The sequence below is a fragment of the Pseudomonas sp. FP215 genome, assembly GCF_030687795.1.
Lineage (GTDB): Bacteria > Pseudomonadota > Gammaproteobacteria > Pseudomonadales > Pseudomonadaceae > Aquipseudomonas > Aquipseudomonas salmasensis.
In genome coordinates this window covers 1730147-1786087 of the sequence record NZ_CP117447.1, presented here as the reverse complement: position 1 = coordinate 1786087, position 55941 = coordinate 1730147, and the positions used below count along the sequence as shown (strand labels likewise).

Annotated in this window: 54 protein-coding genes and 7 pseudogenes (2 of these 61 only partly in view); 25 read left to right on the top strand and 36 right to left on the bottom strand. The window is 58.1% G+C overall.

What is annotated here, in order from left to right; genetic code table 11:
- Positions 1 to 10, bottom strand: the 5' end (the start) of a protein-coding gene (locus tag PSH76_RS08020; RefSeq protein ID WP_305493865.1) for a GNAT family N-acetyltransferase. 506 nt of this gene lie to the left of the window's left edge; only the first 10 of its 516 coding nucleotides appear in the window; its start codon is at positions 8 to 10; its stop codon lies beyond the left edge, outside the window.
- 118 nt (positions 11 to 128) lie between these two features.
- On the opposite strand from PSH76_RS08020, the gene PSH76_RS08015 reads away from it, so the two are divergent.
- Positions 129 to 623, top strand: a complete 495-nt coding sequence (locus PSH76_RS08015; protein ID WP_305493864.1) for a GNAT family N-acetyltransferase — start codon at positions 129 to 131, stop codon at positions 621 to 623.
- Between the two features lie 6 nt (positions 624 to 629).
- Here the strand turns inward: PSH76_RS08015 and PSH76_RS08010 are convergent, their stop codons facing one another.
- Positions 630 to 863, bottom strand: coding sequence for a hypothetical protein (locus PSH76_RS08010; RefSeq protein ID WP_020302473.1), 234 nt, complete (start codon positions 861 to 863; stop codon positions 630 to 632).
- A gap of 160 nt (positions 864 to 1023) precedes the next feature.
- Here PSH76_RS08010 and PSH76_RS08005 point away from each other — a divergent pair, with 160 nt between their 5' ends.
- The 3 genes from PSH76_RS08005 to PSH76_RS07995 all read left to right on the top strand — a co-directional run bounded on the left by PSH76_RS08005 (position 1024) and on the right by PSH76_RS07995 (position 2921).
- Positions 1024 to 1566, top strand: a complete 543-nt coding sequence (locus tag PSH76_RS08005) for a GNAT family N-acetyltransferase (RefSeq protein WP_305493863.1) — start codon at positions 1024 to 1026, stop codon at positions 1564 to 1566.
- Between the two features lie 32 nt (positions 1567 to 1598).
- Positions 1599 to 1841, top strand: coding sequence for a hypothetical protein (locus PSH76_RS08000; protein WP_305493862.1), 243 nt, complete (start codon positions 1599 to 1601; stop codon positions 1839 to 1841).
- A 714-nt stretch (positions 1842 to 2555) separates the two neighbouring features.
- Complete coding sequence (locus tag PSH76_RS07995; protein WP_305493861.1) at positions 2556 to 2921, top strand: hypothetical protein; 366 nt, start codon at positions 2556 to 2558, stop codon at positions 2919 to 2921.
- 16 nt (positions 2922 to 2937) lie between these two features.
- On the opposite strand, the gene PSH76_RS07990 is transcribed toward PSH76_RS07995, so the two are convergent.
- Positions 2938 to 3654 (bottom strand): class I SAM-dependent methyltransferase, encoded by a 717-nt coding sequence (locus PSH76_RS07990; protein WP_305493860.1) that lies wholly within the window; start codon positions 3652 to 3654, stop codon positions 2938 to 2940.
- 185 nt (positions 3655 to 3839) lie between these two features.
- Between PSH76_RS07990 and PSH76_RS07985 the strand changes: the two genes are divergently transcribed.
- A complete protein-coding gene (locus PSH76_RS07985; RefSeq protein ID WP_305493859.1) occupies positions 3840 to 4208 on the top strand; it encodes a cupin domain-containing protein in 369 nt (122 codons plus the stop codon).
- A 135-nt stretch (positions 4209 to 4343) separates the two neighbouring features.
- Here PSH76_RS07985 and PSH76_RS07980 read toward each other — a convergent pair whose 3' ends face one another.
- From PSH76_RS07980 to PSH76_RS07950, 7 genes are all read right to left on the bottom strand, one after another.
- Positions 4344 to 5429, bottom strand: coding sequence for a GlxA family transcriptional regulator (locus tag PSH76_RS07980; RefSeq protein WP_138762951.1), 1086 nt, complete (start codon positions 5427 to 5429; stop codon positions 4344 to 4346).
- Positions 5430 to 5451: 22 nt separating this feature from the next.
- Positions 5452 to 6858, bottom strand: a complete 1407-nt coding sequence (locus tag PSH76_RS07975; protein WP_305493858.1) for an amino acid permease — start codon at positions 6856 to 6858, stop codon at positions 5452 to 5454.
- Between the two features lie 138 nt (positions 6859 to 6996).
- Entirely contained in the window at positions 6997 to 7737 is a 741-nt protein-coding gene (locus PSH76_RS07970; protein ID WP_305493857.1) for a BPL-N domain-containing protein, read from the bottom strand.
- A gap of 111 nt (positions 7738 to 7848) precedes the next feature.
- Complete coding sequence (locus PSH76_RS07965) at positions 7849 to 9579, bottom strand: OPT family oligopeptide transporter (RefSeq protein ID WP_305493856.1); 1731 nt, start codon at positions 9577 to 9579, stop codon at positions 7849 to 7851.
- 240 nt (positions 9580 to 9819) lie between these two features.
- The gene (locus PSH76_RS07960) at positions 9820 to 10446 is read right to left on the bottom strand and encodes a glutathione S-transferase family protein (RefSeq protein ID WP_305493855.1); all 627 of its coding nucleotides are present in this window, start codon (positions 10444 to 10446) and stop codon (positions 9820 to 9822) included.
- A 66-nt stretch (positions 10447 to 10512) separates the two neighbouring features.
- Entirely contained in the window at positions 10513 to 11208 is a 696-nt protein-coding gene (locus PSH76_RS07955) for a tRNA (adenine(22)-N(1))-methyltransferase TrmK (RefSeq protein ID WP_305493854.1), read from the bottom strand.
- 10 nt (positions 11209 to 11218) lie between these two features.
- A complete protein-coding gene (locus PSH76_RS07950) occupies positions 11219 to 11932 on the bottom strand; it encodes a FadR/GntR family transcriptional regulator (RefSeq protein ID WP_305493853.1) in 714 nt (237 codons plus the stop codon).
- 336 nt (positions 11933 to 12268) lie between these two features.
- On the opposite strand from PSH76_RS07950, the gene PSH76_RS07945 reads away from it, so the two are divergent.
- Entirely contained in the window at positions 12269 to 13618 is a 1350-nt protein-coding gene (locus tag PSH76_RS07945; protein WP_305493852.1) for an MFS transporter, read from the top strand.
- A 19-nt stretch (positions 13619 to 13637) separates the two neighbouring features.
- Entirely contained in the window at positions 13638 to 14963 is a 1326-nt protein-coding gene (gene gudD, locus PSH76_RS07940) for a glucarate dehydratase (protein ID WP_278916118.1), read from the top strand.
- 196 nt (positions 14964 to 15159) lie between these two features.
- Here gudD and PSH76_RS07935 read toward each other — a convergent pair.
- From PSH76_RS07935 to PSH76_RS07920, 4 genes and pseudogenes are all read right to left on the bottom strand, one after another.
- A pseudogene (locus PSH76_RS07935) lies at positions 15160 to 16161 on the bottom strand (chitinase); the annotation flags it as partial.
- A gap of 40 nt (positions 16162 to 16201) precedes the next feature.
- The gene (locus tag PSH76_RS07930) at positions 16202 to 16837 is read right to left on the bottom strand and encodes a lytic polysaccharide monooxygenase auxiliary activity family 9 protein (protein WP_056785932.1); all 636 of its coding nucleotides are present in this window, start codon (positions 16835 to 16837) and stop codon (positions 16202 to 16204) included.
- Between the two features lie 209 nt (positions 16838 to 17046).
- Positions 17047 to 17430, bottom strand: a complete 384-nt coding sequence (locus PSH76_RS07925; RefSeq protein ID WP_305493851.1) for an addiction module antidote protein — start codon at positions 17428 to 17430, stop codon at positions 17047 to 17049.
- Position 17431: 1 nt separating this feature from the next.
- Entirely contained in the window at positions 17432 to 17734 is a 303-nt protein-coding gene (locus PSH76_RS07920) for a type II toxin-antitoxin system RelE/ParE family toxin (RefSeq protein ID WP_032896084.1), read from the bottom strand.
- 623 nt (positions 17735 to 18357) lie between these two features.
- Between PSH76_RS07920 and PSH76_RS07915 the strand changes: the two genes are divergently transcribed.
- The 3 genes from PSH76_RS07915 (at position 18358) to PSH76_RS07905 (ending at position 20654) form a co-directional block, all read left to right on the top strand.
- Positions 18358 to 18693: a DUF6124 family protein gene (locus PSH76_RS07915; RefSeq protein WP_305493850.1), complete on the top strand. Its 336-nt coding sequence runs from the start codon at positions 18358 to 18360 to the stop codon at positions 18691 to 18693.
- Positions 18694 to 18880: 187 nt separating this feature from the next.
- Complete coding sequence (locus tag PSH76_RS07910; protein WP_305493849.1) at positions 18881 to 19621, top strand: type 1 glutamine amidotransferase domain-containing protein; 741 nt, start codon at positions 18881 to 18883, stop codon at positions 19619 to 19621.
- 106 nt (positions 19622 to 19727) lie between these two features.
- Positions 19728 to 20654, top strand: a complete 927-nt coding sequence (locus tag PSH76_RS07905) for an acetoacetate decarboxylase (ADC) (protein ID WP_305494443.1) — start codon at positions 19728 to 19730, stop codon at positions 20652 to 20654.
- A gap of 14 nt (positions 20655 to 20668) precedes the next feature.
- On the opposite strand, the gene PSH76_RS07900 is transcribed toward PSH76_RS07905, so the two are convergent.
- Positions 20669 to 21127 carry a MerR family transcriptional regulator gene (locus tag PSH76_RS07900; protein ID WP_034126375.1) on the bottom strand — a complete coding sequence of 153 codons (459 nt, stop codon included), beginning with the start codon at positions 21125 to 21127 and terminating at the stop codon, positions 20669 to 20671.
- Positions 21128 to 21304: 177 nt separating this feature from the next.
- Here PSH76_RS07900 and PSH76_RS07895 point away from each other — a divergent pair, with 177 nt between their 5' ends.
- Positions 21305 to 22135 carry an alpha/beta fold hydrolase gene (locus PSH76_RS07895; RefSeq protein WP_305493848.1) on the top strand — a complete coding sequence of 277 codons (831 nt, stop codon included), beginning with the start codon at positions 21305 to 21307 and terminating at the stop codon, positions 22133 to 22135.
- A 29-nt stretch (positions 22136 to 22164) separates the two neighbouring features.
- Here the strand turns inward: PSH76_RS07895 and PSH76_RS07890 are convergent, their stop codons facing one another.
- On the bottom strand, positions 22165 to 23523 hold the full coding sequence (locus tag PSH76_RS07890; protein WP_305493847.1) for a hypothetical protein: 1359 nt from the start codon (positions 23521 to 23523) through the stop codon (positions 22165 to 22167).
- 318 nt (positions 23524 to 23841) lie between these two features.
- On the opposite strand from PSH76_RS07890, the gene PSH76_RS07885 reads away from it, so the two are divergent.
- Both PSH76_RS07885 and PSH76_RS07880 read left to right on the top strand, forming a co-directional pair.
- Positions 23842 to 24870, top strand: a complete 1029-nt coding sequence (locus PSH76_RS07885; RefSeq protein WP_305493846.1) for an alpha/beta fold hydrolase — start codon at positions 23842 to 23844, stop codon at positions 24868 to 24870.
- Positions 24871 to 24913: 43 nt separating this feature from the next.
- Positions 24914 to 25084, top strand: a complete 171-nt coding sequence (locus PSH76_RS07880; RefSeq protein ID WP_084571028.1) for a DUF2986 domain-containing protein — start codon at positions 24914 to 24916, stop codon at positions 25082 to 25084.
- On the opposite strand, the gene PSH76_RS07875 is transcribed toward PSH76_RS07880, so the two are convergent.
- From PSH76_RS07875 to PSH76_RS07855, 5 genes are all read right to left on the bottom strand, one after another.
- Positions 25056 to 26051 carry a GlxA family transcriptional regulator gene (locus tag PSH76_RS07875; protein WP_032896074.1) on the bottom strand — a complete coding sequence of 332 codons (996 nt, stop codon included), beginning with the start codon at positions 26049 to 26051 and terminating at the stop codon, positions 25056 to 25058. The two genes, PSH76_RS07880 and PSH76_RS07875, sit on opposite strands and share 29 nt — an antisense overlap.
- A gap of 4 nt (positions 26052 to 26055) precedes the next feature.
- The gene (locus tag PSH76_RS07870; RefSeq protein ID WP_032896073.1) at positions 26056 to 26598 is read right to left on the bottom strand and encodes a cysteine hydrolase family protein; all 543 of its coding nucleotides are present in this window, start codon (positions 26596 to 26598) and stop codon (positions 26056 to 26058) included.
- A gap of 90 nt (positions 26599 to 26688) precedes the next feature.
- Positions 26689 to 27222 carry a GNAT family N-acetyltransferase gene (locus tag PSH76_RS07865; protein ID WP_305493845.1) on the bottom strand — a complete coding sequence of 178 codons (534 nt, stop codon included), beginning with the start codon at positions 27220 to 27222 and terminating at the stop codon, positions 26689 to 26691.
- The gene (locus tag PSH76_RS07860) at positions 27212 to 28423 is read right to left on the bottom strand and encodes a YeeE/YedE family protein (protein ID WP_305493844.1); all 1212 of its coding nucleotides are present in this window, start codon (positions 28421 to 28423) and stop codon (positions 27212 to 27214) included. The genes PSH76_RS07865 and PSH76_RS07860 overlap by 11 nt, the downstream gene beginning before the upstream one ends.
- Before the next feature lie 340 nt (positions 28424 to 28763).
- Positions 28764 to 29381, bottom strand: coding sequence for a TetR/AcrR family transcriptional regulator (locus PSH76_RS07855; RefSeq protein ID WP_305493843.1), 618 nt, complete (start codon positions 29379 to 29381; stop codon positions 28764 to 28766).
- A 134-nt stretch (positions 29382 to 29515) separates the two neighbouring features.
- Between PSH76_RS07855 and PSH76_RS07850 the strand changes: the two genes are divergently transcribed.
- The gene (locus PSH76_RS07850) at positions 29516 to 29956 is read left to right on the top strand and encodes a hotdog fold domain-containing protein (RefSeq protein WP_305493842.1); all 441 of its coding nucleotides are present in this window, start codon (positions 29516 to 29518) and stop codon (positions 29954 to 29956) included.
- A gap of 75 nt (positions 29957 to 30031) precedes the next feature.
- Here the strand turns inward: PSH76_RS07850 and PSH76_RS07845 are convergent, their stop codons facing one another.
- Positions 30032 to 31342 carry a HAMP domain-containing sensor histidine kinase gene (locus PSH76_RS07845; RefSeq protein ID WP_032896068.1) on the bottom strand — a complete coding sequence of 437 codons (1311 nt, stop codon included), beginning with the start codon at positions 31340 to 31342 and terminating at the stop codon, positions 30032 to 30034.
- Complete coding sequence (locus tag PSH76_RS07840; RefSeq protein WP_032896067.1) at positions 31335 to 32009, bottom strand: response regulator transcription factor; 675 nt, start codon at positions 32007 to 32009, stop codon at positions 31335 to 31337. Before PSH76_RS07840 ends, PSH76_RS07845 begins: the two co-directional genes overlap by 8 nt.
- Positions 32010 to 32146: 137 nt before the next feature.
- Here PSH76_RS07840 and PSH76_RS07835 point away from each other — a divergent pair, with 137 nt between their 5' ends.
- Together PSH76_RS07835 and PSH76_RS07830 are read left to right on the top strand one after the other, a co-directional pair.
- Positions 32147 to 32320: a hypothetical protein gene (locus PSH76_RS07835; protein ID WP_164692209.1), complete on the top strand. Its 174-nt coding sequence runs from the start codon at positions 32147 to 32149 to the stop codon at positions 32318 to 32320.
- Complete coding sequence (locus PSH76_RS07830; protein WP_305493841.1) at positions 32301 to 32648, top strand: hypothetical protein; 348 nt, start codon at positions 32301 to 32303, stop codon at positions 32646 to 32648. Before PSH76_RS07835 ends, PSH76_RS07830 begins: the two co-directional genes overlap by 20 nt.
- 102 nt (positions 32649 to 32750) lie before the next feature.
- Here the strand turns inward: PSH76_RS07830 and PSH76_RS07825 are convergent, their stop codons facing one another.
- Positions 32751 to 34247 (bottom strand): PLP-dependent aminotransferase family protein, encoded by a 1497-nt coding sequence (locus PSH76_RS07825; protein ID WP_305493840.1) that lies wholly within the window; start codon positions 34245 to 34247, stop codon positions 32751 to 32753.
- Positions 34248 to 34342: 95 nt separating this feature from the next.
- Here PSH76_RS07825 and PSH76_RS07820 point away from each other — a divergent pair, with 95 nt between their 5' ends.
- A complete protein-coding gene (locus PSH76_RS07820) occupies positions 34343 to 35566 on the top strand; it encodes a benzoate/H(+) symporter BenE family transporter (protein WP_305493839.1) in 1224 nt (407 codons plus the stop codon).
- A gap of 354 nt (positions 35567 to 35920) precedes the next feature.
- On the opposite strand, the gene PSH76_RS07815 is transcribed toward PSH76_RS07820, so the two are convergent.
- Entirely contained in the window at positions 35921 to 38257 is a 2337-nt protein-coding gene (locus PSH76_RS07815; protein ID WP_305493838.1) for a membrane-bound PQQ-dependent dehydrogenase, glucose/quinate/shikimate family, read from the bottom strand.
- A 92-nt stretch (positions 38258 to 38349) separates the two neighbouring features.
- On the opposite strand from PSH76_RS07815, the gene PSH76_RS07810 reads away from it, so the two are divergent.
- Both PSH76_RS07810 and PSH76_RS07805 read left to right on the top strand, forming a co-directional pair.
- The gene (locus PSH76_RS07810) at positions 38350 to 39258 is read left to right on the top strand and encodes a LysR family transcriptional regulator (RefSeq protein WP_305493837.1); all 909 of its coding nucleotides are present in this window, start codon (positions 38350 to 38352) and stop codon (positions 39256 to 39258) included.
- Between the two features lie 93 nt (positions 39259 to 39351).
- Positions 39352 to 40026: a MarC family NAAT transporter gene (locus PSH76_RS07805; RefSeq protein ID WP_014719246.1), complete on the top strand. Its 675-nt coding sequence runs from the start codon at positions 39352 to 39354 to the stop codon at positions 40024 to 40026.
- A gap of 191 nt (positions 40027 to 40217) precedes the next feature.
- Here the strand turns inward: PSH76_RS07805 and PSH76_RS07800 are convergent, their stop codons facing one another.
- The gene (locus tag PSH76_RS07800; RefSeq protein ID WP_032897838.1) at positions 40218 to 41117 is read right to left on the bottom strand and encodes a LysR family transcriptional regulator; all 900 of its coding nucleotides are present in this window, start codon (positions 41115 to 41117) and stop codon (positions 40218 to 40220) included.
- A 183-nt stretch (positions 41118 to 41300) separates the two neighbouring features.
- On the opposite strand from PSH76_RS07800, the pseudogene PSH76_RS07795 reads away from it, so the two are divergent.
- Positions 41301 to 42310, top strand: a pseudogene (locus tag PSH76_RS07795) (NAD(P)-dependent alcohol dehydrogenase).
- Here PSH76_RS07795 and PSH76_RS30715 read toward each other — a convergent pair.
- Positions 42241 to 42393, bottom strand: a pseudogene (locus tag PSH76_RS30715) (transposase domain-containing protein); the annotation flags it as partial. The pseudogenes PSH76_RS07795 and PSH76_RS30715 overlap by 70 nt on opposite strands.
- A gap of 299 nt (positions 42394 to 42692) precedes the next feature.
- On the opposite strand from PSH76_RS30715, the gene PSH76_RS07790 reads away from it, so the two are divergent.
- Positions 42693 to 43616 carry an Abi family protein gene (locus PSH76_RS07790; protein WP_235369442.1) on the top strand — a complete coding sequence of 308 codons (924 nt, stop codon included), beginning with the start codon at positions 42693 to 42695 and terminating at the stop codon, positions 43614 to 43616.
- Positions 43617 to 43973: 357 nt separating this feature from the next.
- On the opposite strand, the gene PSH76_RS07785 is transcribed toward PSH76_RS07790, so the two are convergent.
- The 4 genes from PSH76_RS07785 to PSH76_RS07770 all read right to left on the bottom strand — a co-directional run bounded on the left by PSH76_RS07785 (position 43974) and on the right by PSH76_RS07770 (position 48349).
- On the bottom strand, positions 43974 to 44879 hold the full coding sequence (locus PSH76_RS07785) for a DMT family transporter (RefSeq protein WP_305493836.1): 906 nt from the start codon (positions 44877 to 44879) through the stop codon (positions 43974 to 43976).
- A complete protein-coding gene (ectB, locus tag PSH76_RS07780) occupies positions 44869 to 46206 on the bottom strand; it encodes a diaminobutyrate--2-oxoglutarate transaminase (RefSeq protein WP_236710114.1) in 1338 nt (445 codons plus the stop codon). Before ectB ends, PSH76_RS07785 begins: the two co-directional genes overlap by 11 nt.
- A 49-nt stretch (positions 46207 to 46255) precedes the next feature.
- Complete coding sequence (locus PSH76_RS07775; RefSeq protein ID WP_034136062.1) at positions 46256 to 47599, bottom strand: SidA/IucD/PvdA family monooxygenase; 1344 nt, start codon at positions 47597 to 47599, stop codon at positions 46256 to 46258.
- Positions 47600 to 47725: 126 nt separating this feature from the next.
- Positions 47726 to 48349, bottom strand: a complete 624-nt coding sequence (locus tag PSH76_RS07770; protein ID WP_138762972.1) for a glutathione S-transferase family protein — start codon at positions 48347 to 48349, stop codon at positions 47726 to 47728.
- A gap of 83 nt (positions 48350 to 48432) precedes the next feature.
- Here PSH76_RS07770 and PSH76_RS07765 point away from each other — a divergent pair.
- Positions 48433 to 48618: pseudogene (locus PSH76_RS07765) on the top strand (AraC family ligand binding domain-containing protein); the annotation flags it as partial.
- 22 nt (positions 48619 to 48640) lie between these two features.
- Here PSH76_RS07765 and PSH76_RS07760 read toward each other — a convergent pair.
- The 3 genes and pseudogenes from PSH76_RS07760 to PSH76_RS07750 form a co-directional block, all read right to left on the bottom strand.
- Positions 48641 to 50209, bottom strand: a complete 1569-nt coding sequence (locus tag PSH76_RS07760) for an IS66 family transposase (protein ID WP_038441719.1) — start codon at positions 50207 to 50209, stop codon at positions 48641 to 48643.
- Positions 50210 to 50290: 81 nt separating this feature from the next.
- Positions 50291 to 50555 (bottom strand): annotated as a pseudogene (tnpB, locus tag PSH76_RS07755) (IS66 family insertion sequence element accessory protein TnpB).
- Positions 50556 to 50620: 65 nt separating this feature from the next.
- On the bottom strand, positions 50621 to 50953 hold the full coding sequence (locus PSH76_RS07750; RefSeq protein WP_038441717.1) for a transposase: 333 nt from the start codon (positions 50951 to 50953) through the stop codon (positions 50621 to 50623).
- A 104-nt stretch (positions 50954 to 51057) separates the two neighbouring features.
- Between PSH76_RS07750 and PSH76_RS07745 the strand changes: the two are divergent.
- Positions 51058 to 51732, top strand: a pseudogene (locus PSH76_RS07745) (helix-turn-helix domain-containing protein); the annotation flags it as partial.
- Between the two features lie 7 nt (positions 51733 to 51739).
- Here PSH76_RS07745 and PSH76_RS07740 read toward each other — a convergent pair.
- Together PSH76_RS07740 and PSH76_RS07735 are read right to left on the bottom strand one after the other, a co-directional pair.
- Positions 51740 to 51840 (bottom strand): annotated as a pseudogene (locus PSH76_RS07740) (integrase); the annotation flags it as partial.
- 326 nt (positions 51841 to 52166) lie between these two features.
- A complete protein-coding gene (locus tag PSH76_RS07735; protein ID WP_305493834.1) occupies positions 52167 to 53528 on the bottom strand; it encodes an alpha/beta hydrolase in 1362 nt (453 codons plus the stop codon).
- A 371-nt stretch (positions 53529 to 53899) separates the two neighbouring features.
- Between PSH76_RS07735 and PSH76_RS07730 the strand changes: the two genes are divergently transcribed.
- Together PSH76_RS07730 and dapF are read left to right on the top strand one after the other, a co-directional pair.
- Complete coding sequence (locus tag PSH76_RS07730; protein WP_010466230.1) at positions 53900 to 54880, top strand: IS5-like element IS1384 family transposase; 981 nt, start codon at positions 53900 to 53902, stop codon at positions 54878 to 54880.
- A 473-nt stretch (positions 54881 to 55353) separates the two neighbouring features.
- Positions 55354 to 55941, top strand: the 5' portion of a protein-coding gene (dapF, locus tag PSH76_RS07725; RefSeq protein WP_305493833.1) for a diaminopimelate epimerase. 222 nt of this gene lie beyond the right edge of the window; 588 of the gene's 810 nt are visible here — the first part of the coding sequence; it begins with the start codon at positions 55354 to 55356; the stop codon falls past the right edge of the window.

The following is a 55941-nucleotide window of genomic DNA, read 5'->3' as shown; positions in this document are numbered from 1 at the left end:
CCACTGGCATGGCCATTTCCTTCCTGGGTCCGTTACTCCATGTATGCCGTGAACATATCATGCGGGTCGCTTCATCAGTATCAGGCTCTCTATACTGAGCCCCAAAGATGGTAGTTGGAGCACCCAATATGCCCGTCGCACCCAATCAAAATTCCCCGATCATTTTGGTCCCGGTTCAACAAAGCGACTTGGATAATCTGGTAGCCATTCGAATCGAGGCCATGCGCGAAAGCCTGGAGCGTGTTGGGCGATTTGATCCAGCCCGGGCGCGGGAGCGGTTTGTTGGCGGCTTTGAAGCTCGCGACACACGCTATATCGAGGCATCTGGAGAGCGGGTGGGTTTCGTAGTGGTCAAACATCACCCCAATGAACTCTTGCTCGACCATTTGTATGTAAGGCCGAGCGCACAAGGGTCAGGGGTGGGGTCTGCTGTTCTTACGCAGATTTTCAAAGAGGCGGATGCGGCTGCGCTGCCTATTAAAGTGGGGGCTCTCAAAGAAAGCGCTTCGAATCGCTTTTATACCCGCCATGGCTTTCAGTTCATCGAAAGCAGTGAATTCGACAATTATTATGTTCGTCAGCCTGTTCCGGCGATTAGCGCTCATTCCGGAACCATGGGCTGACGTGCACTAGCCCTTCAGTTCACTAGCCCGATTGCTCGCCGCGTCGTCATACGCCACATACAACGACTCTGCAATTTGGCTTTTGATCGCCTTGGTGGCCTCCAACCCCAGCACAAAACCCTCGGCTTTACCGCCGGCTCGGTTGAGTTCTTCATGGGTGGAGGCGCCAGTAATAGCGTCAAGCAGCTTGGCGGCGTGGGGGCCGACGCCTTTGGGGAGGGAGATCTGGTCGATGGACATTATCGCTACCTTGAAAAATGGAGTTCGGGAGCGAGTGAAACCACTGCCGGGGCTGGCATGGTAGACCTGTTTGCCTTGAAAGGGGTCGCTTTACGCATAGCGGCGCTATTCTTTGCGGCTACGCAGTCATATGGGGCCATTGGTAAATCTGGAGGGGTTAATGGAGTATTGCGTTGAGGGCTACTGCCTTCGGCTATTGTCCTGCGACGATTTCGAGAGAGTCAGCCGTTACGAACGGGTCAACCGCAGGCATCTGCAACCTTGGGAGCCGCTCAGGGATGAGGAATATTTCACCATTGGCAACGCCAAGGCCAGGGTGGAGCAGCAGGTCAACAATATGCAAGCTGGCAACGCGCTATGTTTCCTCTTGCTTGAATCCGAAAGCGGAGAAGTTCTAGCGCGGTGTAACTACACGAACATTGTGAGGGGCGTTTTTCAGGCCTGTCATCTTGGCTTCTCGCTGGCGGAATCTGCCCAGGGTCGCGGCCTGATGAAAAGAACGCTTCAGGTCACTAATCAACACTGCTTTGAGCAGTTGGGTCTTCATCGGATCATGGCCAATCATTTGCCTCGCAATGTGCGAAGTGAACGCCTTCTGGAGTCGCTGGGGTTTGAGAAGGAAGGACATGCGCGAGCCTATCTGAAAATTGCTGGCGTTTGGGAGGACCATACGTTGAGGTCGTTGATTAACCCTGAACAATAAGCGCACCACCCACTCCACTCAGGAATAAGCTGATGTCTACCGAGCCCCTCTGCCTGGTTTTCGTACCCTCCCTGGCAGCCTTGCTGACAGCCGCCGAATCGAAAAAAGGCGCCCCTCTCAGCGAAGTCGAAGTGTGCGATATCCGCGACCAAGCTACTTGCATTGCGGTAACCTTCTCAACTGCGCTGGCGATGGAACAAGAGCGGGGTTACCCGGATATCGTTGCCGAGGATTGCTGGAATGAGTGGCAACGGTTGCGTCCGTCGCTTCAATAGCGCCCGCTCTGATCAGCATAGGTATCTACTCGACTCTGTAGCGTTCAACGGTCACCACGATGCGAAGCGAGCCGCTCTTGATCTTGCTCTTGATCTGCTTTTGATCTCAGGCGCCCCGTTAAACCACGCTGGCCGAACGCAGGCTTGAATTCGTGGGTAACCCGGCAGGACGCCGGGTTAGCCGCCCCGCGCCATGGATGGCGCGTGGCGGCGGCCCACGGATTCAAGACTGTGTTCGGGCACACCGAGCCTAGGCGAGGTGCCGAGTGGTGGGGCAAGAGCGTTTTGCTTACTTTTGCGCTTTTCAAAAGTGAGCCGCCGTCAGGGCGGAACCCTAGGTGGCCGTTACCGCTGAAATGGATATGTACTAGGTCCAACTGTGTTTACTGCAAGGTCGCCTTCGCGAGCAAGCCCGCTCCCACAGTTGGATTGTGGGGTGTCAGGTAGAAAAGTGGCGGCTGGCAGGCCGCCATCGCAGGCAAGCCAGCTCCCACAGTTGGATTGTGAGGTGTCAGGTAGATTGGCGTCGGCTGGTAGGCCGTCATCGCAGGCAAGCCAGCTCCCACAGTTGGATTTCGGAGCGTCAGATGGATATGCGCCGACTGTCAGGCCGTCACGGGAGCAAGCTCCCTCGCCACAGATTTAGCGTCGTGCCGAAGTTGTGTAGATAGCTATGCTCTGATCAGCGCCCCAACCCACTCCCAGGACTCCTTTATGCCGCCTGCCTCACGCGACCACGCCCGTATCGAACGCCATCTCATCGCAGCCCTGACCGACGCCTGCGAGATCGCAAAAGCTGAAATCCCGGGCTTCGAATGGCTGACGCACACCGTCGACTACCGCGCCTTCCCCCAAAGCCTGCGGGTGATCTGGGTGTTCGACAGTGTCGCGAGCAAGGCTCACGCCCTCGCGACCGGCGCGGACGCCCGTATGCGCGAGCTGACTACCGCCGCGCTGGATGACGCTGACGTGCACGTCCCGAACATCGCCCGCTGCGTCAGTTTCGACTCTGAAGAGGAATGCCACCTTCGGCATGGCGGCGATTGGCGTCGGCGGCTGGCTACTCTCTCGGCTCACTGAGCAAGGCGAGACCTTGCTACCCCACCTTGCACGTCAACCAAGCCCCCCAGAAAAGGCTGCTGAAGAAACGGGTCGCGTCGCCAAAGCCAGCGTCGTGCAACAGCTTCTGAACCGCAGCCTCGGAATGTGGAGGGTCGGCGCCTTGAAGAATTTTGCCGAGCTTGGCCTTCACTTCGTCCGAGCTCGCGCCATGCTGACGCCAGCGTTGGCCCCATGCCGCCAGCAGCAACGGCTGGCTGGCATACGCATAGTGATTGCCCGCGACAATCAGCGGTGCCCCCGGTTTCAAGTGCGCCCGAATCGATCTCAGCATCCGATCCTTGGCGTCATCCCCCTCCAGATGGTGGAGCACACCGATCAAGGTGGCGGCGTCGTATGATGCGTCTGCTGCCAGGTCTTCAAGCGTCCCGAGATGCAGGGTGGTTCTATCAAGCAAGTGGTTGGCTTCCAACTGCTGCCTTGCCGCGTCGAGCATCGGCTGGGAGGGATCAACCGCCATGAAGCGCCATTCCGGTTCAAGGCTGGCCATGGCGATGATCTCCTGCGCCGTACCGCCGGCGCCGACCACAAGTACCTTGGCCGAAGGGGCATCACCAAGGCTTGCCGCGAGCATGCAGGCTGCCAGGTCCTGGCACGCGTCATAGCCCGCCAACGCGATACGGCTTTGTCGTGCGTACTCGTTGGCTCTTGAGGTATCGAATTTGTCAGCAGGATTGGATGAGGATGAGTTCAAGGCGGTTCTCCGTGGCCTTGACGCAAATTACGTTAACCGTGGCAGTAAGAAAAATGCATTAATTTTATGTGCTGCATTCCCGTGGGGAATGCGGGAGCGTACGAGTGGAGAGGTTGCAGGATCGTACAAGCCTGCTGACCGCTTGCTTGGATAGTCTGGCCTTCTCATCGACAGGAAGATCCCGCATGACTCAAGCACAGCCTGTAAACCTTGCTCAAAAAGCCTCGCTCATCGACCAGCAATGGAGCCCAAGAGTGGTCGCCGAAATGAACGACTACCAGTTCAAGGTCGTGCGTATCGAGGGTGAATTCATTTGGCATTCGCACCCCGAAACCGATGAAGCGTTCCTGGTGCTTGAAGGCACGTTGCGTATCGACCTGCCGGATGGCCCGGTGTATGTGAAGCCGGGTGAGTTGTATGTGGTGCCGCGTGGCATTGAGCACAGGACGGCGGCCGAGGGCGAAGCCAAGCTGATGATGATCGAGCCAAGGGACATTCTGAATACCGGGCATGAAGGCGGTGAGCGTACCGCGTTGAATGACCAGTGGATTTGAGTAGGCCGCTGGCCCCTGTAGGAGCGAGCTTGCTCGCGAAAAACGTCAACGATAACGCGTGCTGCCTGAATGAACGCGGCGCCTGTGAATTTTTCGCGAGCAAGCTCGCTCCTACAGGGGGCAAGAGGGCAAGCCCTATCGCCTCTGAATCTGCACCGTGGCAAACGTCGGCTCATCACGCGCCTGCTCCAGTGCATTCCTGGGCTGTTGCGGGGCCCGGGATTGCCCCTCTGGCCGTAACGCAGGCGGCGGATGCAGGCGCATGTCCGAGCGCTCATCGCTGGGCGCGACGCCGAAGAAATCCCGATAGCACTTGGAAAAATGCGGCGTGGACACAAAGCCGCAAATCACCGCCAATTCGACAATAGAAATGGGCGTCTGCATCAGCAACTGGCGGGCACGGGTCAGGCGCAGTTTGAGGTAATAGCGCGATGGCGTGCAGTACAGGTGCTTCTGGAACATGCGCTCCAACTGGCGTCGGGACACGTGCACGTAGGCGGCCAGTTCGTCGAGGTCGATGGGTTCTTCCAGGTTGGCTTCCATCAGGGCCACCACTTCTTGCAGCTTGGGCTGTTGCGTGCCGAGCAGGTGTTTGAGCGGCACGCGTTGGTGGTCGCGCTCGTTGCGAATGCGCTCGTACACGAACATCTGGGAAATCGCCGCCGACAGCGTGTGCCCGTGATCGCGGCCGATCAGGTGCAGCATCATGTCCAGCGGCGCAGTGCCGCCAGAGCTGGTAAAGCGGTTGCCATCGAGCGTGAATACGCTGGAGCTGACTTTGACGCGGGTAAACGCCTCCTGCATCGACGCCATCAGCTCCCAATGCACGCTGCACTGGAAGCCATCGAGCAACCCCGCCTGGGCCAGTGCCCAACTGCCGGTGCACACCGCGCCGAGACGTTTACAGTACAGGCGCGCCTGGCTGCGCAACCAGGCGATGAGCGCAGGGCTGATAGCCTGTTGAATGCCCACGCCGCCGCACACGATCACCGCATCGAAGCCGCGCTGGTCCTGCGCGCACGCGTCCGGGGTCACCGACACGCCATCGCTGGCCCACACCGGCTGGCCGTCCAGGCTGAGTGTTTGCCAACGGTAGAGTTCTTCGCCCGCCAATTGATTGGCCATGCGCAGCGGCTCGACCGCACACGACAGCGATATCAGGGTGAACTGGTCCAACAGCAAAAAGCCGATGGTCTGGCAAACAGGTGCCTCGGTTTCCATCACCGCTACCCCACAGGCGTGATCAGGAATGTTCCAGCGCCACCGGCTTGGGTGCCCGGTTGTGCTGACGCGCCGTGACCAGGCCGATAAAGGAAATCACCAACGCTAGGCCAATGGTCGAGGACACTTCGGTGCGGTGCTCGGGCGTCACCATCATCACCCCCAGGGCCAGGCAGATGAACACGATCACCAGGTAAGTCAGCCAGGGAAACAGCCACATGCGAAAGGTCAGCTCAACCTTTTGCCGCACCAGCAACCGACGCATGCGCAGTTGCGAGATAGCGATCACCAGGTACACCAACAACGCAATCGCCCCGGAGCTGGCGAGCAGGAACTGGAACAACCCGGCAGGCATGAAATAGCTCAACAACGTAACGCCCGCGCCGATGATGGTGCTGGCGATCACCGCCGCCCGGGGCACGCCCGCCTTCGAGGTGATTTTAAGCGCCGCTGGCGCATCGCCGCGCTTGCCGAGGGAGAACAACATGCGCGAGGAAATGTAGATTGAAGAGTTCATGCAACTGGCCACCGCAATCAACACCACCACATCGACCATGAACTTGGCGTTGGGGATGTTCATAATTTCCAGTGCGCGCTGATAGGAACCCACAGAGGCCAACAGTGGGTCGTTCCAGGGCACCACGGAAATCACGACGGAGATCGACAGCAGGTAGAACACGCCAATGCGCCAGATCACCGAGCGGGTGGCCTTGGCGATGTTCTGCGCGGGGTTGCTTGATTCCGCTGCGGCGATGGTCACCGCCTCAGTGCCGATGAAGCTGAACATGATGGTGATAAACGCGCCCACCACCGCCGACAGGCCGTTGGGGGCAAAGCCGCCGTGTTCCTCCATCAAGCGGCTCAAGCCGCTGGCTTCACGATCCGGGATCCAGCCCATGAGTACGCTGAAGCCCAGGCCGATAAAACCGACGATGGCAATCACCTTGGCCATGGCGAACCAGAATTCGAATTCGCCGTACTTGGCCACGCTGAACAGATTGGTGATCACCAGCAAAACGATTGAGATCAACGCAAACAGCCACGCATCCACCTGAGGAAACCACTGGTTGAGCACATGCCCGGCAGCCAATGCCTCGATGGGAATGACCAGCACCCAGAACCACCAATACAACCAGCCAATGGTGAACCCCGCCCAAGGGCCGATGGCCTGGTCGGCGTAGGTGGAAAACGACCCAGTGTCCGGGCGCGCCACCGCCATTTCCCCCAGCATGCGCATGACCAGTACCACCAGCAGGCCGGAGAACAGATAGGCCAACAACACTGCAGGCCCGGCGGCGGCAATCGCATGACCGGAGCCGACAAACAACCCCGCGCCGATAATGCCAGCGATGGACAACATGGTCACATGGCGCGGCTTGAAGCCCTGCGCCAGCTGACCGTTGGAATTGTTGCAGTTGAGGCTAGTCATTGTTTTTGTTGTTCTCGGGCGGCCAATGACCTTCACCTTAAGTGCCCGAGGCCAGGCACAAGTAGCCTGGTTACGCCACCATCGTGTCTGATATCGACATGGGGAATGGTGGCACTCTGAGGTAACGCGCGGCGCGCCCTACTCTTGCGCGCTGCGTATCAACGACCCGAACAGCTCGCCACGCGGCATCTTGCTCAGCTCGATATCGGCATTTTCAAACCACTCCCGCCCGGCTTCCGGGTGCGGCCCGCTCAGCACCACCACGCCACGTTCGTAGGTGTATCGCGCCGCCGCCACGTCGCCATTGTGGTAGGTGGCGATGATCTTGTAGGGCGCCGCGGCGTTGGCTTTGGGAAAGTACGGGCCGTCCTGATAGAACACAGAGTCAGGCTGCCCGTCCCACGTCACCTGCACGGCGGCGTCGTCAATGCCGGCCACTTCAAAACCGGGGCGGCCGGCTTCGGTGTCCAGCGCCTGGGGGATCAGGCCGAGGTTGTTGTCGTCGGCCAGGTAGGCGCCCATGCACAGGCCCAGGTAGCGGCCGCCCTTGGCGACGTAGCCGCGGATGGCCTCGGCACGCGCCTCGCCCAGGCTGTCGAGCGCGGCCGGGATGTCCTGGCCGCCACCGGGCTGCACGTAGAGGTCATAGCGCGCCAGGTTTTGTGGAGTGATGTCGATGGGTTCGTCGGCGCCGACGAAGTCGATCTGGTAGTTGGGGTTGAGACGCTGCAGGGCGGTTTTCACGTTTTCCGAGCAATCCCGGCAACCTGCCGGGCCTCGGTAGATGGCGACATGGGTGATGGGGCCTGCGCCGTGTACGGGTAAAGGGTGCAGCGTCGCAACGGCGAGAAACGTGGCAGCGAGGGCGGGCAGTTTCATGGGGGCAGGCTCAACGGTCAGTTGAATGGGTTTGATCCAGTGGTCGCAGCGCCAAGCCTATAACGATGAGCCTTTTGAATTCGTGAAGAGTTGTAAATCCACGTGGGCCATTCATCCACTTCCCAGCATCTGCCATAACGACGCGCCTACTCCGGTAATGCTCTCACCGGCGATCAGCCCCGCCGCTGCCGTGATCGCAAAGCGCTGCGTCACGCTCGGCCAGCGACAGCTCACCGCCCAGGTCATGATCGCGCCAAGGGCCATCATCAGCGACACCGACGCTGGCAAAACAAACGCCAGTCCCAAGGCTGCCGCACTCGGCAGGTAGCGGGCGCGATGGGTGGGTAATGTGCTGTCGAGTATGCCCAGCAGCACGCCGAACAAGCTTGCAATGCCGATGGCCCAGCGGATGCTTGGGGACAGTGAATCCAAACCGTGGGTCAGGGTTTGGGCCACGGCTTTCCAGGTGGCGACGGCCGGGGCTGGCCATTGTTCGGTGAGCAGCATGGTTTGAGGGTCGGGAATCAACGCCAGGTAGGCGAATACACCGACAATACTGCCGACGAAAATCCCCAGGATTTGCGCGATGACCTGCTTATGAGGCGTGGCGCCAATCGCCTTGCCCACCTTGAAGTCGTTCATCAAATCCGTGCATTGCCCCGCCGAACCGCCGGCCGTGTTGGCGCTCATCAGGTTGATCGGCACCTGGCCCGGCGCAACGATGCCGAAACTCAGTTGGGACAGTTGCCCGATGGCGCCAATCGGTGGAATACCGGTGGCGCCCACCACCCGCGCCGCCACGGCGGCCAGGCAGATCGCCAGGGGAATGGTCAGCAGCGCCATCCCGAGGTTGATACCGAACAACAGCGCTTGCAGGCTCACCACCAACGCAATCGCCAGGGCGAACCCCACGGCAGGCCCGGGCTTGGGAACCGTCCAAGGCGTGCCGCCAGCCGCTCGGGTTGAGCGATGCAAAGCCCACAAACGAATTGCCAGGGACGCCAGGGTGGAACACACCATCAGGCTCACCCCCGGCCACAGCAGCCATTCCACCAGCGCGGCAAATTGCGGGCCGCTGCTGCCGGCGGGCAGGCTCACCAGGCCGCTGGTCAACAGCCACGGCCCCAGGCCGCCCCAGGCCAGCAAGGCGCCGAGTAACAGGGTCAGGCCTACGCGAATGCCGATGATGCCGCCGAACCCCAGCAACAGCAGCGAAGGGTCTGCGGTGAAGGTCAGGCGCTCCAATTGGGCGTTCGGCGACCAGCGCGGGAAGGCCCACATGAAGGTATCCACCCACTTGACCAAGCCGGACAACAGCGCCGCGCCGAGCAGCACTTTCAAGCGCGTCGCCGCTTCACGGCCATGGTTGTAGATGTGCAGCAGGGTTTCCAGGGTGGCCATGCCTTCGGGAAACTTCAGCGCCTTGTCATTGAGCAATGAAGGCCGCAGGTACCAGGCGATCCAGATCCCCAGAAAACTCACCGAAAACACCCAGGCGATCATTGGCAGCGCCGCCAGCTGGTTGCCCGTGAGCAAGGTATAGGCCGGGATGGGCGCGACCAGCCCGCCGGAAATGATCGACGCCGCGGCCGAGGCCACGGTCTGGTTGATATTGCTTTCGTGGAGGGTCCACGGCAGGTGTTCAGCGGAGCGCCGGGCCAGGCCTTGCCAGATGCCATAGCCGATCAGCAAGGCGATGATCGACATATTGAACGACCAGCCGATCTTCAAGCCCGCGTACACGTTGGAAGGGGTGAGCAGGATACCCAGCACGATCCCGGTGATGACCGCCCGCAGGCTTAGTTCGCGCTCTACGGGGACGCTTGAGGAGGTGGAGTGCATGCAGATTCCTTTCGGGAAAAGCCAGTGCCACCTTTTAAGTGAGCACCGGGAGACTCGAAGGTTCACCTGGCGAAGCGGGTTGTAAAACCGGGAAAGAGGGAACCCTGCTAGCCTTCTGTAGGAGCGAGCTTGCTCGCGAAAAACGTCAACGATAACGCGTGCTTCCTGGATGAACGCGGCGCCTTTGGGTTTTTCGCGAGCAAGCTCGCTCCTACAGGAGGTGGTGTGTCGGTGGGCCCGCTATTTGGCGAACGCGTATTCCCCGCCCCGCTCCACCGCCTTGCGATAAGCCGGGCGTGCCTGGAGTTTTTGTACCCAGGCCGCCAGGTTTGGATAGGCCTGTAATTTGCCCTGGGCCTGGGCGATTTCACCAATAAAGCTCATCTGGATATCCGCCCCGCTGAGTGCGTCCCCCACCAGATAAGGCGTGTGCCCCAGCACGTCATTCAGGTAGCCGAGGTAGTTGGCCAGCTCCGATTCAATCCGCGGATGCAGCGGTGCGCCCGCTTCACCCAGGCGCCCCACGTAGAGGTTGAGCATCAATGGCAGCATGGCCGAGCCTTCAGCAAAATGCAGCCATTGCACATAGCTGTCGTAGGCGTCGGTGGCCGGGTCGGGTTGCAGTTGGCCGTTGCCGTGGCGACGGATGAGGTAGTCGATGATTGCAGCAGATTCGATCAGCACGCGGGAACCGTCTTCGATCACCGGGGACTTACCCAGCGGGTGGATGGCCTTGAGTTCAGGCGGCGCCAGGTTGGTCTTGGCGTCGCGCTGGTAGCGCTTGATGTCGTAGGGCAGGCCCAGTTCTTCAAGCGCCCATAGGATACGTTGCGAGCGGGAATTGTTGAGGTGGTGAACAGTGATCATCGAGGCAACACCTTGGGGGATTTAAGAGAAGACTACAGCGTAGCGGTGAAGTGCCGCGAATGTCGCTCAGGCGAGCAACTGATCGATCCACTTCACCTGTTGCGCGATCTCCTGCACTTTCTGCTCGGGCACCACCTGCCGCGCTTGTTCGAGGCTGGCCAATGTCTTGCGTTTCTCGCGCACTATACGTTGCCACTTCGCAAGGAATTCCGGGCTACGCGTCTGCATTTGCAACGGACCGAAGTACAGCTGCTCAGCGGTATAGGTCATCGCCTCGTTGCGTTCGGCGACGATGATTTCGTAGTAGAAGCGGTTTTCCCGCAGCAACTCTTCATGGAGGATCTGGTAGCCGTTCTCCATCAACCATCGTCGCAGCGGCTGCTCACCGCCGTTGGGTTGCAGGATCAAGCGTTCCCGCCCGTTCAACCGCACCTTGCCGCTGTCGAGAATGTCGCGGATGGTCTCGCCACCCATGCCGCACAGGCTGATGGCGGTGATGTCGTCGGCCGACTCGATGGCTGCCAAACCATCGGCCAGGCGCACCGTGATGTGCTGCGCCAAGCCGTTGTCGGCCACGGTACGGTTGGCCGCCTGAAACGGTGTAGCGGCCACTTCCCCCGCCACGGCTGCCGCAATAGCGCCACGGCGCATCAACGCCACAGGCAAGTAGGCGTGGTCCGAGCCGATATCGGCCAGGCGGGCACCGGCCGGCACATGTGCGGCCACGCGCTCCAGGCGCTGGGACAAGGTGTGTTCGTTCAACGGTGGTTCCTTAGGATTGCCCGGAAAATCGATCCCGGCTGTTGGTCAAGTGCAGCACCATGGCCGCCCGTGCGGCGTCCGGGTCCTGGCGCTTGATAGCGTTGTAGATGGCCTCGTGTTCCAGGTTCGCCAACTGCCCCAGTTGAGCAAAGTCCGCGCCGCCGCGCTCGACGGCATTCACCTGGGTACGCGGAATCATCGCCGTGCCCAGGTGCTGCATGATGTCGGTGAAAAACGTATTGCCGGTGGCCTCGGCGATCAGTTGGTGAAAGCGCTTGTCCTCCTCCACGCAGCTGTCGTTGTTGGCCAGGGAGGCTTGGTAGTCGTCCAGCGCCTGGCGCATGTGGGCCAGTTGCACTTCGCTCCTGCGCAGCGCGGCCAAGGCCACCGCTTGCACTTCCAGGCCCAGGCGCAGTTCGAGCATGTTGCGCACGCTGGCGACTGTGTCCACGTGCAAGCGCAAGCCTGGCTGGGTGTGCTGCGCCAGCACAAAGGTGCCGATGCCGTGACGCGTCTCCACCAGCCCCGACGCCTGCAGCTTGGACAAGGCTTCACGCACCACGGTACGGCTCACCCCATGCTCAAGCACGATGGTGGATTCGGACGGCAGTTTTTCACCCGGCTTGAGTTGCCCCAGCTGGATGCGCTGGGTCAGCGCCTCGACCACACGCTGGGCCAGGTTGGCGGAACGTTTACGCACAGGCGGTGTGCTTTTAATCGGCATCGAGACGGGTCCACGGGGTTGGGCTGGGGGGAGCTTATCACCCTGAGCGCACGGGGCGACGGGTGGCGGCGAAAAACACCTAACTTGTATGACAACATACTCATCCCACCTCACCCTACCATGTCTTCGCTTTGAGAGAAGCGCATACGCCTAGCCGTCAACAACGGGGGTAAACCCAATGAAATCTGGCAAATAACCAAAATAGCCAACCTCAGCACCGGCTTATAAGAACAAAATCACCCCTCACAGGATTGCGGCTTTCAAAAAACAACTTGTATGATGTCTGGCAACAAAACACCAAACCCGCATAAAAATAATCAGGGGGAGTTTTCATTCGTGAAGCATTCAAGCCCAGCGTCAGCCGCACCCGAAAATGATTCAGCGCTCACCCGCGCCGTGAGCAAAGTGAAGGGCCATGTGCTCCCACTGTTCGTGGTCATGTTCATCCTCAACTACATCGACCGGGTCAATATCGGCTTCGTGCGCACGCACATGGAGCATGACCTGGGCATCGGCGCAGCCGCCTACGGCTTCGGCGCCGGGCTGTTCTTCATTGGCTATGCGCTGTTCGAAGTGCCGTCCAACATGCTGCTGCAAAAAGTCGGCGCGCGTATCTGGCTGACCCGCATCATGTTCACCTGGGGCATCGTTGCCACGCTGATGGCGTTTATCCAGAACGAAACCCACTTCTACATCCTGCGTTTCCTGCTGGGCGTGGCAGAGGCAGGGTTCTTCCCCGGCGTGATCTATTACTTCACCCGCTGGTTGCCCGGCGTGGAGCGTGGCAAGGCCATCGCGATCTTCCTCAGTGGCTCGGCGGTGGCGTCATTGATCTCCGGGCCGTTGTCGGGCGCGTTGTTGCAGATCGAAGGCTTTGGTTTACATGGCTGGCAATGGATGTTCGGCATTGAGGGCCTGGCTTCCGTGGCTCTGGGTTTCTTCGTATGGTTCTGGCTCGATTCCAAGCCCCACGACGCCAAATGGTTGAGCCGCGAAGAACAGGATGCGCTGGTGGGCGCCATCGATCAGGAACAACGTGATCGCGAAGCCCTGACTACGGTAAAACCCACTATCGGCAAGCTGCTCAAGGATCGCCAGATCCTGCTGTTCTGCGCTCTGTACTTCTGCATCCAATTGACGATCTACGCCGCCACTTTCTGGCTGCCCAGCATCATCAAAAAGATGGGCGACCTGAGTGATGTACAGGTGGGGTTCTTCAACTCGATCCCGTGGCTGATCTCGATCATTGCCATGTACGCCTTCGCCTCGTTGTCGGGCAAGTTCAAGTTCCAGCAGGCCTGGGTCGCGGCGGCGCTGTTGATCGCCGCGGTGGGGATGTTCATGTCCACCACGGGCGGGCCGATCTTCGCCTTCGTTGCGATTTGCTTTGCGGCCATCGGTTTCAAATCCGCGTCTTCGCTGTTCTGGCCGATCCCCCAGGGCTACCTGGATGTACGCATCGCCGCCGCCGTGATCGCGCTGATCAACTCCATCGGCAACCTGGGCGGCTTTGTCGCGCCGACCACCTTTGGCTTTCTGGAACAAACCACCGGGTCAATCCAGGGCGGGCTGTATGGCCTGGCCGGCACCTCGGTGCTCGCGGCCATCCTGGTGTTCTTTGCCAAGACCTCACCCTCTGCCGTAACGGCCGTGGCCAGCAGCGCCGCCATCAGCAAACCTCTTTGAACTCAGCCAGGAACGCGCCATGAATACCCCTGTAGTCACCCACTTCCAAGTCATTCCCGTCGCCGGCCACGACAGCATGCTGCTCAACCTCAGCGGCGCCCATGGCCCTTTCTTCACGCGCAATATCGTCATCCTCAAGGACAGCAGCGGCAACACCGGCGTGGGCGAAGTGCCCGGCGGCGAGCGCATTCGCCAAACCCTGGAAGATGCTCGCAGCCTGGTGATCGGTCAGCCGATTGGCCAATACCAGCGCGTGCTCAACCAGATGCGCAGCACCTTTGCCTCGCGGGACGCTGGCGGTCGCGGCCTGCAAACCTTCGACCTGCGCATCACCATCCACGCCGTCACCGCCATGGAGGCCGCCCTGCTCGACTTGCTGGGCCAATTTCTTGAGGTGCCGGTGGCGGCCCTGCTCGGTGAAGGACAACAGCGCGATGCGGTAAAAATGCTCGGCTACCTCTTCTATGTGGGAGATCGTAACGCCACCGACCTGGCCTACCGCAACGAGGCCGACGCCGATGACGACTGGTTCCGCCTGCGCCATGAAACAGCCCTGAGCGCCGACGCGGTGGTGCGCCTGGCCGAAGCGGCCAAGGCCAAATACGGTTTCAACGACTTTAAGCTCAAGGGCGGCGTATTGAGTGGCGACGCAGAAATCGAAGCCGTCACCGCGCTGGCCGAGCGCTTTCCTGATGCGCGCATCACCCTTGACCCCAACGGCGCATGGTCGCTGAAGGAAGCCATCCGCCTGTGCCGCGACCAGCATCATGTGCTGGCCTACGCCGAAGACCCCTGCGGCGCAGAAAACGGCTACTCGGGCCGCGAAGTCATGGCCGAATTCCGCCGCGCCACGGGCCTTAAAACCGCCACCAATATGATCGCCACCGACTGGCGCGAAATGGGCCACGCCATCCAGTTGCAATCGGTGGACATTCCCCTCGCCGACCCGCACTTCTGGACGATGCAAGGCTCGGTGCGCGTCGCGCAAATGTGCAACGACTGGGGCCTGACCTGGGGCTCGCATTCCAACAACCACTTCGATATCTCCCTGGCGATGTTTACCCAGGTGGCGGCGGCCGCGCCCGGCGAGATCACCGCCATCGACACCCACTGGATCTGGCAGGACGGCCAGCGCCTGACCCGGGAGCCGTTGAAGATCGAAGGGGGCTACGTAAAGGTGCCGGCCAAGCCGGGCCTAGGTGTGGACATCGATATGGACGCGGTGGCCAAGGCTCATGAACTGTACAAAGGCATGGGCCTTGGAGCGCGGGATGACAGTGTGGCGATGCAATTCTTGATTCCGGGTTGGGGCTTTGATAACAAGCGGCCTTGTTTGGTGCGGTAAATCGGCTTTAGGAATGCTCAGCGCCATTTGAGCGTGACGCAAAAAATCCGATGCCCAAACAGGCATCGGATTTTAGTCAGATCAGAAGCTTAGCGGTTTGACCTCTGGCACGTCTGCCAGAGGTCTCTTTGCGCTACTGCCGATTGGCGACCGCCAGATCCGCCGCATCCTCTTCCAGGCCAGAGAGAGCAGTGCCATTGATCAGCGGCCCATAACGGCGGCTGAATTCCCAGTTGTAGGGCACGTGGTCTTTGTTGATGCCGTTGTCCCAATTCACCGACCAGGTCATCAGGCCCTTGATCGACAATCTTTTGTCGTGCAAACGCTTGAAGGTATTGGTCACGGCTGTTGGGTTGATCACATAACCGGTGGCAGCCGCGTCGACGTTCGCCGGCAGGCCAATGACGAACTTGTCTGCCGGGATTTTGGTAAACCCGCGCGTTCCGCTCACCAGGCTTTCGGTCAGGTAAAACAGGAAGTCCTCTTTCATCGCGTCGTTGTTCTGGGCAATCCAGGCGCCGTTGCCCTTGTTGACCTCCTGCACCCAGATGCCGTCGCCACCCTGGTTGTAATACTGCGGGGCAATGAAGTCGTAATAGCCTTCCAGCGCCTGGATGTAACCGACGTATTTGCCGGCAGTGGTGAGGTACGGAAACTCCGGCGCCATGCTGATGATGAAGTGTTTGCCTTGACCTGCGTAGTGGTCCTTGACCAGTTTCAAGGCGGCGTGCAGGACAGTCTTGTTGTCGGCGAAATCAATCGCGCTCTGTTCAAGATCGATATCCAGGCCATCAAAGCCATAGGTTTCCACCAGGCGGATAATCTCGTTGGCCAGTGGCTGTTCGTTGCCTTTATGCAGTTCGATGTGTGCATCGGCGCCGCCAAGGGAAATCAGTACCGCCCTGCCCTGGCTGTTCAGCACGCCTACCTGGCGACGAAACTCGGCGTCGGACAGGTTGTACGGCTTGAAGGTTGGGATACCGTTGCCCTTCATGAAGGCCACGGCCACCACGTTGTAATCCTTGGGTACATCCGCCAGGCTGATATTGGCGAATTGGCCACGCTGGTAGCCATCGCTCGGGCCGGCAGGCCAGTTGTGCCAGAAGCCCATGCGGATCTTTTTGCCGGCAATGCTCGGCATCAGCGAAGCGGCATCGTTGAGCGGCGATTGCAGTGAGGTAAAGTCAATCTTTGACATGTTCTAATCCTTCAGAACGCGTGGGTTTAACGGTGCGGGCTTATTTGAAGTCCACATCGAAGGCTTGATAGAAGGCGTTGCCGGTGTTGGCGACGATCCACATCAACACAATCACATGCTGGCCCTTTTTGTTGGCCGGCAGTTTCACTTCATGATTGACCTTGGCCTTCAGCTCGCCTGCATGGCTGTAGTAAGGCACCTGGGCATAGAAGTCTTCAGCGAACGGCTGGGTTTCCAGTTGTGCGCGGGTGATGCGCTGTTTCGGGTCCCAACCATCCTTGGTGATCAGCCAGCGATAGCCACGGGTGGTATGCGGCGCGGTGTATGCCCAGGTGACCTTGAAGGTCTGGCCCGGCTCGACATTGAGCAACGGCCAGGTGAAGGCGCGGCCGAGTTTCTTGGCCATTTCCTCGTGGGTGAAGTTGACGCAGTCACGGGCATCGGTCTTGCCACCGCTGAGGATAAAGCCGTCGGCGGGAGGGGTGACGCTGTCACTGTCGGTTTGATAAGGCGCCGGGAACGGACCGGCCGTCAGTGCCGGGAAGTTCTTGCCGCCTTCCATTTCATTGACCTGCCAGGTCTCCAGCAGGCCGAGATCCACGGCGACTGCGCCACGGCTGGAAGGGGATGTGACACGACCATGGCGAAGAGGTGTCTGGGTTTGTGGTTTGTTCATTTTGTAACTCCATTGGTTTGATTAAGAACTCTCCTTTCTTGAAGGAGAGGACCTCAACCTAACGGAGTGGCTTTTTTTTGCCACAGGCCCATTTTTCACTCATTTTCGGTTCATGAGCGCGCAGACCTGCAAATACTGGATATATAAACAGTATTATAGGGAAACCCTTACGCTTCCAGAGGTCGATTTCCTACAAGACCATGCGCATTTCAATACAGCTTCTCTGTACCGATGGCAGCCGTTTTTTTAGGGGGGGTCGCAGTAATCGGTCGCACCGTCAGTTCCACCCCCAATGCCAGCATCAGCTTCTGGACCGTCTCATAACGCGTCTTTGAGCCGCCTTTCAGGGTTTTATACAGGCTCTCCCGATTCACCCCCGCCGCTTCGGCAACCTTGTTCACACCCTGGGCCTTGGCAACCTCGGCCAGCGCCTTCATAAGGACTTGCGGGTCATGGCACGCCATGCTTTGCGCAAGATAGGCACTGATGGTTTGCGGGCTATCAAGGAAGCGTGAAGCCTCATAGGCACTGGTGCCGGATGTATCCAGCTCGAGGATCGGCATGTCCTCGGGTTTGAATATCGACTTACTCATGTCATTGACCTCTCAAGGCATCGAGAATCTCTTTTGCCCGCTTGATTCCTCGTTTCTGGTCGGTTTTATCGCTTCCCCACAGCATCAGGTAAGCGGTGATGCCCGTGCGCACAAAGTAAATCCTGTAGCCGGGCCCGACAAACACACGCATTTCACTCATGCCATCGCCTACAGGCTGGCAATCGCCAAAATTGTTTTCTTCGGCTCGATCCAGGCGGATCAGCACAGCCGTTTTTCCCCACACATCCCTCATACCGTCGAGCCATGTATCGAACTCGGGCGTCCTGCCAATCGTATTGATCACAGAGTCACATGTAGCCTACTGGCTACTCCTTGTAGATGCCAGTGAATTTTTAATGTTGGTGTGCACCGCAAGAAAAAATCCTAGTCCAGCCGCCGCGCAGGCAGCCGAGCAATACTATTAGCGCTTGTGTCCTCAAGACCGAAACGTTGCGTCGCGACTGAGGCATCCTCTCTGTAGGAGCGAGCTTGCTCGCGAAGAACGTAAAGATAATGTGTTCATCCAGAATGAACGCGGCGCCTATGGTTTTTCGCGAGCAAGCTCGCTCCTACAGGGAGGGAGTGGGCCGGCGTTGATGTAGACCCGTCCTACAGCAAGCTGCACCACCTTGCTCCATTGCCTACAGTTGCGTCAGAATCTGCCGGCTTGTGCGCTTGGATGGGCGTCTCTAAGGTGGCTCGGTCGCTGACAACTCAGTGATCGGGTTTAGTAGCCCGAGGGTCAATTACACTTAGTGCATGAGCTTCATCTATCAGACGTTCCTGTCTGTGCCTGATGGTGGCTGTGCGTAGGGCGCCTTCGGGCGCGCCGGCTTTGTGTAATTCCCCGGTCTACTAACCTGCGTACAGCTGCCACCCTTTCGTTTAGTAGCGAAACGGTGTCGGCCCCATTCAGGAATTACGCATATGTACAAAGTCACGCCCAACCCTCCAAACGATCCAAACCTGAAGCTTGATCAGGCAGCCCGTCGTGCGATCGATCACGCCCTCACCCCCAACGCCGAGCCCCCTCCTCCATCCTCGACACCGCTGTTCAGTGTTGCCGACGACGCCAGCAATGAAATGCTCATCGCCAACAGCTATGAAACCTTTTCCTCAGTAACCGCCCTGCTGCTTGACCTGTCGGATGAACTGACGGGCAAACAGCGCGACGTCGCGTTGGCAATTCATCAGCTAAGTGAATTGGGAATGCTGTTGGTCGATAAGTTGATGGAACGCGAGGCTGCTGTAGCGGCTGGCTAAACGTTCAACACGCCCAAAAAAAGCCGAGCCGTCGCGCCCCAAGACGACTCGGTTTTTTTGCCAAAGCAGGGGTTGACCTTAAAGCGAGGTTTAAGGTGAGCATGCACGAACCGGCAGGATTACTGGACTCTGGATCATGCTCAAAACCCTTATTTCTTTTGCGTTGGTCGTGATAGGTGGCGCGCTTATGACATTTGCACAGGCTGAACCCGGCCCTTCCACGGCCGCTGCGAACAATCGCCAGATCCTGGTGATCATGACCAACCACGCCAGCTACCCCTCAAGGACCGATACCACGGGCCTGTGGCTGACCGAGCTGACGCATTTCACCGAGGTCGTGGAAGCGGCTGGCTACACGACGGTGTTTGCCAGCCCCAAAGGGGGTGCTGTGCCTCTGGATGAGCGCAGCCTCGGCTGGCTGTACATGGACAAGGCGGCGCGTGAACAGCTGCAGTCCCCAGCCTTTCGCGCCCGGCTGCAACACACGCTGCCCATTGCCGATGTCGATCCGGCGCAATTTCGCGCGATCTACTTCACCGGCGGCCACGGTGTCATGTGGGACTTCCCAGGCAACCTCGACCTGCAACGTGTCGCCCAAACCATTTACAACCAGGGCGGCATCGTCTCGGCTGTGTGCCACGGTGTGGCGGGCCTGCTGGATCTGAAGGATGAACAGGGCAACGCGATCATCAAGGGCAAAAACATCACCGGCTTCTCCAATCGCGAAGAGCTGCTGTCGGGCATGAAGCGTGAGGTGCCGTTCTTGCTTGAAGACCGGCTGCTGAGCCAAGGGGCGCGTTACCGCAAGGGCTGGGTGCCGTTCACCTCATTTGTCATCACCGATGGCCGCCTGATCACGGGCCAGAACCCGCAATCGCCCAAGGCCGTCGCACTCGCCGTGATAACCGAGCTGTCCCACGAACGATAGCGCCTAGCCCCTCCCTGGAGAAAACCGATTGAACATCCCAAGCGCCGTTTTAACCGCATTGCTGCTCACCCCTTTTGCCAACCTTGCGTTGGCGGGAACACCCGAGATGCCCAGCCCGAACGACACAACCCACATCGATATCGCCGGCCAACAGGTGCCCGTCGTCAAAGGCGGCTTGTACGACCGCTTTCGCTCCAACCCGCCGTTGTCGGTGATTGCGACCGAAGTGCCTGGGATTGATTTAAGCTGGTTCAAAGGGTTGCAAAAGCACAAGGTCGACATCGGTTTTGAATCCTACTCACCCAATTTTTACTACCAGAACAGTCGGGTAACAGCGGTCTATACGGCTGACATCGATAAGCTTCGGGCGTTGATGCCACCGCAGGTACTGGCCGCCGTGCAGCCCTTGCAAGTCTGGCCGGGTCGCGGACTGATCGCGTTTACTGCGTATACCTATGAGCATTGCGATAACGACGCCTATAACGAAGTCGCCGTGTCGATCATCACTAACAAACCTGGCAAAGCCAACCTGGGCCCCTTTACGCTGGTGGGCCAGTCGATGTCGCAGGACTTTTGGGGCTATGTGCTCAAGCTGCCGGTGAATACCGAGCTGGCGCGGGTGCGCGGGGTGGTCGGTTACAACCTGCCGAAATGGCTCACCGGCATCGATCGCAAAGAGGATGGGTACTCAGTGGTGTATGACATTACCGATAGCAAGACCGGCAAACTGGACGTGTCGTTCAAGGCTAAAAAGCTTGAGAAGCTGTCCCGTGATGTGGACCTGGTCACCAGCAGTTTCACCAACCTCGATCACCACGGCCAACTGGCCTACGGCTATGCGGTTTCCCGCCAGCTCAGCCATGGCTCCAGCCGTGACGCAGACTCAGCCACCCTCACGCTGGGCGATGGCAGCCTGTCCGATTACCTGCGCGCCCTCAAGCTGGGGAAAATGCTGAAGTACGAATACGTACCCGAGTTCCAGAGTGCACTCTATGCGCCAGAGCCGCTCGTCAACCTGATTGGTGAACGCTGAACCTCGTGCGCCGGTCAGGCCCTCGGGGCCCGGCGGGCGCTTTTTTTTGTGGATGAGGCTGGAGCGCCCCCTTCCTCGCGCAGACGGTTAATCAACATCTGCGCATTCTCGGCACAGGCCATGCCCTCGGGCTTGCCTTCGATGCCCTTGATGACGTTCAGCAACTGCGCCTTGTTCTGGGCCAGCCGTTGTTGCAGAACCTCGATTTCCTCGACCTTGTGCTTGAGCCCGCTGAGCAGCTCGTCATGCTGCCAACCACCGGCACTGCGGGGCATTAACTGCCGGATTTCTTCCAGAGAGAAACCGGCTGCCTGGGCACCCTTGATGATCTCCAACACCGCCTCGGTGCCGGGCGTATAGTCCCGATAGCCGTTGGATTTACGCTCAACCGATTGGATCAGACCGCTCGCCTCGTAGAAGCGGATGCGTGAGGCCGCCAACCCGCTGATTTTTGCCAACTCGCCTATTCTCATGTACCACCCACAAAAAACCATTGACCTTAAAGTTGACTTTAAACCTAAAGTCATTGGGCGGCCAAGGCGGCAATTGGTAGGCGGCGCGCTTGCCAGACACGCATGGGCCGCAGTGGGTCAATCCAGCGCCATGATCGCGATTCGATCAGGCCATCATTTCATTTGGGAGAGGCGAACATGGGCTACGTCACCACGCGAGACGGTGTTGAAATTTTCTACAAGGACTGGGGCCCACGCGATGCCCAGGTCATTTTCCTCCATCATGGCTGGCCACTGAGCGCAGATGATTGGGACGCGCAAATGCTGTTTTTCCTGGGCGAAGGTTACCGGGTCGTTGCCCACGACCGGCGTGGCCACGGGCGTTCCAGCCAGGTCTGGGACGGGCACGATATGGACCACTATGCCGACGACGTTGCGGCGGTGGTCGAGCACCTGGGTATACAAACTGCGGTGCATGTCGGTCACTCCACCGGCGGCGGTGAAGTGGTTCATTACATCGCCCGCCACGGCGAAGACCGCGTCTCGAAGGCCGCCATCATCAGCGCCGTTCCCCCTTTGATGGTCCAGACCCCGAACAACCCCGGCGGCCTGCCCAAGTCAGTGTTCGACGACTTGCAGGCGCAACTGAAAGCCAACCGGGCACAGTTCTACCAAGACATTCCCGCTGGACCTTTCTACGGCTATAACCGCCCAGGCGCCAAGCCGTGCGAGGGCATCATCCTGAACTGGTGGCGCCAAGGCATGATGGGCTGTGCCAAGGCGCACTATGACGGGATCGTGGCGTTTTCCCAGACCGATTTCACCGAAGACTTGAAACGCATCCAGATCCCCGTTCTGGTCATGCACGGCGACGATGATCAGATCGTCCCTCATGAGAATGCCGGGGTGCTATCCGCCAAACTGCTGAAAAACAGCACGCTGAAAATCTACCCAGGCTTCCCGCACGGCATGCCTACCACCCACGCCGATACGATTAATGCGGATTTGCTGGCGTTTATAAGGAGCTGATTGATTGGGGGCGGGTAACCGCCCCTTCTTCAGGGTTTTAGATTCTTCATCCATTTGAGTAAATGCCCAGGCCAGAGCCATTGCGCACTGGACTGGTCTTGGTTGACTGCAAGGGTGTCTACAAGAGAGCGCGTCGTCAGGGCGTCTGCTACAGCACCCGCAACGCCACTGTGCGCCTGTCGTTCGTCGACCGTCGGCGCAACCGCCCGACGCGGCTTGCCGGTCGCCGGGTCCATCGTGTAGCCAGCAGCCTTGCCTTTTTCGGTAATCGTCCATAGGCCATCCGTGTTGATAAGCACGGGGTCATCGAATATAAGCGTCACCTCTTCGGCCACTGTGACTACCATGTTGTCCTTGATACTTGTCGGCACGTAAGTGGTGAACTCGCGGCCCAACGAAGCTTGCGCGGCGCCCTCGCTGGAAAATCTCAGCACCATCTGTTCAAGGAAGGCAATGCTCCCCATGTTGCTCAATGCGCCGAAGTCCGGGTTCAGGACATGCCGCAAAAAACCCTGATCGAGCCGGGTTGAGCTAATCGCCGAACCGCTCAGAATGCGTGAGGCTGTCGCTACATCGTGCGCCTTGAAATTGAATGTCACCCGGCGCCCCTCTTGGTCGTAGCCTTCATTGCCACTCAACAGTTGGCGACCGTTATCATGATTACGATAGTTGCCGAGGTCGTAAGCCAACATATCGACATACGCCAAGTCGGCACCGTGTTCCTGCGCATAAGCGTACATATCAGACAGCAGAGTGCGATCCTCGCGAGTGAGAAAGTCGTAATTGCTTTGGGCCATGTTGCTGCGGTTCAGGGTGCCTTCGGCCACCGCAGGCTCATGTCCCAGAAAGAGGCGAGAAATCATCAGTTCACGACCAATGACAGAACCTGAAAAAGCGCTGGCCCTCTGCTCATTCAAGCGAGCCTCTTGCCAGGCAGCCCGCCGTTCGTTGACGGTGAACGCACCGCTGTCGTCGCGGGCAATCAGAGTCAATTGATCGACCGTAAGGCCTGTGAATGGGTTACTGACAGAACCGTTGGCGAAGGCGGTGGCTTGCTTGGCGCGCTCATGCAATTCCAAGAACGGTGTATCGGGGACCTCAGCATCATGCTGAGCCTTGTTGGCGAAATATTGTTCGTCACTTATCCCATCGAGCGGACTGAGGGCGTTATGCCTTGGGTCCAGCTGGCGAAGGCGGACTTCACGGCTAGCAGCATCACTTAATTGCCCCGCCAGGATCGAAACGGTACTGAAGGTACTGGCTTGAACGTTATCGCTGGAGGAGCCGGTATTGTCTTGAATAGACGACACAGCAACCGGGCTAGGGCGGGTGGGAACAGCACTGCCCAAGTGGTTATTAGTTAACGATGTATAAACACTGACGTTCATTATGATTACACCCGCCATCGACTAAGAATGTTTCCTGATCGGCAAGTAAGCCCTGCATACGGACCTCACGCGAGGCTCGCAACTTAAGTTAAAAAGCACACAACTCAGATCATCATCGATACGGCAGTAGGACTCACGCTCCGACAGTGCACGATTCATAGCGCCAAGTAAGCCGGCCACTTCCTAAAAACATGAAGTCCCCATCTGTAATACCCGAAAGTAGGAATTCGTAGGCCACCTCCTAGTCCCGCCTGCCCCCTACCTAAACCGCCTATTTCAGTTCATGCTGCGCACCTCATTTCAAGGACGATAAAAACAGTGAAAGCCATCCTCGCCGCCCTCTTCCTGATAAGCCTCACCGCGCCTGCAGTCGCCAACGACAACTCCATCGGTTTCCAAACCACCACCCTCCCCGACACTCACAACATTCGCCCATTGGAGATGGCCGTGTGGTACCCCGCCGCCACCACCGCCCAACCCAAGCTGATCGCTGACAACCTGGTGTTCATCGGTGTGCTTGCGGTACCTGATGCCGCACCGACGCCCGGCAAACATCCGGTGGTGGTGCTCTCCCACGGCTACGGTGGCAATTGGGGTAAACAGGCGTGGCTGGCCAGTGCGCTGGCCCGGCGGGGTTATATCGTGGCGGCGGTCAACCACCCTGGCACCACCAGCCAGGATCGCAGCGCGCAAGCCGCCGCGCAGTTGTGGCAACGGCCCAGGGATTTGAGCCGGGCCATTGATGCGCTGCTGGCGCAGCCCACGCCATTTGGCGCGGTGGATAGTGGCCGGATCGCGGTGATAGGCCATTCCCTGGGGGGCTGGACGGTCATGGAGAGCGCGGGGGCGCGTTTCGACCCGGCGTTGTTTGCCCGGGATTGCGAGGCTCATCCGACGTTGGTGGCGTGCACGGCTTACCGTGAGATGAACCCTGAAGGTACGCCGAGCGGGAAGGCTCAAGTGGCCGCGGACTTGAGCGACAAACGCGTGAGCGCTGTGGTGTCCCTGGACCTGGGCCTGTCGCGCGGTTTTACCGATGCGAGCCTGGCGGCGTTGCCAGTGCCGGCCCTGGTGATCGCCGCCGGTGTGCCGTCAGCGGATTTGCCGGCGCAGATGGAATCGGCCGACATGGCCAAGCGGCTGCCAAAAACGTCGACTCAGTACGTGGAGATCCAGGACGCCAACCACTTCAGTTTTATGTCTCAGTGCAAACCGGGCGCGGCAGCGGTGCTTGACGCTGATGTGCCCGGCGACAGCATCATTTGCCAGGACGGCAAAGGCGCGCGGCCACGGCCCGTGATCCAGCAGCAGGTGATCACACTGATCAGCGAGTTCCTGGCAAGCTGAACCGGTAGTATCATCCGCGCCTTTCCCCTTCAGGCAACGGAACATGAACCGCCAGAAAAAACTTCAGCAGCTCTTCAAAGCCAAAGCGAAAAAGGCCAGCGCCAAGCTGGCGCCAAAAAGCAAAGACAAATACATCAGCAAGGCGGATCGCTTGAAGCTGGCGACCGAAGCCGGCCAAGAGCCGGTCACGGCTGTCGAGACGCTTGCTGAGTAAAGCGCATGGCTGAAGGGGTGGCCGCTTCATATTTACCCCAGATACGCCGTAGATGCCGCGCCGAGCCAAAGCCTGCGCGCTCGGCGATGGTTTCTATGTCCAGGGCCGACTCGGCCAGCAGTTCACGGGCCACGGCCAGGCGCAGGCGGTGCAGGTAATCCAACGGGCTGATGCCGACATGCTCCTGGAATAGGCGCGCCAGGTGTCGGCTGCTGGTGCAGGCCAGGCTTGCCATGCGGGTGAGTGTCCAGGCCTCGCAGGGGGCGGCGGCGATGGCGTCTTGCACGCGATGGACCGCCGGGTGCAGGTGATTGCGCCCGCTCACCCAAGGCGATAGCTGCGGGTCGCTGCCGCTGCGGCGCAGGTACACCACCATGTCCCGCGCCACGGCGCACGCCAAGCGTGGCCCGGCCAGTTCGGCAACCAGGTGCAGCATCAGGTCGATACCCGCCGTGATACCGGCGCTGCAACTGACCGGGCCATCGGTGACGTACAGGCGGTTTTCCAAAACCCGGGCCTTGGGGGCGATGGCCTGCAAGGTGGCGCACAGCGAATGGTGCGTGGTGCATTGGCGCCCATCGAGCAGCCCGGCCCTGGCGGCGCTCAACGCGCCGGCGCACACGCACACCAGGCGTTCGGCCGAGGGCGCGAACACGTTTTGCAACCAATGGGTGAGCTGATGGCTGGCCGATTCGAAAGCCTTTTGGTGGGCCTTTGATACGTTCATCGTGGAGCCCACCAGCACCACCAGCGTGCCGGGTTCCAGAGTCTGCGGCAGGGGCGCCAGCCCGGTGAGTGGCAAGCCAATGGAGGTGTGTAGCGACTCCACCGGGCTGACGTACTGCAGGTCGAAATCCACCGCCGCCGGGTCCTCGGCTTGCGCGGCCAGGCGCAACACTTCAGCAGGCCCCGCCAGGTCGAGCATCAGCACATTGGGCAGCAGCACGAACAGCACCGGCACGCTCACGGGTTCATCCTTCCAGCGCCTGGGCGACCGTGACGATGCGCGCAAAACGCTCTTCCAGCACCAGCTCCGTGCGTTCGCGAATCTGCGCCGGGGTGTACTCCCGGCCACTACGCAGGTGGGTCATGGGAAATGTCAGTGTGGCTTCACTGACAAAGTCCACCTTGAAGCCGCTGTCCGACGCCTGCCGCGTGGTGGTCTCGCAGCATTGCTCGGTCCGGATGCCGCTGATGATCAGCGTGGTGACGCCCATCTCCGTAAGGCGAGCGGCCAGAGGCGTACCGGCGAAGGCGCTGTGGTAGCGCTTATGGATCACCAACTGTGGATTGATCGACAGCTCGCTCAAGGCCCTGACGTTGCCCGATTGCATGGAGAAATGCCCTTGGTCTTCAACATGGAAGACTTGTATCACCGGGATGCCGCGTTGAACACAGCCGTCGATGAGGGCCTGCTGTTTTTCCAGATAATCGGGCAGGTCATTTTCGGACCAGTAGGTTGAATGGCGGAAGGAATGTTGGGCGTCGATCACGATCAGGGCTTTATGGCTCATGGGTTGTCCTTTTGGCTTGTGTCTATGGGGAGACGATAGAGCCATCGTAAGAACAACGCCGAGAGACCGACAGGCGCAAGGCGGACCACTTCAGGACGGATTCGGACATACCACTTTGTACGCCATGGCACAGCGGCTGCCAGGGGCGAAACCTTGGGCGTATTCATCCGCCAGGGTATTTTCCAGGCGCTGATGGGCATGGGGTTCAAAGCCCACGCGCCGATAGAACGGCGCATTCCAGGGCACATGCTTGAAGGTGGTCAAGGTCACCGCACGCAGTTGCTGGGCGCGTGCGTGGTGGATCGCCGTTTCCACCAGCCTGCGTCCCCAGCCCTGGCCCTGCAGCGGTTGGGCAACCGAGACTTCATGGATATGCAGGTCGTCGCCAAAACGTTCTGCGCTGAGGAAGCCTTGGAGCTGGTCATGGGTGTCGACCACCACCCAGCAGGTCGATAGCGCGATCCACTGGCGATGGCACTCGACACTGATCGACGCAGCATCCGCAAGCCAACCCAGGCCTTCAATGGCCCGGAATGCCTGGGCAGCGCAATGCTCGATGGCGGGTAATAACCCGGCATCCTGCGCTCGCGCCAGGCGAATGTGAGCGCACGGCTCAGCAGCCACTCAAGGCCACCTTGGGCCGCTCACCCGCGAAGAAGAAGGGCCGCAAGCGCACACCCACGCCATTACCGATAAAAGCCGCCACCAGCCACACCCAGCCATGCAGGCTGCCCGAGGCGATGCCGCTGAAGTAGGCGCCGATATTGCAGCCATAGGCCAGGCGCGAACCGTAGCCGAGCATCAGGCCGCCGATCACAGCCGCGATCAACGAGCGCAGCGGGATGTTCAGGCTGGGGGCGAAACGCCCGGCCAGGCCTGCGGCCAACAACGCACCGAGAACAATGCCGATGTCCATGACGCTGGTGATGTCTTCCCACACCGGTGCAGCCAGGGCCTTGGCATTGCCCGGCATCTGCCAGAATGCCCAGCTAGCGACGTCCACGCCCAGCCCGCTCGCCACCTTGGCGCCCCACAATGCGAACGCGGAAGTAATGCCCCACGGCCGCCCGGCCAGAGCCAGGGTGGCGTAGTTGAGCAGCGCCAGGCCGATCGCGCCCCATACCAACGGCCATGGGCCGCGCAGGAAGCGGCGCAGCCCTGGGTGCTCGCTTTGTACGCCTTGTTCAAGCTGGCCGTGGCGGCGTTTTTCCAGGCGCACGGTGACCATTGCAATCAGCGCGAATACCGCCAGGCTCAGGACCAAGGCCGGCAGCACACCGAAACTCTTGACGATGGAAACCGCCGGGAACGATGGCAGTGCAAACCACCAGTCGACGTGATGGGTGGCGATCAGCGAGCCACAGATAAAGAACAGCAGCGTCACCAACATCCGCGCGTTACCGCCGCCCACGGTGAACAAGGTACCCGACGCACACCCGCCGCCCAACTGCATGCCGATCCCGAAGATAAACGCCCCGAACACCACCGACACACCCGCCGGCGCTACCAGCCCGGTCACCGGCTGGCCAAACAAAGTGCCCGCGCCCAGCGCCGGGAAAAACAGCACCACCGCCACCGCCAGCATCACCATCTGCGCACGCAAGCCGGCGCCGCGCTGATCATTGATAAACACACGCCAGGCTGAAGTAAAACCGAAGGCAGCGTGATACAAGGTCAGGCCGAGCGCGGCGCCGACCACCAGCAACAACACCTGGCGCGCGCCCACCGTGTTTTGCAGGAACAGAGCGCCCGCCACCAGGATGACAAAAGCGATCAGTGGCGCGACGGGCTTGCGCACTGGCGACAGGGAAAGAGAGGTGCTCATGGGGATCTCGATTGGTTGGAAGGAGGCAAGTATAGCCTCAGAGGGAATTTGATCAGGTGTGGGCATTGCCCAAAGGCTCATTATTTGACCCACCGCTTTCGCAGCCTCGCTAAAGCTCGACAGCTCCCACAGGGGATCGGCGGTGTATGTGGAATCACGCTTTGCAGGGCCACCGCGCCAAACACAACTCCCGACAACAACACCGCTCAAAATGTGGGAGCTGTCGAGCCCCAGCGAGGCTGCGATGGCGGCGGCACAGGCAACACTTTCATCGCCTGAACCACCGCTTTCGCAGCCTCGCTAAAGCTCGACAGCTCCCACAGGAGATGAGCAGGCCTGACTAACCCAGGCTGATCGACTTCCACGCCGCTTCAGCCAGCAGTTCGCGGTATTCAAATGGACTCTTCTTGACCTTCGCCGACAACCACGCACGCGAGTAACTTTCCGCCGCGCCGATAATCAACGAGGGAATCAGTTCTGCCGGCAAGTGGCTGAAATGCTCCTTGCGCCCTTCCCCGCTCATCCATTCCTTCAACTGCTGGTTGCGCTGTTTGTTGCGTGCAAGCAGCTCGTCCTTGAACGGGCCGCTGGACACGGCAAAGCGGCTTTGGAACACAAACCGCGCCCAATCCGGCTGTTCAGTCACCCATTCAACATAGCTGTACACCAGCCCGACGACGCCCGCGTGGGCGGTGTCCGCCGCTTGCAGATAGTGGTCACGCAGGCTGGCCTGGTCCTCCAGCGCCGCAAAGAACAGCGCAGCGACCAGCCCTTCTTTATTGCCGAAGTGGTGATAGATAGCGCCCACGCTGGTGTCGCAGCGCGCGCGAATGGTTTCGATAGAGGTCGCCTCGATGCCCACCTCGTTAAAACACGCCAGTGCTTCGCGCAGGATGATGCGCTTGAGGTCGCTGCGCCTGCCGGGGAAGGTGCGCTCGATAAGATCGGTGGAGTGCATGGAAGAGGGCCAAATCAAAACAGTTTATAGGCTGAGCGCCCGGCAGAGAAAGCTCAGGTTGACAGGCATCGAATTTACAGAATATTGTTCAGTTACAGAATATTATTCTGCAACTGACCCCTGAGGATACTTCGATGAGCCAAGCCCTGAGCATGTTCAATAGCGTAGGCCCCGCCGCATTCAGTAACCTGGCCTGCCAGATGGCCCCCTACTTCAGCACCATCACGCCTCAGATCGCGGAGCTCAAACCCAACCATGCGGTGGTCACTGTGCCGTTTCGCAAGGAAATCACCAATCACCTGGCCTCCGTGCACGCCATCGCGCTGTGCAACGCCGCCGAACTGGCCGGTGGCATGATGACCGACGCGTCGATCCCCGCAGGCGCACGCTGGATACCCAAGGGCATGACTGTGGAATACCTGGCCAAGGCGAAAACCGATATCCGCGCCGTGGCCGATGGCAGCGCGATCGACTGGCAAACCGCCGGCGACAAGATCGTGCCGGTGGAGGTGTTCGATGCGGACGGCACCAAGGTACTCACCGCCCACATCACCATGAATGTGAAACTCGCTTAGGCACCCGCTCGTTCAGTGCCCCACCACCGCGCAGGCAGGCCATCTCACTCACCCGGTGAAATGCGCAGCCTGCCTTTACCCTACCGACTCCACAGCCCGCAGCTTCACCACATCAAGCATGACCGTAAACCGCTGCTGCTCACGAATCACCTCAATCTGCCAGCCCAGCTTTGCGCATAACTCGCGCATCAACTGCAACCCCAGCCCATAGCCAAAATCATCGGACTCCTGCTGTGGCCCCGTCTCCCTGATGTGATTGGCGATCATCAGCCGGGGGTATTTGAAGCGGATTTCCACGGTGCCTTCTTCGGCGTATTGCAGCGCATTGCGCAGGAAGTTGCCGATCACAATGCGGCAGGCGGTAGGAGGCAATCGGCAAGGGCCGTCGTGGATGTCGATGCTCAGCTCAATATCCCGGTTACCGATCAGGTAGCGGTGTTTTTCAATCAGCTCGCCCACCAGCTCGCTCAGGTCAACGTCTTCTTCCGGCAGCGGCTCGGGACGCTCGCGGCTCATCCACAGCAATGTCTCGGCGATCAGTTGCATGTTCATCACCGAACGTTCTATGCGCTGCAAGGAGGGTGGCAGCGCACCGCCCGATTGCAGGGCCAACAATTCGATGGTGGCCTTGAGCACCGCCAGGGGCGTGCGCAGTTCATGGCTGGTGTAACGCAACAAGCGGCCTTCTCGTTCGCTGGCGGCCTGCACCTGCTCAACACTTTTGGCCAGGGCATCGGCCAGCATATTGAACTCCTTGAAGCTGAAACCCGGCCGTGAGCCAGTCAGTGCCTCAGGGTCTTTGAGTGTGCCGGACCATTGCACCAGGCGCCCCAGCGGCCGAACCAGCCACCAGACCAGCAAGGCAATGATGATCAGCGCCGGCACGAATACCGCCAGGCTGATGAACTTGACACTCTCTATGACCTGATCGAAATAGGCGTCAGACAACGGCGTCTCCACCTCCCCGCCTGCTTCCTTATCGTGGTCGATGTCGTACATGTAGAGGGTTTTGCCGTCACCCAGGGGCTGTTCGAGGATGATCTGGAACGGCTCGTCGTCGTCATCGGAATAGAGATCGCCGAAGATATTCACCGCGCCGAAGGACAGGCTCGGCGATGTCGTGAGCAACTCGCGCACGTCCTGCGGCAACGCCTCCTTGCCGATGACGCTGGTATAGAAGTAATTGTGCGGCGTCGGCGTGGTCGGGTCCTGTTTGTAGTGCCGGAGAAAATACTGGGCTTCCTCCTCCATCATCGCGCTGGCGGTGTAGAACAGGCCGCGCACCGTGAATTCAGGCAGCAGCTTGCTGTAGATCACCAGCACCACCGCAATCAAACACAGGAAACTGCCACTGATCACCCACTTCAAGCTCAGGCCGTTACGCATGGGGTTTTACCTGAATGCCGACACCCGCCAGGGTATGGATCAATGGCCGGCCAAACGGTTTGTCTACCGCCTTGCGCAGCCGGTGCATATGCACTTTGAGGGTATTGCTGTCGGGCGGCTCATCGCCCCAGATTTTGCTTTCCAACCGCTCCCTGGGAACAGGCTCGGGACTGGCGCGCATCAAGTGCTCGAGCAAGGCCCAGCAGATGGGTGACAGATGCAACTCCTGCCCTGCCCGGCTGACTTTGCGGGTGGTCAGTTCCATGACCAGGTCGTCCACTTGCAGGCGGCTGGTCTGGCCGCTGCGCCGCAGGCTCAAGGCGCGAATCCGCGCCACCAACTCGGCAAGCTCGAACGGCTTGACCAGATAGTCGTCGGCGCCCGCGGCAAAACTGGCGAGCTTGTCGGGCAACGCATCCAGCGAGGTCAGCATCAGGATGGGGGTCTGGATGCCTTGCTGGCGCAACCCTGCGCACACCTGCTGGCCGTCCAGTCGCGGCAGCATGATGTCCAGCAGAATGACGTCGTAATGCTGGTTGAGCGCCAGGTTGAGCCCGGCCTGGCCATGGCTGGCGTGATCGCAGACGATGCCGCTGATCTCCAGGTACTCGATAACGGTGGTGGCCAGGTCCAGGTTGTCCTCGACCAGCAGCAGATGAATATGCACGGAAAAAACCCCTCGGGCAGGCAGTGCGCAGCGGTGTGAAGGATAGCGGAAGTCGGCAGGTTTCCCGTGATGTTTACCTGACGTTAACCCCGTGCTGCTTAGGCTAAGGATCTTCTTATCCAGAGCTCGTCACCGTCATGAACCTGTATTCGATGATCAAAGGGGTGCTGTTAGCCGTGATTTTCCTCGCGCTGATGGTGGGCATCCTTCCACAGCAAACGCAGTTGGTACGCATGGGAGGCAATGGCTGGTTTCTGGTTGGCCAGAACGTTGAGCAGACAGGGTCGTGTGATGTCGCCCGTGCGTCGTGATGAGATTGGCGCCAGCTATACCGGCCAGTTGGTCGCCTGCGTGGTGCTGGTTATTGGTGTGGCGGTTTCGATGGGTATCTATATCGCGCGCTTGAATGCGCACCTCGATGAGCAACGCGACCTGTCCTCGGTGTATCTGCCCGACTGCCCTGACGGCCGCGGTGGTTTTATGGTCTATCCCGATGACAGACGCAGCGGTGACCAGTGCTACACCGCCGGTGAGGATGAATCGATGGAGGTCGATGAGGCGCAGCGGCTATCAGGCTCGAACCTGGCGCAATGGTTCGACTACCTCCTGCCTGCGGTTGAATCGCCGAGCAGGCTTTAGATACCTCTGTAGGAGCGAGCTTGCTCGCGAAAAACGTCAACGATAACGCGTGCTTCCTGAATGAACGCGGCGCCTATGAGTTTTTCGCGAGCAAGCTCGCTCCTACGAGCCTATTGCTCTGGCCAGCCGCCGCATAGCTGTTTCGATTTCATGGGCGGTCAAGGATGAATACCCCAACAGCCAACCTTGTTTCTTCTCCTCGCCTGCGTACAACCGACTGAGGCCGGGCAACTGCACACCTGCGCTGGCAGCTTGGCGGATGGTGTTTTCCTCCGACCAGCCATCGGCCAGCAGACAGGGCATCTGCAGCCCGCCATGGGGACACAAGGCTGTGACAACCCCCTTCAGGTGTTTGCCGATGGCGGTGAGCATGACGGCACGGCGCGCCGCGTAAAGTTTGCGCATGGCCCGGACATGGGCGTGGTAGTGGCCGCCCTCCATGAAGCGCGCCAGCGTCAGTTGGAGGATCTGTGGCGTGTGACCGTCCATGATGCTTCGTGCATAGGTGAAGGTGTTGACCAGCTCGGCTGGCAGCACCATGTAGCCCATCCGCAATCCGGGATAGAGGGTTTTGCTGAAGGTGCCGAGGTAGATCGTGCGCTGGTACGGGTCCAGGCCCTGAACGCAGGCAATCGGCGGCCCGTCGTAGTGGAACTCGCTGTCATAGTCGTCCTCGAGGATCCACTTGCCCTGCTCGGCCGCCCAGTTGATCAGCTCCAACCGGCGCTCCAGCGCTAACGTGGCGCCGGTGGGGTATTGATGCGAAGGCGTCACATAGACGCAATTGGCACCGCTGCGGTCCGCCCGCAGCAGGTCGGTGCGGATACCCAGTGCATCGACATCAATAGGCACCACCTGGGTCTGGGCCGCTTCAAAAGCCTTCTTGGCACCGTAGTAACCGGGGTTTTCCAGGAGGATGGGCTTGCCGGCATCCACTAATAATTGGGCACACAGGTACAGGGCCTGGCGAGTGCTGCTCAATACCAGAACCTGACTGGGTGAGCATTTGGCACCGCGTTCGAGGTTCAAGAAGGTGGCGATCGCCTTGCGCAAAGGTTCGGCGCCTTGCGGGTCGCCATGCAGCAGGACGTTACCCCGGTAGTCCTTCATGGCCTGGCGTTGCAGACGTTCCCATACATCGACAGGAAAGGTACGGGTTTCCGGCAGCCCGGTGGCAAAGGCCTTGACCGCCTGCTGATCGGTCACGCCACCCGTATCGAACATCATCCGGCCGCGCCGGCTCAAGCCCGCCCCTGGTGCTGCATCGCTGCGCTGGGTGTCTTGCATTTTCAGGTGCCGGCGCGCAGCTCCGCGTAACTCTGTGCCCACAGCTTCCGATACATAGCTGCCCGAGCCCTCGCGCCGCACAATGAAGCCATCCCGGTGCAAATGCACGTAGGCGTTCTCGACCGTGTCGCGGGCAACGCCGAGCGTCTTGGCCAGCACCCGGGACGCCGGCAGCTTCAGGCCTGCATCGAGGGCACCCTCCAAAATCAATGCACGCAGGGCACGCTGGATCCGCTGATGCAGATCCAGCCGCTGAAACTCGGCATCGTTGAGCCGGATTTTCAGTGTTTCGAGCTCGAAGGTGTGCGCCATGCGGTCTGCTCTATCTGAATAAATTGGCCGGAAAGAGCAGGCCAGTTTATCCGTAGACTCTGCGCATCGCCATTTGCAAGGAGCACCGTAACGCCATGCCTACGTCAACATCCCACTCATCTGTTCGCCTCAGCGACCTCATCCCGCCGATTGTGGCCGGCCTGATCTCGGTCATCGTCAATTACGGCGGTACCTTCATTCTGGTGTTCCAGGCCGCCAAGGTCGCCGGGCTGAGCCCTGAGTTGACGGCGTCCTGGGTGTGGTCGGTGTCCATCGGCGTGGGGGTTACCGGGCTGTTGCTCAGTTGGGTTTCCCGCACCCCCATCATCACCGCTTGGTCGACACCGGCGGCAGCCTTTCTGGTGGTGGCCCTGTCCACTACCCCCTATGCCGAGGCGGTGGGCGCCTACATGATCTCGGCCGCAGCCTTCGTGCTGCTGGGCTTATCCGGCTATTTCGAAAAAGTCATCCGGCTGATCCCGCCAGGCGTGGCCGCCGGGTTGCTCGCCGGTATTCTGTTGCAGTTCGGCATCGGTGCTTTCGGCGGCATGAGCCTCGACCCGGTGCTGGTCGGCTTGCTGATTGTTGCCTACCTGGTGCTCAAACGCCTGACCGCACGCTACGCGGTTGTGGGTATTCTGGCGTTGGGGCTGGCCTTCTTGCTGGCTCAGGGGCGGGTCGACTTGTCGGGCGTGGAACTGCAACTGGCGGCGCCCGTGTTCACTCGGCCTGAGTTCTCGCTCAATGCCTTGCTCAGCGTCGCGCTGCCGCTGTTTTTGATCACCCTGACCGGCCAGTACATGCCCGGCATGCTGGTGCTGCGCAACGATGGGTTCACCACCAGTGCCAACCCGATCGTGACCATCACCGGGCTGGGCTCCTTGCTTATGGCGCCCTTTGGTTCGCACGCGTTCAATATCGCGGCGATCACCGCCGCCATCTGCACCGGCAAGCAAGCCCACGAAGAGCCCTCCAAGCGTTGGATCGCCGGGATTGCCGCAGGCATCTTTTACATCCTCGTCGGGGTCTTCGGCGTGACCCTCGCCGCGCTGTTCATGGCCTTTCCGGCCACCTTCATCACCACCCTGGCCGGGCTCGCCCTGCTCGGCACTATCGGCGGCAGCCTGGCCGGCGCCATGGCTGATGCCAGCTCCCGTGAAGCCTCGCTGATTACCTTTCTGGCAGCGGCCGCCAACATCACGTTGTTCGGGATTGGCGGGGCGTTTTGGGGGCTGCTGATTGGGTTGGTGGCGTACGTCGTGCTTAATGGTCGGTTGCCGCGTCGGGAGCTTGCTGCCCATGAGAAGGCTGCTGACTGATGCATGTCCAGGTTTTTGATTTCTTCCAACCCGCTTTGGGTTGACGGGCCAAATCCCAGGCAAAAAAAGCCTGCATCTCTGCAGGCTTTTTTCTATCTGGCTCCACGACCTGGACTCGAATCAGCGACCCAATGATTAACAGTCATTTGCTACCTGTTAGTCACACCGGTGCCACGAAACGTGGTGGAGACATAGAAACGCTATGTAGCGCGAGCGCATCATGCCATGAAAGTCAGTCGCGCTCGGTTAGCTTGGCAAAGCAGGGTAACTCATTGGCCTGCGGCATATGGGCGACAACGTCAGGCAAGCGACCATGTACAGGTAACGCCTTCTTTTGCTGTCGCTGCAGACGCTTCACGGTTGGGATGTCGGAAGGCTGAAGGCCATTACATAGTCACCGGTGTCGGGAGAATGCGCTGCCCCGCCTACGGAAATGACAACGTACTGTTTGCCCGTCGTCGGCGAGACGTAGGAGATCGGCGTGGCGCTGGCGCCGACCGGTAATTCATGTTCCCAGACGAGTTTGCCACTTTGCCCGTCGTATGCCCGGATGTAGTAGTCCTGATAACCGGCAAAGAATACGAGGCCGCCTGCCGTGGTCATCGTTCCTGCATAAGTTGGCATGCCCATGGGCATGGGCAGGTGTGATGCGATACCCAGTGGCCCCAATTGCTCTGTGGTGCCAGCCGGCACTTGCCAGGCCACCTTGTGCGTATTCAGATCGACCGCCGTGACGGTCCCATAGGGCGGCTGGTTGCACGGAACCCCTAGGGATGACATCCAGATATAAATGGCTTGACCGTAAGGTGTTTTCAACTGCGGTGACGGCCCATGTCCGCTCACCTCGATCTGGTGGGTTTTTGTCCAAGTATTGAATTCATCACGAGGCATCAGCCAAAAGATGTTCGGCACCCGGATATCGTTCATATAAGCCAGATGATTAACGGGGTCGTAGGAGACGCTACCCCAGTTGAATCCTCCGATATTGCCGGGCTGATCCAGCGCCTTGGTCAGACCGATCGGCGTGAAGTCGCCCTCGTAGCGCAGTTGCTTGAACATGATGCGGCACATGAGTTGGTCGAACATGGTTGCCCCCCACATCTTCTTCTCGGTGAGGTGTTCGGCACCGATAGTCGGCATCCCTACCGAATAAGGCTGTGTAGGCGAAAGCTTTTCTTCAGGTACCGCACCGGCCGTAGGCACGGGCTTTTCGACGACGTCCGCAATCGGCTCTCCGGTGGCGCGATTTAGCAGAAAAAGCTGGCCACGCTTGGTGGTTTGCAATACCCCGGGGACGGTTCCGCCTTGGCCGTCAGGCAAATCGACCAGCGCGGGTTGAGAAGGCAAGTCGTAGTCCCAGATGTCGTGATGGACGGTCTGGAATTTCCATTTCGGGCGGCCCGTCATGATATCGAGGGCGACAAGGGAAGAGTTGTATTCATCCGAGTGCGGTGGTCGCTCCATGCCGAAAAAGTCCGGCGTGGCATTTCCCAGCGGCGCATAGATAAGACCCAACTGGTCGTCATAGGCAGCGGCGGTCCACATATTGGGCGTGCCGGGCGTGTAGGTCTGCCCCGCCGGTGGCAAGCCGGTTATGTCCAGGTTGCCCAGGTCCCACGCCCATGCCAGTGCGCCGGTGCGGGCATCAAAGGCGCGGATCACGCCTGACGGCTCACCGCGACTGTAGTTATCAACTACCCAGCCACTGATAATAATGTAGTCGCGCGCCACCAGCGGCGCGGAAGTCTGAAAGTAGAACCCAGGCTTAACGTCGCCCATGCCCTGCTTCAGGTCGACGACGCCGTCGCTGCCAAAACCTGGGCACTGCTTGCCGGTCTTGGCATCTAGTTCGATCAGGCGCGCATCGATGGTGGAATTGACGATTCGTTCCGCACAGACGCCATCAGCCGGCGCCTCCTTGAGCTTGTAGTAACCCAGGCCGCGGCAACGGTTCCAGATAGGAGATGCACTATGGGTATCGAATTTCCAACGTTCTACCCCCGTATCTGCATCGATGGCAGCAATGCGATCATCGGGTGTGCAAGTGAACAACGTATCTTCAATTTGCAATGGGGTGTTCGAATCCACGGCGCCCTTGTCCAACTGGATCTTCGCGCCGGTACGATAGGTCCAGGCCACTTTCAGGTCCTGAACGTTGTCACGGTTGATCTGCGTAAAGGGCGCGTAGCGCGTACCCGCAGTGGTTCGGCCATATGCGGACCAATTTGAAGGCGTGGTGTTTGTGGCTGCTGCAGTAAAAGGTGTGCCCGAGACAGGCGAGACGACACCATGTGGAGTAAAGGCAAACCCAAAGAACACAGCCGTCCCTAATAGCGCTAGTACACCCAGGCCGCGTATCCGACGCCGGGAGTCCGCAGGCGACCAAGTGGATAACAGGAGCAAGCCGATGCTCGCCAACGCTGCCGGTACGAGCAGGCGTGGAAACAGCGCCCAATAGAACGTGCCTGACTCCCAGAGCGCCCATGGAACACTCAGCACGGCAACCGCTACCAGCAGCCATACTCCACAAACTTGCCTACGCCAAAGCATGACGCCAGCGCTCAGATAGGCCCATCCGGCCAGCACGTAATAAAACGATCCGCCAAGGGTTAAGAGGTAAGCTCCACCTAACAATAGCCCCAGCCCCATCAAGGCAACTAGGCTGGCAAAAATACGATTTATCGAGGTCACAGTTGAACTCCTATACGCTAAATGGCTCTCAGACTTGGTTATGATAGTGTTAGTCTATTAATTTTAGCCATGCCATATGGAGCAACTATACATTGCATAAAAGCAACGCCATGTGGAGCGAATACCACACCTTCCTCGTTGCCGCGCAAACATTGAACTTCAGCCGTGCGGCTGAACGGCTTGGGCAGAACACTTCAAGCATCAGTCGCGCCGTGACCCGGCTGGAGGAGCACCTGGGTCTGCGCTTGTTCAATCGGATGCCCTCTATGCGATTGACGGACCCGGGCGAGCGGCTCTATAGCGAAATCGCGCCCTTGTTCGAAGGCCTTCAGGAGGTTGAAAGCGCGATCAAGTCGGATGATGGAAAAATTAGAGGACGTATCCGGGTCGTCGGATCGCCCGAGGTTGTGCACTGGTTTATCAACCCGGCTATCGCTCGAATGCTGGAAGAACAGCACGAAATTCATTTTGAAGTGGAGGCCAGCACACGCGTGCCAAACCCCATTGAAGAGCCAGTGGATGTCTACTTCAGTCATCGCCGCGCCGAAGTGATTAACAAGTCGCTGGTTGCTCGGCCAATCTGTTCAATGCCACAAGGGTTATTCGCTTCTCCCCTGTTACTGGCCGGCAGGAAACCTCCCCGTGTACCGGACGATCTCCTGCAATGGCCCTGCCTTGGGCGTCAGGGAGAACCCGAGTGGGAGCTCATCGACCCCCAAGGACATAAACACCTGATGCCGGTGCAAGCCATCCTGCTTGCCACACCGAACGATGCGCGCATGGATCTTACTCTGCGCGGACTTGGCATCGCGCAGTTCAATTTGCCCAGCGCCAATGAGGCCGTTGAGAGCGGAAAAAAACTGGTACGTATTTTACCTGGCTATACCCTCCAGAACATGTCGCTGTATGCTTTTCTACTGTCACGACGCTTGATTCCGCAGGCGGTGCAGATCTTTCTGCGCTATACCACGGAAGAGGCAAAAAAATACTTTCCCGATTGAGTCCTGACTTGATATCGGTTCGTTAGGGCAGATGACGTACGACCTTAATAATCTTATAGCCTCCTATTCGTTGCATAACCGAGTAAAAACACTATGGGCAATTACTTTCATCATGTTCTTATTGGACTATTGGCCCTGCTTCCTATGGCCAATCCTCTAACTAGCATCTCCCTTTTACTAGGCCTTGGAGGAAAGCTGCCTACAGTAGAGCGTAACCGGCAAATCCTGAAGGCAAGCTTATATGTAGCTCTGATTATGTTTGTCAGCTTCTACGGAGGCAGCCTGGTAATGCAGGTATTCGGAATATCTGTCCCCGGCTTGAGAATAGCCGGAGGCCTGATCGTTACCTACATCGGTTTCGCCATGCTTTTTCCAGCAACGACACCTGACGAAACAGAGGTTCAGAAAGATTTCCTTTCAGAGAAAGAGAAATCAACCCCACATTTCCGCGATCTGTCATTTGTACCTTTAGCTCTTCCTGGTGCAGCAGGCCCCGGCACGATAGCGTTGCTTATCAGCTCCGCCTCTACCCTGCAGTCGACCTACCAGACCCTGCCACTCGTCATTCACCTTGCAGCCGCAACCGTATTCATCATTACTGCGCTTATTTTCTGGATAGCTTTACGATGTTCGGGGCGAATCATGAAAGTGCTTGGTGAGTCAGGAATCGATGCAATTTCCCGAGTCGTTGGTTTTCTACTGGTTTGTATGGGCGTTCAGTTCGTTATCAATGGTGGTTTTGAGTTAGCGTCTACACCTATGCACTGATCATAGTTCTCATAATAGTGAATTATTAAAGGCCGTTGATATTCCCGCGGCCACATTCGCTAGCACCAGGTGAATGGGTGTTCCTACGCCTATGGAGAACTGACGCTTTGCCGCCCTCAGGAAGCTAGGGGGCCAGACTCGGACAAAATCAACATTGGCCAGTTACGACTAGTCCCACTACAAAACAATGGTTAGTGCGCGGTGAACCAGTTGGGGTGTAGCACCGGAAAATGCTCCCTCAGCCAATCCACAAATGCCTCGACCTGAGGCGCAAGATGCGTTCTGCTTGGATAAAGCACGGAAACCAGACGAGGCTTTGGACGAAATGCCTTGAGCACCTCAACCAGTTCTCCGCTTGCGAGGAATGTCTCAACGGCAATTCCAGGCGCTTGAACAATGCCGAAGCCTGCAACACCGCATTGAACGTAGGCATTCGACTCATTCACGGTGATTCCACCCCGAGGCGTATGTGGACGATCTTCGCCGTCTACCGAGAAGTGCCAAGGCAGCGGTCTGTTATTTTGACCGGAAAGGAAGCTGACACATTGGTGGTCTACTAGATCTTGTAGGGTTATGGGTGCACCGCAGGCTTGGAGATAACCTGCAGACGCACAGGTCACCATGGTGGCGGTGCCAATTTCTCTAGCCACCATGCTTGAATCCGGGAGGTCACCAATGCGCAATACACAGTCGATGCCCTCGGCTACGAGATCTACCGTACGGTCGGTCACGCCTAGCGCAAGCTCGATGTCGGGAAATGCCTCGGTAAATCTCCTGAGGCTTTCCATGAAACTGTGCTGGGAAAATGCAGTGGGGATGTCAATTCGAAGCCGCCCACGCAACGTCGACCCACTACGGTCGAACATGGAAGTGGTTTCTGCGATGGTTGCCAAAATCTCTTTGACGCGTTCGTAAAACCGCTCGCCCTCAGCAGTCAGTTTTACTTTACGCGTAGTGCGCTGGAACAGACGAACACCCAGCGAGGCTTCCAAATCCTGAATGGTGCGTGTGACGTGAGGGCGCCCGGCCTGCATTGCCTCAGCGACTTTGGTGAAGCTCCCCAACTCCGCTAGCTTGGCGAATACTTGCATCGACTGTAGAAGCTCCATAAGTCTCTTCTCGTGAAGCGTGTTAACGGGATGATTGTTGCTGATCAGGATAACAATCCTGTTGGTTTCTGCACATTTATCTAGAGCCGCGAAACCTCAACAATGTCCTCAGCGTAAAGGAGGAGCGTTCCTCCCCTGCACATTCAAAATTGTTGGAGACAGAAAATGAAAGCGTGGCTTCTGAAAGATTTCGGCTTGGATAATCTGGTGCAGGGCGAAACGGAAACCCCCGCGCCCCAAGCGGGTGAGCTGCTGGTAAAAGTAGGCGCCGTATCACTCAATTTCCGGGACAAGGCCATCGTTGACGGCATCTATGAACCGCACATGGTGCCCAAGCCGCTGATCCCCATCAGCGATGCGGCGGGGACTGTCGTGGCAGTAGGTGAAGGTGTCAGCCGCTTTGCTATCGGAGATCGGGTCAACTCACACCTCTACTCACGTTGGTTGGACGGCATGCCTGGGCCAGATGAACCCAACTACTGCTTCGGCTCGCCATTGCCTGGTGGTCTGGCGCAATACATGATCATCCATGAAGACAGCGCAGTACGTGCCCCCGACAACATGTCAGATGAGGAAGCAGCGACCCTTCCCATTGCGGCTCTGACGGCGTGGTATGCGCTCGTCGATTATGGCCAGATCGAGGCCGGCCAAACCGTCTTGGTTCAGGGATCTGGAGGTGTTTCTGTGTTTGCAGCACAAATTGCTACGGCTTTGGGAGCCAAGGTTATCGTCACCTCCAGCCGTGATGACAATCTGGAAGCTGTAAAAAACTGGGCGCGGTTGCGGGCGTGAACTATCGCACCACCCCTGATTGGGCAGAGGAAGTTTTGAAGCTCACTGACGGCAAGGGAGTGGATCTCCTGCTGGATGTGGCAGGCGGTGACGGCATCAATCAATCGATTGCTGCAACAAAGGCAGGTGGACGTATCGCACAGATCGGCTTTCTGACAGGCCAGACCTCTGCCTTGAACCTGATGCCTATGATTTTCCGGCAAACAACGATCCGCGGCATAGCCGTTGCTCCACGCTCGTCATTTGACCGAATGAACGAATTCTTGAATGAGCACAAGATTCGCCCGGTAATCGACCACGTGTATCCATTCGATCAAGCACGCGAAGCGTACGAACATTTGGCAAGAGGCGCCTTTGGTAAGGTAGTAATCAAAATCGCGTAGGACCGGGCCGCTTCAATTTCCCTCGCCCGCTGCGACGGCAGGCGCGTGAGCACGGCCTTCAAATAAGCATACGGATCATGCCCTCCGCCCTTCTCCAGCCCACTCAAGATTAATCAAAAGTGACAAATTCATAAATTCTCCAAAGCTCTCAGGCGCTGATAGTCCTATACACTCAGCCTACTCACGCACGCTGCCAGTCGATTGACACTGAGACGCTGATAGCCGAAAATTGGACCCAATAGCGCCCGATCCTCTGGGGCTGGCTCGTCCAGCTCTATGTTCGGGCCTTCTTGTTTATGGAACATGGCAGTTGCAACAGCTCTCGCCACCGAAGCCCTTTCGGACTTACCCAGACCTCGTTGCGTTACTGATTGAACGCGGTATGGGCATTGCCAACCCAGCCCGTTCGGAACGCAAACTTGCTCAGGTAGGCTACTACCGTCTGAGTGGTTACTGGTTCCCGGCGCGGGATTTTGTACGAGACCACTTGCAGAATGTTGTGCTCTGCGATGTGACCCAAAAGCCCCTTCGACAAAACTCCTTCCTTCCCGATACCACATTCGACGACGCGTTTAGCCTTTACCTTTTCGACAAAAAGTTGCGCCAATTAATGCTTGATGCCATCGAGCGAATCGAGATCCACGTTCGAACTGTCACTGCCCATGAAGTCGGGTATTACGGGGCGTTGGCCTATACGGATCCCAGTTTCATCGTCCCAAAGCAGACCCAAAACTGGACGGATAGAAGCAAAAGGCAACGCAACACTTGGCTAGAGTGGCTTGAAAGACAAAACGGTCTAGTTGCCCGCAGCCAAGAGGACTGCATTGAGTGGCACAAACGAAATCGCAAGGCGATTCCTTTCTGGGTAGCCATTGAGGCCTGGGACTTCGGTACGCTCTCCAAGTACTACGAGATACTCAAGGGCAACCACCAAAACCGTATCGCACAGCGCCTGGGCGTCTCGAACACCAGGACACTCAAGCTTTGGCTGCAAGAAATTAACACTCTTAGAAATCGCTGCGCACATCACAGTCGTATTTGGAATCAGGTATCAGCGAATGCGCTTCCTGATCTTCCTGCAGAGCCTTACTTCCAAACGTTGAAGTTGGATCACAGTGCACTCACCCGTCTTTACGGACAGATCGCTATCATCTGGTTCCTGGTACAACGTATCGGACCAAGCTCAGACTGGATCCGACATGTTGCGTATGTCATAGATTCCAAACCTAACCTTCCTGGGTGCCCGTTCGGGTCCCTCGGGCTTCCTTCTGAAGATGGTTTTCCGCGGCATTTGTTCGGCATCTGAAATCCCGTCTTTACCGTCCGGTGTCAGCAATAACAAGCACCATCACGCGCCTCAGGCGCTATCACTGCGCATAGCGTTACATCGATCTAACCAAACACGCCCAGTACACGGCTCAAATGATCCCGGAAACACTAGTCGTTGAGATGCGCGAGGAAGCGAAGATCCCGAAAGAACGATTAGCCGCAGATTCAGCAGCTTTTTCTCGTCCTTATTTGTGAGCTGGCACGATCTGCCCGGTCCGAGAAGTTGGCCGCAACGGATATAAACGACTACGCGCAAACCTTGTAGGCCTGCACGTAGCTTATCGATTGGGGGCACGCAACCAGGTTCACAGATGCCGTGCCCCCCCCTCATCCGTCAGATAGCCTCAGGTAAGTTCTGAGCCTTTTCCGGCGGCTTGATTGAGCCGATGTACACCGCGAAGATAGTCAGTAGCGCGCCGGCGATCTGTAGCGAGGAGCTTGCCTTGCCGAGAAAAGCGACGTCGATGAAGTAAGTGATCACCGGTTCGAGCAGCAGGATCAGTCCGGCCAGCCCCAGGCTGAGGGCGCCGATCGAACGATTGACCAGCAACCAACCGACGAATTGCACCAGTACCCCGTAAATCACCAGCATCACCAAGGTTTGTCCGTCCACAATGGCCAGGCTTTCCCCGGTCGCCAGCGCGTATACCAGCAATACCAGGGCTGCCCACAGACTCAAGTTGAGCATCTGCGCAATCTTGTCACCGCCACCATCAGGCAGCTGAGTATTGAGCTTCAGGAAGTACACGCAAATGGCATACGCCAGCCCCGACAGCACCCCATACACCACGCCTTTGATCCCGACTCCGCTGGTCATTTCTGGCAACAGCAACAGGTACAGCCCGACGAAGGCCAGCGAGATGGAAATCAGGAAGTAGATCGAGGGCTTTTCCTTCAACAGGTACAGCCCCAGCAAGGTCATGAAGAACACCTGGCAGTTGGTCAGGATCGATCCGATGCCCGGGCCAACGATGTAGATGCTCTGATGCCACAGCACCAGGTCGATCGCCAGAAATACTCCGGCCAGTGCAGTGTAGAGCTGGGCCTTGGCGATTTTGAGTCGCACCGGCGTCTTGCGCACCTTGAGGAGCAGGAAGAACAGGATCGAGGCGATCAGCATCCGATAGAATCCGGCACCACCGGCGCCGATATGGGCGAAAGCCACCGCCAGTGCTGACAGGCTGAGCATCAGCCCGCCGATGGTCAGCTCGATGATTGCCCGGTTGTTATTAGTCGACATGGGAGACCTCATTGGTAAAGCGCAACGTATCTGTATCCGTGTCCGATTCGCTGGACGAGGGGTATTCCAGTACCTGCTGCATGGCCTCAAAAATGCTCGCCAGTCCGCTCTGCAGGGTTTCTGCGTCGATGGTCAGGGCCGGCATCAACTTGAGCACCTGATCTTGCGGGCCGCAGCGCTCGATGATCAATCGGCGCGTAAAGCACGCGCGCGTGACCGCGGCGGTCAAGGACGCATCGTGGAACTCGATGCCATAAAACAGCCCGCGACCACGCACCTGCTTGATATGCACAGCGAAGCGCTCGGTGACCTTGGCGAACCAGGACTTCAGGAGCGTTTCATTGGCCTGGATGTGCTTGACCAGACGGTCGTCGCTCCAGAATTCCTGCAAGGTTTTGGTCGCGGCGACGAAGGCCAGGGTGTTGCCACGGAAGGTGCCGTTGTCTTCGCCGGGCGACCATTGATCCAGCTCTGGACGATGCAGCAGCAGGGCGAACGGCAGTCCGTAACCACTGAGGGATTTCGACAGGCAGACCATGTCCGGGGTGATACCGGACGGCTCGAAACTGAAGAAGGTCCCGGTGCGGCCGCAACCGGCCTGGATATCATCGATGATCAGCAGGATGTCGTGCTCAGCCGTCAGTTTGCGCAAACGCACCAGCCAGTCGGAAGACGCTACGTTGATTCCGCCTTCGCCCTGAATGGTTTCCAGAATCACCGCCGCCGGAAGATCCATGCCAGAGCTGTTGTCGTTCAGCAAACGTTCGAAATACTCGACGGAATCCAGACCTTTTAGGTATCCGTCGTAGGGCATGCGGAACACATAGGGATCGACGCCAGGTTGGCGATTATCGCGGTTTCCGGTCAGCCCCAGCGAGGTGTTCGACATCCCGTGAAAGCCATTGGTGAACGCGACGATGTGCTGCCGCCCGGTGACCTTGCGCGCCAGTTTGATGGCCGACTCCACCACGCTGGTGCCAGTGGGCGAGGTGAACTGCATTTTGTAAGACAGCGCCCGTGGCTCAAGAATGATCTTGCGCAAGTTGAAGAGAAACTCCTGCTTGGCCCGGCTGTGCATGTCCAGCGCCGCCTGGATCCCGTCACGTTGCAAGTAGTCGATTACCGCTGCCTTGACCGGTTTAGGGTTGTGACCATAGTTGACCGAGCCGGCGCAACTTAGAAAGTCGATGTAGGCCTGCCCCTTGAGGTCGTACAGATAGCTGCCCTGAGCCTGGTCGAAGACCACGGGGAAACTGCGGCAATAACTTCGCGCCTGGGACTCGACCTCGGCAAATATACCCAACTCATCCATTCCTGAAATTTCCATTTACGGCCTACTCATATAAGGGGTCGAGGTGCGTGCGATCAAAGGCGACTCAGGCGATTTTTTCTGCGGCGTCTTCCAGCCCCAGTTGTTCGCTCAACGACGTGAAAATTTCCCGGGCCCGCAGCGACAACAGGCTGAAGGAGCCTGCATCGCCGTAGCCGTGGGACGACTCGCACAAACCGTTGAGGTAAAGCGCCGGTAAGTTGCAGCCTGCGCGCGCGGACAGGCGATAATCACGTCCGATGCGAATCACGCCCTGGGCATCACAGTCCAGGCTTTCGGCCAGGTCGCGCAGAATGGAGGGGAAACGTTCGTCTTGGGCGCCGGTGCCCAGGTTGCGGAATCCGGTAGCCAGCACGACAGCGTCCAACTCAGGCAGTTGTTCGGTGGTCCCGGCCTGGGTGTCGAGTAGCGTCAGCGAGTAGCTGTGGCCGGTGGCTGTGCAAGCCTGGATGTCACTGAAACTCTTGATGGTGGTTCTGTTTTTACCCTGCAACTTGTCTTCATACATGCCTACATACAACTCCGAGATCACGTCGGCGTCGGCAGCGGAGTAGTTGGTGTAATGCAAGTGGCGGTTGATGTTCTTCTTCGCTTCGGCGGAACTGTTGTAGTACTGGTCAACAAAGGACGGGAAGTACACATGCTCGCTGAACTGGCTGGTGTCCTTGAGGCGGAAACCGTAGCCGCGCTGGATGTTGATGATCTCGAGGTGTGGGTAGCTATGGCGCAGGTGCAGCATGATCTCGATCGCACTCTGGCTGCCGCCTACTACCGCGACCCGCTTCAACTCGCGCTGTTGCGCTAGTTGCGCCAACCGCCCGAGGTACTGGGTCAAATGGAAAACCTGGTCGGCGGCGCAGTCGGTGAATGCCTGCGGGATCACGGGTGTCCGCCCGGGTGCGACGACCAGCGAGCGGGCAAAAAACTTGCTCCCGGTTTGCGTAGTCACGCAATACAGGTTGCTGACAGGGTCTGCCTGAATCGATGTCACGGCCTGGTTGTAAACCACGTCTTTGGCAAAGAAACCCGCGACCCAGCGCACGTACTCGGCGAATTCGCTGCGCAGCGGAAACTCCAAACCAAGATTGAGGTGCTCGAAAAGCCGATCATTTTCGAACAGGAAGTTGGTGAAGGTGTAGCGGCTGCGCGGGTTGCGTGGCGTCACCAGATCGCGGCTCGGATGATTCTGGATATCGCTGCCCGACAGCATCATCTGCGGTTGCCATTTCGTACTGCCCTGGCGCTCCAGGAACAGGCGTGTTCCGGCAAAGCCTAATTCTTCCAAGGCAATGGCCAAGGCGATGTTCGCGGGCCCAAAACCTATACCGATGACATCGTAGACTTGCCCGTCACGCCCTGAATCACTGGTATTAACGTTATGAACGCTCACAGCTTTATCCCCATTTATTACAAAAGTCAGACTCAGCAAAGCAGAAAAGCCCCTGAGGTCTTTCCTGCATGCGGTCAACAAAAGTTGTTTGTCGTTATCTTTAATCGATATCGGTAGTGCTGTTCTTTAAACTTCTTGTGCCGCCAGCTTCAACCATTGTTGTACCGGTGCATACGCCAGGATGTTGTCGACATATCCCTGCACTTGTGCCGGTATGGCAATGCCATAACGTCGGAAACGAAATACCACCGGAACAAACATGGCATCGACAATGCCGAAGTCGCCGCAGAGGAACTGCTTCGAACCGCTCAGCGCGCGCAGGTTGTTCCAGATATCGAACACGCGCATGACTTCTTCACGCGTCTGGGCGGTAAGCGTTTCAGGGGTATCACCGGTGTTCAGGCCGAACGACATCTGTGTGCGCAGGTGCGTGAAGCCGGAGTGCATCTCCGCCGCTGCGGCGCGCGCGAGTGCTTTGACCTGCGGGTCCTGGGGCCAGAGGTTGGCGCCAGGATAGGCGTCGGCAACGTATTCGCTGATGGCCAGGCTGTCGTTGATCACTATGCCATTGAGTAACAGTGCCGGGACTCGGCCAGAAGGCGAGTGTTCGAGGATTTGCTGGCGGGTGTCGCTCTGTTCCAGTTTCAGCTGAAGGGTTTCAAACGAAACGTCGGCTGTCACAAGAACCAGCCACGCACGAAATGACCATGACGACTTATTAAAATCCCCAATTACCAGTTTTGTAGACATCGCATCCCCTAGCTTGTTTTATGAAATAGATGCTAAATTTAGCGACCTTTTTTTCATACGTATTGCACAAAACTGGACAATGGATGGACGGGATTCGCAGTGAAAAAGCCCCTCAAAAAGATAAGGATTTTGTTCAATTCTGGCGTATACCCGAAGGCGACTGCGAGTTGCTATCTGCGCGTTATAGCACCCAATCTTTCGGCCGACATTCACATGACAGATACGCTATCGGCGTTATAAGTAGCGGTGTTGAAAAGCTATGTATGCGTCCGGGCATCCCGCCTTGCGCAACTAAACCGGTTGCCATCTATGCGGCAGCAGCTCCGCAATCTCACTCGCCCGCTGCGTCGGCAGGCGCGTGAGGACGTCCTTCAAATAAGCATACGGATCATGCCCATTGAGCCGCGCCGACTGGATCAAGCTCATGATCGCCGCAGCCCGTTTGCCGCTGCGCAGTGAACCTGCAAAGAGCCAGTTCTTGCGACCCAACGCCCATGGCCGGATCTGGTTCTCGCACCAGTTATTGTCGATGGGTACGGCCCCGTCATCGAGATAGCGCGACAGCGCCGTCCAGCGTTTCAGGCTGTAATCCAGTGCTTTGCTGATAGCCGAGCCATCGTGCACAAGTAGGCGCTGGGCGATCATCCAGGCATGCAGTGCACCCATCACCGGCACAGCTTTTTCCTGCCGTATTCGGTGGCGAAAATCCGGTTCAAGGTCGCGGATCTCACTTTCGATTTCGTAAAGTAACTGGATGTAGCGCAAGGCCTGCTCGGCGAGCTGGCTCTTGTTGGTGGCGTGTAGCTCGAAGAACTTGCGTCTTGCATGGGCCATGCAACCGATTTCGGTTACGCCGAGTTCAAAGCTGGCCTTGTAGCCACCGAAATCATCACAGACCAGCTTGCCCTTCCAGTCTTGCAGAAAGTTACGAGCATGCTCACCGGCGCGGCTGGGGCTGAAGTCGTAGACGACAGCCGCTGTTTCGCAGAGTTGGCTGGTGGCGTAGGCCCAGACATAGGAACGATGAGTTTTTTTCGAGCCCGGCATTAGCATCTGCACGGGTGTTTCATCGGCGTGAATGACCTGCTGCCCGAGCACTACATCGCGCAGCGCATCCACCAGAGGCTGTAACTGCACGCCAGTAACGCCAACCCATTGGGCCAAGGTTGAGCGTGGGATGGCCAAACCGGCTCGACCAAAAATCGACTCCTGGCGATAGAGCGGCAAATGGTCGGCGAACTTGGCGATCATCACATGGGCTAGCAGCCCGGCGGTGGGGATGCCCTTGTCGATGACCTGCGCCGGAACCGGCGCCTGGATCAGCGTTTCGCAGTCATCACAAACCCACTTGCCGCGAATGTGACGCTCCACGGTAAACACGCCGGGCGTGTAGTCCAGTTTCTCGCTGACGTCTTCACCGATACGCTTGAGGGCGCAGCCGCATGGGCAGTGAGTGTTGTCCGGTTCGTGATGGATCAGGGTGCGTGGAAACTCCGGCGGCAACGCAGCGCGCTTGGGCTTTTGCTTTGCCTCGGTTGGAGTTGGAGCTGTTTGCAAGGCCTGAAGCTCAGCCTCAATCGCCGCGATATCGGTATCGATCAAGTCATCGAGCAAGCTGGCCTGCTCCGGACTCAACTGCTCGCTACGCTTGGCAAATTTGAAGCGCTTGAGCTGCGCGATCTCGTGGCTCAACTTTTCGATCACCGTTTGACCATGATGGATCCTCTTACCCATGGTCTCGACGGTCTTGCCCATTGTTTCGACTTGTTGGTCCAGCGTCTCGACACGCTGCATCAACTGCGCTGCCAGAGCGCGCAGTTGTTCAGGGGTCAGGTGATTGAGATCAGGGAGCGAAGTCATGCCGCCGATTTTGCCAGAACAGGTCAAAACCAACGATAGGCTGATCGGACAATTGCACAGCCAGATGGGGCATGGCAGAAGTTATACGATGGAAATCGCGTTGCCTGGCCCGACCCTTTGCCAAGGCAAACCTAGCACCAGAGCATGCAGTTGCTCGGAGCCCAATTCTATCTGCGAACCGTGCCGGGAACCCGGCCAGAAGAACTTGCCCTGATGCAGCCTGCGCGCCGCCAGCCAGATGCCCAGCCCCGTGCACCAGCACTTTCATGCGATTGGCACGGCGGTTGGCAAACAGATAAGCACAGTGCGGCTGCGCCGCACCGAACACTGCTACCACCCGAGCCATCGCAGTGTCGGTGCCGGCGCGCATGTCCATGGGCTCGGTGGCGAGCCAGATGGTGTCGATGCGGATCATCGCAACAGGTCTCGCAGAAAGGTGGCGCAGGCGGCAGCACTTTCGGTCGGCCAGTTCACTTTGACGGTGCCACGCGGGTGCTGGATTTCAACGCAGATGTTCGATGATGCAGCTTGCGAATTTCCTCCGGCTAGCTGCAAGGGTAGCGGAACGAAAGCAGGTTGCAGCGCCATGGCTTTCTGCGTTTGCACTCGAATCCATTTGTGGACGAGGTTCGCGTTAAGGCTGTGGCTGAGTGCGACGCTGGCAATCGAAGCGCCGGGCTGGGCACACTCTTGAATGAGCTGGGCCTTGAAGGATTTGGAGTAGGAACGGCGTTGTGGCTGCATGGAAAGACCCGCTTAAAAGGCTAGAAATGGTGTCCACTTAAATTAGGTGGACACCATCGCCTTTGGCGTCGGGGTCAGGAAGGTGTGTTGGCCGGACGCATACAAAGCTATTTTATCGCGGCAGTTACTACATGGGTGTCGCTGGCAGTGTGGTCACCATTACCCCTGGGGAGATCCACGACGGCTTGCCAGGCCACGATGAGGGCTGGATGTATCGAATGCTCTATATCGACCCCGAGTGGGTCAATCGTGCGGTGTTTCAAGGGCGCTTTTCAGAGGATCATATTCATCTTTTTCAAACAGCTCTGAGCCAGGCCCCCGACTTCGCCCGCATCTTTTTGCATCAGCATCAACTCATTGAAAAATCCCCACCCAGCCTTGAGCGGGAAACTATCCTTCTGGATCTGGTGACAGAGCTTTTCGAGCGCAGCGGAGCGCCCATCGAACCAGTCAGTGCGGCTGAGCAGCACGCCGTGCAAAAGATCAAGAAGAAGCTCGAAGACGAGTTCGACAAACATCTGTCGCTGGAAGAGCTGGCGCAACTGGTGAACCTCGACCCTCTTTACCTGATCCGGGTGTTCAAAAAAAGCGTTGGCATCTCCCCCCACAGCTATCAAATCCAGAAAAGAATCGCCCAGGTCCAAAAACTGCTGCGCACCGGGTCCAGTCTCGCAGAAGCGTCATTCACTTGCGGCTTCTTCGATCAAAGCCACATGACCCGGGCCTTCAAAAAAGTAGTCGGCATTACACCGGGCAGTTTCCGTAACAGCAGTGCCTGAGCCTGTAAGTGCCATCTTGGATGTTGATCTTGCCGTAGTGCTCGGCCTCACGTTTTAAGCGCGTTAAGCCGGCCAAAAAATGGCCTCGCGCAGCCGCATGCCGGTGGCTCACTTGCGCAGAAGTGGGCGGGTGGAGACTGTACTGGCTGACGAAACCGGCGCCGCGAAATTCTGAGTCGGGTGAAGGCAGTGAAGCGATGACTGGGGCATGCCTGACTGTCAGTCAGGTGCACTCTTGCGTTGGCTGCAGCACCATTATCTGTATGGCCGTTGCGGGTGACTTCGGTATTTGTCACGCCGATTGTCACGAGGGGAATGCCGCAATGGCAATGATCTGAAGTGGGCATCCATCACTTAGTGAGTGACCGTGCGAGCCGCTGGACGCTAATCGCACTTTGGGAGAACCACCACGATGTGGCGTAGCCTTAAAGCTATTAGCTACCTTTTCCACTGAGCGTCTTGATCAGAGACCATGAAAGAGCGCCTTGCTCGTCTCTATATATATCGCTGTGGGCGCCACCACCGGTGTAAAAGGCGTTGTAGTTGATCAAATCGTCCGAATTGATGTACATCAGCTTTTTACCCAACGTTGGTGGCGGCGTGGTTTTTCCTGCGGCATCTGCTTTCAGGCAATTTATGAGTTTTGATGGCTCGGAGCAGTATTTTAGAAAGCTTTTTTCGCTACCTGCATAGATACCCCAGAGAGCGCTTTTGACCGCAGTATCATGCTTGGAAGAGGTCAAAGCGATGCTATTGCCTCTAGGGCATTTGTCTAGCAGCGCGCCGTGCGCGTCCCTCTCCACCAATCTATCCGTCAAGAAAGCCCCTTGATAGTTTATGAGCAAATCTACCGCTTGCTTCGAGGACCGAATACCCAAGGGATTAGCTATTACTGGTCCGTCACAAACAGCCGTGGTCGCCGCTCGCGCCCCAAAGCTATGCCCTATCACGATGACTGGCAGCTTGCGCTGTGCCTGTGCGCTGGCCTGAGGAATAGTGTTTGCTAGAAGGATTCCCAGCCAGGTGAGACCCACTTCATCGGCGTCTTTTGCCTTCGTTCCAAAGCTCGTCAGCTTATAGAGGGGATCGAGCCATGGACTGTTCCACTGGCTTGGCCATGTCACACCTATGACGAGTGGTTTGAAGGCTCCAGGGCTTTCTTCACTGGCATGCTTGATCCCTCTGATGATGGAGTTGATATTGCGAACTGCTTCCTCCTGTACGGTGTTCCATCCCATAACCACTACGACGATGTGTGTATATGAAGGAGACTTTATATCGACACTCAAGGCAGTCTGCAGTGCGCCCATTCCTTGCCAGCCGGAGCGATACGCATGTTTTGCAGCAATCTCTGAAAGGGTCTCATCACAGCCACGAACAGGTGCAGCTGCTACGGTCGGCCGGTAGTAGACATCGTACAAGGTGCAGTTTCTTTTGGTGCTCGATGGAGGCTGGTTACGAATGATGTGCGACACAAACATAATCTTGCCTTCGTGAACGGCGTCCTGCTGACTCCTGACGATTTTGTCTGCACTGTTAGGCTGCTCGAACGTCAAATCCTTCTCCGACGTTAGAATATCACCGGGGTCGCCTTTCTCTATCCCGACGATATACCCACCCCCTCGAAGCGCAATTTCATCTGGGTAATAAACTGCCGAATGATAGTGCATGGTGATCGGCCCCCCAGTCCCTAACTGCTTTTCCGCAGGCTCCAGAAGCCGAGGTGAGCCGTCGCCGAAACACCCAGCCAGCAAAACAGCATTAGCAGTCAGTAAACGCTTGATCGCCCAACTCATTCTCATAGTCATAGGTGTCGCGATCCAGTAAGAACGGGGTCGACGAGAATACTTCGCAGGCGACTGCACGGCACCGCGAAAACTTCTCTCGCCATGGAACCTGGAAACGACGACTGCGGTGCAGTGATCCGCGCAATCGAGGGGTAGAGAATGCTAGATCTTGCACATGGGTATAGATGACTATCCAAACCTTGTCGACAATGCGTAGGTTCCTCATGGCAACTCTTAGTGAGGAATGAGTAAGCGATCTTGAGCATAGGCGTGCTAGCTAGTCGTTGCTTTACGACCTATGCAAGGGGATTGCTAGGGAAACTCTGAAAAAGACTTTCTGATTTGGCAAAATACCGCGACCCCACCCACCGAGTTTCCCGATGAAGCAGATGACCTTCGCCGACGCCGAGTACGCTGGCAAGCGCAAGCAAACCCGCAAGGAGTTGTTCCTGATCGAGATGGATCGGGTGGTGCCGTGGAAGGGCTTGATTGCTTTGATCGAGCCACATTATCCGAAAGGTGAAGGTGGCCGTCCGGCCTACCCGTTGATGGCGATGCTGCGTGTGCATCTGCTGCAGAACTGGTTCGGCTACAGCGATCCAGCGATGGAGGAAGCGCTGTACGAAACCACGATCCTGCGCCAGTTTGCCGGGCTGAACCTGGAGCGCATCCCCGACGAAACCACCATTCTCAACTTCCGCCGCTTGCTGGAGAAACACGAGCTGGCGGCCGGCATCCTCGCTGTCATCAATGGCTATCTGGGCGACCGCGGCCTGTCGCTGCGCCAGGGCACCATCGTCGATGCAACGCTGATCAATGCGCCCAGTTCGACCAAGAACAAGGACGGCAAGCGCGACCCGGAAATGCACCAGACCAAGAAGGGAAACCAGTATTATTTTGGCATGAAGGCCCACATCGGCGCCGATGACGAATCGGGTCTGGTGCACAGCGTAGTGGGCACGGCGGCCAATGTGGCGGATGTCACCCAGGTGGACAAATTGCTGCATGGCGACGAAAACGTGGTCTGCGCCGATGCAGGCTACACCGGTGTCGAAAAGCGGCCCGAGCATGAAGGACGTGAAGTTATCTGGCAGGTGGCGGCACGCCGCAGCACCTACAAAAAACTCGATAAGCGCAGCGTGCTGTACAAAGCCAAGCGCAAGATTGAAAAGGCCAAGGCTCAGGTGCGCGCCAAGGTCGAGCATCCGTTCCGGGTAATCAAGCGCCAGTTCGGTTACACCAAGGTGCGCTTTCGCGGCTTGGCCAAAAACACGGCGCAACTGGTGACACTGTTCGCTCTGTCGAACCTGTGGATGGCGCGCCGACATTTACTGACGAATGCAGGAGAGGTGCGCCTGTAATGCGGGAAATGGCCACCGGAGTGGGGTCCGGGTGGCGAAAACGTAAGAAATACTCGTCGAATTGATTGTTTTTTGATCATTTGGCGAGTTTAAAAGTTGCGCTAGGTGGTATGCCGGGGAAATACATGGCTACTTCAGACCATCCCTAGCCCTCTGATAGTGCTTATACTCACCCCCGCAGTTCGGTATGAGCAGTTGGCAATCGGGAGTCCTATTGACTTTGACAACGATTCTGGCGGTAGCGGTTGGCGTTCTGCCTTTCGCTCAATTGGTGCTCTTAGTCGGGATCTTGCTTATTTTCATGGCGTTCGCAGCCGCGCTTTTTCGCTGGCCTTCTGCATACTGCTTGGTGGTTTCTTATGCGCTATGCGACCAAGTCTGCGGGTGTGTCTCCCTAAGTCCAGTGGACCCTAGCCGCGCCTATGCTATAGTCAAACACTATTTTACTTTTGACTTGTTCTGGCGTCTGATTTATGCAGTTTTCCAAATATCACGCTGCGGGTAATGATTACTTAGTTTATACAGCATCAGCCCCCTTCTGCTTTACCGAGCAGGAAATATCTAGAATTTGTGACCGCCACCATGGATTGGGCAGTGATGGAATATTGGTTCCGTTGATCAATTCCGGTGAGATGCTATCGGTAGACATCTACAACACTGATGGTTCGCAGGCAGAAAAAAGTGGAAATGGCTTGCGAATATTTTGTCGCTATTTGTGGGATCAAGACATTGTTGAGAGCTCACACTTTAAGGTCTCCACAAAGGGAGGCGTGGTTAGCTGTCAAGTACTGGATGTAGGCAAGCGTATATCGATTGCCATGGGTACGGCCCGCTTTATAGAAACTACCGAGTCGACCTGTCTCATCGATGGAACAGAGCTTCTATTGAATCCCGTGTCCATGGGCAATCCTCATTGCGTGATATTTGTTGCGCAACCGACGGAGATATTGGCTAGAAATCTGGGGCCAATCATTGAGAATCTCTCTATTTTCCCCGATCGTACCAATGTCCAGTTTGTAAGAGTTATCGACAGAAAAAATCTCGAGGTACAGATCTGGGAA

Bases quoted from the DNA above. Each gene is read 5' to 3' on its own strand.
- PSH76_RS07760 (WP_038441719.1), bottom strand. From the start codon at position 50,209: ATGACTTCGCTCCCTGATCTCAATCACCTGACCCCTGAACAACTGCGC.
- PSH76_RS07900 (WP_034126375.1), bottom strand. From the start codon at position 21,127: ATGAGAATAGGCGAGTTGGCAAAAATCAGCGGGTTGGCGGCCTCACGC.
- PSH76_RS07830 (WP_305493841.1), top strand. From the start codon at position 32,301: ATGTCGCCCGTGCGTCGTGATGAGATTGGCGCCAGCTATACCGGCCAG.
- PSH76_RS07895 (WP_305493848.1), top strand. From the start codon at position 21,305: ATGGGCTACGTCACCACGCGAGACGGTGTTGAAATTTTCTACAAGGAC.
- PSH76_RS07985 (WP_305493859.1), top strand. From the start codon at position 3,840: ATGACTCAAGCACAGCCTGTAAACCTTGCTCAAAAAGCCTCGCTCATC.
- PSH76_RS07950 (WP_305493853.1), bottom strand. From the start codon at position 11,932: ATGCCGATTAAAAGCACACCGCCTGTGCGTAAACGTTCCGCCAACCTG.
- PSH76_RS07825 (WP_305493840.1), bottom strand. From the start codon at position 34,247: ATGGCGCACACCTTCGAGCTCGAAACACTGAAAATCCGGCTCAACGAT.
- ectB (WP_236710114.1), bottom strand. From the start codon at position 46,206: ATGGAAATTTCAGGAATGGATGAGTTGGGTATATTTGCCGAGGTCGAG.
- PSH76_RS07960 (WP_305493855.1), bottom strand. From the start codon at position 10,446: ATGATCACTGTTCACCACCTCAACAATTCCCGCTCGCAACGTATCCTA.
- PSH76_RS07805 (WP_014719246.1), top strand. From the start codon at position 39,352: ATGGGCAATTACTTTCATCATGTTCTTATTGGACTATTGGCCCTGCTT.
- PSH76_RS07925 (WP_305493851.1), bottom strand. From the start codon at position 17,430: ATGAGTAAGTCGATATTCAAACCCGAGGACATGCCGATCCTCGAGCTG.
- PSH76_RS08015 (WP_305493864.1), top strand. From the start codon at position 129: ATGCCCGTCGCACCCAATCAAAATTCCCCGATCATTTTGGTCCCGGTT.
- PSH76_RS07910 (WP_305493849.1), top strand. From the start codon at position 18,881: ATGACATTTGCACAGGCTGAACCCGGCCCTTCCACGGCCGCTGCGAAC.
- PSH76_RS07845 (WP_032896068.1), bottom strand. From the start codon at position 31,342: ATGCGTAACGGCCTGAGCTTGAAGTGGGTGATCAGTGGCAGTTTCCTG.
- PSH76_RS07860 (WP_305493844.1), bottom strand. From the start codon at position 28,423: ATGAGCACCTCTCTTTCCCTGTCGCCAGTGCGCAAGCCCGTCGCGCCA.
- PSH76_RS08005 (WP_305493863.1), top strand. From the start codon at position 1,024: ATGGAGTATTGCGTTGAGGGCTACTGCCTTCGGCTATTGTCCTGCGAC.
- PSH76_RS08010 (WP_020302473.1), bottom strand. From the start codon at position 863: ATGTCCATCGACCAGATCTCCCTCCCCAAAGGCGTCGGCCCCCACGCC.
- PSH76_RS07970 (WP_305493857.1), bottom strand. From the start codon at position 7,737: ATGAAACTGCCCGCCCTCGCTGCCACGTTTCTCGCCGTTGCGACGCTG.
- PSH76_RS07995 (WP_305493861.1), top strand. From the start codon at position 2,556: ATGCCGCCTGCCTCACGCGACCACGCCCGTATCGAACGCCATCTCATC.
- PSH76_RS07790 (WP_235369442.1), top strand. From the start codon at position 42,693: ATGGGCATTGCCAACCCAGCCCGTTCGGAACGCAAACTTGCTCAGGTA.
- PSH76_RS07980 (WP_138762951.1), bottom strand. From the start codon at position 5,429: ATGGAAACCGAGGCACCTGTTTGCCAGACCATCGGCTTTTTGCTGTTG.
- gudD (WP_278916118.1), top strand. From the start codon at position 13,638: ATGAATACCCCTGTAGTCACCCACTTCCAAGTCATTCCCGTCGCCGGC.
- PSH76_RS07730 (WP_010466230.1), top strand. From the start codon at position 53,900: ATGAAGCAGATGACCTTCGCCGACGCCGAGTACGCTGGCAAGCGCAAG.
- PSH76_RS07770 (WP_138762972.1), bottom strand. From the start codon at position 48,349: ATGTCTACAAAACTGGTAATTGGGGATTTTAATAAGTCGTCATGGTCA.
- PSH76_RS07750 (WP_038441717.1), bottom strand. From the start codon at position 50,953: ATGCAGCCACAACGCCGTTCCTACTCCAAATCCTTCAAGGCCCAGCTC.
- PSH76_RS07785 (WP_305493836.1), bottom strand. From the start codon at position 44,879: ATGTCGACTAATAACAACCGGGCAATCATCGAGCTGACCATCGGCGGG.
- PSH76_RS07890 (WP_305493847.1), bottom strand. From the start codon at position 23,523: ATGAACGTCAGTGTTTATACATCGTTAACTAATAACCACTTGGGCAGT.
- PSH76_RS07855 (WP_305493843.1), bottom strand. From the start codon at position 29,381: ATGCACTCCACCGATCTTATCGAGCGCACCTTCCCCGGCAGGCGCAGC.
- PSH76_RS07915 (WP_305493850.1), top strand. From the start codon at position 18,358: ATGTACAAAGTCACGCCCAACCCTCCAAACGATCCAAACCTGAAGCTT.
- PSH76_RS07735 (WP_305493834.1), bottom strand. From the start codon at position 53,528: ATGAGTTGGGCGATCAAGCGTTTACTGACTGCTAATGCTGTTTTGCTG.
- PSH76_RS07905 (WP_305494443.1), top strand. From the start codon at position 19,728: ATGCCCAGCCCGAACGACACAACCCACATCGATATCGCCGGCCAACAG.
- PSH76_RS07820 (WP_305493839.1), top strand. From the start codon at position 34,343: ATGCCTACGTCAACATCCCACTCATCTGTTCGCCTCAGCGACCTCATC.
- PSH76_RS07975 (WP_305493858.1), bottom strand. From the start codon at position 6,858: ATGACTAGCCTCAACTGCAACAATTCCAACGGTCAGCTGGCGCAGGGC.
- PSH76_RS07800 (WP_032897838.1), bottom strand. From the start codon at position 41,117: ATGCAAGTATTCGCCAAGCTAGCGGAGTTGGGGAGCTTCACCAAAGTC.
- PSH76_RS07850 (WP_305493842.1), top strand. From the start codon at position 29,516: ATGAGCCAAGCCCTGAGCATGTTCAATAGCGTAGGCCCCGCCGCATTC.
- PSH76_RS08000 (WP_305493862.1), top strand. From the start codon at position 1,599: ATGTCTACCGAGCCCCTCTGCCTGGTTTTCGTACCCTCCCTGGCAGCC.
- PSH76_RS07870 (WP_032896073.1), bottom strand. From the start codon at position 26,598: ATGAGCCATAAAGCCCTGATCGTGATCGACGCCCAACATTCCTTCCGC.
- PSH76_RS07835 (WP_164692209.1), top strand. From the start codon at position 32,147: ATGAACCTGTATTCGATGATCAAAGGGGTGCTGTTAGCCGTGATTTTC.
- PSH76_RS07930 (WP_056785932.1), bottom strand. From the start codon at position 16,837: ATGAACAAACCACAAACCCAGACACCTCTTCGCCATGGTCGTGTCACA.
- PSH76_RS07965 (WP_305493856.1), bottom strand. From the start codon at position 9,579: ATGCACTCCACCTCCTCAAGCGTCCCCGTAGAGCGCGAACTAAGCCTG.
- PSH76_RS07880 (WP_084571028.1), top strand. From the start codon at position 24,914: ATGAACCGCCAGAAAAAACTTCAGCAGCTCTTCAAAGCCAAAGCGAAA.